The sequence below is a fragment of the Streptomyces sp. NPDC056883 genome (genome assembly GCF_042788835.1).
Lineage (GTDB): Bacteria > Actinomycetota > Actinomycetes > Streptomycetales > Streptomycetaceae > Streptomyces > Streptomyces stoeckheimensis.
This window is the reverse complement of sequence record NZ_JBHUBS010000018.1, coordinates 1-57,671: the sequence shown is the minus strand read 5'-3', so window position 1 is coordinate 57,671 and position 57,671 is coordinate 1. Positions and strand designations below refer to the sequence as shown.

Genomic DNA, 57,671 nt, shown 5'->3' with positions numbered 1-57,671 from the left:
CGCAGCCCAGTGCTGCCGAGTCGCACGATGTCGGCGGGGTGGAGGCGTGCGGCCCGCAGCCGAGCGCCATCGCGCCGGGCCGGAGCGGGGAGGAGCGTCATGGGGTCGCCTCGGGACTGAGGGGCGCGAGCGGGCCGGAGGGCGCGTGCGCCTCTGAGGGCGTGTGGGTGTCGGTATGGGGGTCGGCGTCCGGGACGGGCGCCGGAACCGGATCCGGATCCGGGGCAGGAGTGGGGGCCGCGTGGGCCCGCCCCGAGTCCGCGACCACGCGGCCGTCGCGCATCTCGATGCGGCGCGGGAGCGCGGCGGCGATCTCACGGTCATGGGTGATGATCACTACGGTCGTGCCGGCCGTGTGGAGTTCGCGCAGCAGGGCGAGTACGGCGGCGCCGGAGGCCGAGTCGAGGTTTCCGGTCGGTTCGTCGGCGAGCAGGACCGCGGGCTCGCCGACCACCGCCCGTGCCACGGCCACCCGCTGGCGTTCGCCGCCGGACAACTGGTGAGGAAGGTGGTGGACGCGGTGGCTGAGGCCCACCCGGTCGAGGGCCGCCGCCGCGATCACCCTGCGGCGGCGCGCCGGGACGCCCGTGTACAGCAGGCCGTCGGCCACCGCTTCCAGGACGGGCACGCCGATCGCCAGGTGGAACTGCTGGAAGACGAAGCCGATCCGGGTCGCCCGCAGCGCCGAAACCTCGCGGTCCGACAGCGCCGCGACGTCGTGGCCGTCGACCAGGACCCGGCCGGCGGTCGGCCGGTCCAGGCTGCCCATCAGGTTGAGCACGCTGGACTTGCCGGAGCCCGAGGGGCCGACGATCGCGATGAATTCGCCGCGTCCGATGGTCAGGCTGACGTCCCGAACCGCCGCCACCCCGCCCGGGTACGTCTTGGAGACCGCATCGAAGCGCACGACCTCGGGGAGGCCCCCGGGACTGATCTCCGTAGGAGTCTCCGGGCGGGCCTCGGGGTGTACCGGGCTCACTCGGGGACCCTCACCTTCAGGCCCTCGCGCACGGCGGGCCCGGAGACCTCCACCTTGCCGTCGGCGAACAGGCCCGTCTGCACCGCTACGAACGTGCCGTCGGTGGTCTCCAGACCGTGGCCGCCCTCCGCGAGCGCAACGAGCGCGGCGACCGGGACGGCGAGGACACCTCGGCGCTCCTTGCCCACGTACGAGACGCCGACCGGGCCGCTCTCCAGGCGGCCCAGGGCCTCCTGGTCGGCGATGACGACGGTCACCGGGACGGTCGCGCGCGCCGCATCGGAGCCGCCGCGCTGTCCGCCGCCCTCCTCCCCTCCGCCTCCGCCGCCGTCGTCGGAACCCGCGGTCGCGCTGGTGCCCACTGACGCCACCTCGCCAGGTGCTTCGCGCCCGTCGGGCAGCGTGACGGTGACCGCGGTGCCGCGGACCGCCCATGACGCCTCCTGCGCCGAGGCGTTGACCACGACCTTCCGGGCCGTTCCGGTGTGGGTGAGCGCGTTCTCGCCGACCGCGGAGCCGAGCCGGACGGCGGCGTGGCCGATCCGGACCTGGCCGGTGGAGTAGATGACGTCACCGATGCCGACCCGGCCGGTCTGGGGCAGGCCCAGGGACTTCTGCCAGCGCTTGACCGCCGTGGCGGTGCCGGTGGTGAACTCCTCGTCCACGGTGAAGCCGGTGTAGCCGAGCGCGGCGAGGTTCCGCTCGAACTGCATGACGTCCATGCCGCGCAGGGGGCGGGTGGGGGCGCCGGAGGCGGAGGCGGCACCGGCGGTCGTGCCCGTACTTGTGCCCGTACCCGTACCCGTGCCTCCGCCCTTGCCCGAGCTTCCGCTCGATGCCGTACTGCCACCCTGGCCGTCCCCTCCCCGACCGCTCCCCGGCGTCGCCGTCGGCGTCGGTGTCGGCGCCTCCTGGCCCAGGCCCAGTTCGCGGAACATCGGCAGCGCGCCGTACAGCAGCACCACGGGGCGGTCGTCCACGCGGAGCAGCTCCCCGCCGCGCTCGACGGTCTTGCCGGGCTCCGGGAGCCAGGTGACCGTGCCGGTCGCCTTGACCGGCAGGGGTATTTCGGCTCCGTAGCCCAACTGGCCTTCCACCTGGGTGCGTTCGACCAGGTTCTCCTTGGTCACTTGGACGGTGGAGCCCGAGCGGGCCGGGGCGACGGGGTCATCGGCCCCGCCGCCGAGGCCGAGGGCGCCGACGACCGCGACCGCCGCGACGAGTGCGACTGCGCCCACCACGAGGACGGTGCGGCCGCGGCCGGCGCCGGCGGCCGGGGCGGCGATCCCCTCCGCCACCGCCTCGGCCACACGTTCCGGCTCTCTCGACTCCTGCTCTGTCGACCCCTGCTCCGTCGGCTCCGGCTCTCTCGGCTCCGGCTCCGTCCGCTCCAGATCCGTCATGTCCGAAGTCCTGTCCATACTCCGCCCCGCCTCACTCCCGACCCCCGAACCCCACCCCTGCTCCAGCCCCTGGTATCAACCCTTGCCCGGGCCGGTGCCGACCGGGTCGCCGATGATCGAGGCGCAAGCGCGGGTGGCCTGCTTGGCGCCGGCCGAGTTCTGGTCCCACATCGCCTTGCCCGAGTTGTCGTCCTCGGCATAGCCGTCCGGGCCCGGGTCGGGGAAGTCGGCGGCGCCGTTCTTCTGCATGCAGTCGGCGTAGTCGCGCTGGGTCTTGACCTGCTCGGGCGTGAGCTTGGGGCGCAGCAGCCGCTCCACCGCCTTGGGCACGGTCACCTTGAGGTCGGCGCACTTCTGGGAGGCGGTCAGGAACTTCGGGTCGTTCTTCAGCGCGCCGACGTCGCCCGTCTCGACCTGGCCCTTGGCGTCGGGGTCCGGCAGGTCGACGCCGTTCTGGCGCATGCACCCGACCCACTTGCGCTGGGCGTCCACGTACGCTGCGACCTCGCCCTGCGCGCCGCCCTGCCCGCCGCTCCCGCCGGTGTTCTCCCCGCCGGCCTGCGACGCGGCGGGCGACGAGGTGCCGTCGCCGGCGGTCGGGATCTCCTTCGCGTCGTTCCCACTTCCGCAGCCGGCCAGCGCGAACGCCAGGACCGGCGCCACGAGCGTCGCCATCAGCAACCGGTTCGTCCTCATGGGTTCTCCCACTCCTCACCTCGGGTCGGACACGACCGTAGGGCGGGGTGATGAAGAACCTTTGAAGAACCTGTCAGGCGATCATGGGGTCACCTCGACGGTCCGTCCAGGTGAAGAAAGGCCAAAGGGGACGCCCTGTCCGCACGGTGCGGACAGGGCGTCCCCCTGTTTATGGACCAGCTCGGTCAGCCCACGTACAGCATGGGGTCCGTGAGCCGGAATTCCGGGTAGACCACGGCCCGGAGCTCACACTTGAAGCCGGGAACACGGGATTCCACGATAATTCCACGCTCCCCGTTCCCTGCGTACAGCATGATCCGATCCACCTCTTCCCGGTAGATCTCGATTTCGTACTTTTCTTCCGAGCCTTTGACCAGCCGGACCGATCCGGCTCCGATATCGAAGGTCAGAGTGACGACCTGGGCGTCGCCGATGGGCGTGTCGACCCGCCAGATGTCCGGGTCATGCTCCATCGGTTCGGGGGCGGACCCCAGGATCTCGATGAATTCCGCATCGTCTGGAATGTCCATGACCCTACTTCCCGTAGCCCCTGCCCCCGATGGGGATCATCGTGGTGAGCCGGATACCGGCATCGGTTACTTCGAAATTGGCGCGCACCAGGAGAGCACCCTTCGGCCCGTAGAGGAGCGATTCAGTTCGGAGGTTCGTCAGACCGTTCTTCTGGTTCACGTAGCCTTCGACGACGCCGCTTCGCTTCGCTTCGTCGAAGAGCTCGGTCAGGATCTGACGCCCTGCTTCGTTGTCGCGGATACCGATCGACTCCAACTGGTACGCATTCTGAGCCGACCGCTCCGCGTTCTTCAGGCTGGAGTTGACCCGCCCGAAGAAGTAGTCCCACTTGCCGTCGTCGATGATCACATCACAGGGAGTGTTGTGAACGAGGACGGCCGTCCTGCCCGCCATCACATAGTACGTGTGGAGGTCGTTGACGGTGAGGTTGTACGCGGGCTGGAGACCCGTCCAGTGCCGCACCTTGCCGATCTGCGCCGCACCGGCATCGGGGGTGCGCAGGGTGTCCTGCGGGGTGAGGTCGGCCGCGTTCTTCCACGTCTGGGCGCTCTGGGACCAGATGGGGTGGTGGTCGGTCGTGGTGAGCTGACCGCCGCCGCTGTTCCCGTTGAGGGTGATGTCGGTGAATGCGCGGTCGTCCGGGGTGTAGATCGTGGCGTCGACCCGGCGCGGGCCGGTGACCCCGGTCTCGGGGTCGGTGGCGAGGACCTGGTCACCGATCCTGAGCTGCTCGATCGGGCGGGTGGTCCGGTCGCCCATGAGTACGCGGGTTCCGGCCGGGAAGCTGTGCTTCACGCACGGAGGGAGTTTGGCGTACTTGGACGCCTTGGCGACGCTCTCGATGCCGTCGAAGATCTTGCCGGCGATCTTGATCTTGCCGACCGGCAGGACTCCGGCCGCGGCCATGACGCAGCCGCCGAGGGACGGGTCCTTGATGCACTTCTCGATGTCGGCGGCGCCGGACAGCTCCCACGCGACCTTGCCCAGGAGCTTGGCGAGTTCCGCGTCGGGCTTGCCGATCACGATCTCGAAGTCGTCCCGGTTCAGCGCGCACGGCGGGAGGTGGTCCCGGTTGTACGGGATGATGCAGGGCTTCTTCTTGTTCTTCTCCGCGTCCGCCTGCTGCTTGCGCAGCTCCTCGGCCTTGCGCTGCGCTTCGGCGAGCTCCGCCTCGCGCTTCACCTTGACGTCGGTCCATGCCTGGGCTGCGGCGGTCTCCGCCTCGGCCTTGCTCTTGCCGGCCGCGACTGCGGAGTCGCGCGCTCGAGCAGCAGACTCATCGGCCTGCCGGGCCGACTGCCGGGCATAGTTCGCGGAGAAGGCGGCCTGGGCGGCGGATGCCTCGGCTGCGTCGGCTGCGTTGTTGGCGTTGTTGGCCGCGTTGCGTGCGGTGACGGCCGAGGCCTTGGCCCGGTCGGCGCTCTTGGTGGCCGCGGCGGCGGACTTCTGGGCGTCGGCCGCGTAGCCGTTGGCGAGGACGACGGACTTGTCGGCCTCGGCGGCCCACTTCTTCGCGTCGGCCTCGGCCTGGTTGGCGCGGGCTGCGGCTTCGGCCGCGCGCCAGCGGGACGCCTGGGCATTGGCCGCGATGATCTCGCCCTCGGAGAGCATCCGGCTGATCTGGAAGCGGTGGTGATCGGTCAGATCATCCTTGCGCGCGGCAGCGTACTGGCCCGAGATGACGAACTCGTGGAGCTTGGCCGGTGTGCCTGCGAGGGCTGCCTTCGCGGCGGCCCTGAGCTCGGCATTGGTCTCGCTGCCGTCGTCCGCGTCCTTCTTGTTGGCCAGGGTGGAGACGATGACTTCTTCGTCACTGAGACGGGCCCCGTACTGGCCGACCTCCAGGAAGGTGGCCAGCGCCTTGCCGGAGCCGTCGGCGAGGGCGGCCTTGGCGTCCTTCTTGACGCTGGCGCCGCCGTCGTTGTCCACCTTGGAAACGGCGACCGCCAGGTCGTCGGCGCCCACCGCGTACTGGCCGGTGGTGTAGAAGCCGGCGATCTGCTCGGGGGCACCCTTCAGGGCCGCCGTGGCACCTGCACGAATGGATGCGTGCGGGCTGCTCACGCTCAGCTGGACGACACGGTCCCGGATCTCCTCCGACCCGGACTTCTTCCACCCGGTGCGCAGGTATTCCAGTACCTCGGCGTCCGTGCCGCCCAGGGCACGCGCCGCGGCTTCCTGGTTCCACGGGCCGCGGAGGTTGTAGGCGTCCAGGGCGAACTTGCGGCCCTTGGCGGCGGTGGCCGCGACGTTCACGTCCGGCTTGGCCGCTTCGGCGGCCAGACTCTGGGCCGTGGTGTCCAGGGCGCGGGCATCGCGGGCGACTTCGGCGGAAGCCGTGATCAGCCGCTGGCTCTGCTCCTTCTCCGAGCGGGCCCGCTCCAGAGCGGCGTCGGCGCGCGAGGCCAGCTCTTCCTTCTCGGCGTCGAGGGCGACCTGGTGGACCTGCTTGGCCGTGTTCACCGCCGTCGTGGCGGCCTCGGCGGCCACGCGGGCCGCGTCCGCCCAGGTGCGGGCATCGGCGGCGGCCTGCGCCGCGTTCCCCGCGTACTTCGCGGCGAGCTCGGCGGCCGCGGCCGCCTTGTCCGCGTGGTTCGCGGCGGAGCGCGCCGCGTCTCGGGCGTCGAAGGCCTGCTGGGCCGCGCGCCGGGCCAGTGCCCCGGCGTTGTTCGCGGCGCGGTTCGCAGCGTTCGCGTGACGGCGGGCCTCGGCGGCGGCGTTGCGGGTCTCGGCGGAGAACACACCGGCGGCCTCGGCATGCCGGTTGGCCTCTTCCGCCGAGGTCGCGGCCGCGTTCGCGTGGGCACCCGCATTACGGGCACCGTCCGCGGCAAGACCGGCGGCCAGCGAAGCCTCGCCCGCCTTCTGCGCGGCGTCGGCCGACGTCCTCGTCAACAGCGCGGCATCACGCGCGTCCTTGGCGGCGCGGTTGGCCGCCTCCGCCTTGCTCGCGTCGCCGGCCGCGGCGATCGCCGAGTTGTAGGCCTTGTTCGCCGCGGTCGCCGCCAAGGAAGCGGCGTTCGCGGTCTGCGCGGCAGCCAGCGCGGCCGTGCGCGCCGCACGGTTCGCAGCATTCGCCGAACCGATCGCCAGCTGCGCCGCGGACGCGGCCTCCCGCGCCGACTGCGCGGCCTGCTTGGACTTGTAGGCGGCCCGGCCGGCGTCCTTGCCGGCCGCCTCCGTCTCCTTCGCGGCCTTCAGCGCGGCGTTCTTGGCATTCTCGGCAGCGCTGACGGCCTTGTCGGCAGCCGCCTCGGCCTTCTTCGTCGCCGCTTCCGTCTGGATGCCGGCCTGCTTGGCCTGCTCGGTCAGCTGCGCGATCGTCGCATGCTCCTGGTCCCGGTTGCGGGCGACGAACTGCCCCACCTCCAAGAACTCCGCGATGTCGTCCGCCGACCCCCGCAGGGCGTTCTTGCCCGCGAGCTTCACGTTCGCGCCACCGGAATTGATCAGCTTCGAGACCTCGACCTCGTTGTCGACCTCCCGCGCCTCGTACTGACCCGAGTCGAGGAACTTCGCAACGGCGTCGGGACCGGCCTTCAGCGCGGTCTTGCCCGCCTCCTTGACCCCCGGGCCACCGAAGTTGATGACCTGCGACGCCTCGACCTCACGGTCCTCGGCCAGCGGCTTCTGCCAGCCGCCGCGCATGTAGGTCCGCAGTTCCTCCGGGGTGCCCTTCAGGGCCGTCTTGGTGGCGGCCCGTACCGCCGGTCCCCCCGTGCCGAAGATCCGGCTTCCGTCGATGTAGTCGTCGTCGTACTGGATGGCGTCTTTGCCCTCGAGGAACTTCTTGATGTCCTCGTCCGACCCCAGCAGGGCTTGCTGGGCGGCTTGCTTGATGCCCGCGCCGCCCTCGCTCCAGAGCGCGAGGACATAGGCCCGGTCGGTGGCGGGCTTGAGGCCGCCGTCGATGTCGAGGTCGTCCGCGGCGGCAGCCGGCCACGCACCCAGCAGGCCCGCGGTCAGCGCTCCGGTCACGGCCACGCCACAGAGGCGGCCGAGCGCTCTGCGCACCGTCCCGGACGGTGCCGCGGAGCCCACGGCTCCCGATATGTGTGTTCGCCGTCGCATACGGCGTTCCCCCTCGTTGGATATGTCTTCGCTTTTGCGTGGACATGTAAAGACGCGCTCCGCCTCACATGACGGGGGAGCGCTCTGAGCTGACTGCAAGAAAAGTCCCGATCTGACCGATTTTGATCAGCGAGATGACCCCAAAGAGGCAGGTCTGGCCAGGTCTTGGGGATCTGCAGAGATCTTACATGTGCTTTACTTACGCGAACTTACCGGGGGGTATCGCAACCTCCCGCCTCCATGTACTAAGGAAAATCGTGGCGATATCCCGTGCCCGCAAGGCACTCCTCACCGGTCTCGTCGGCACGGCGGCGGCCGTCGCCGGGATCGCGAGCCTCGGCGTCGCACATGCCGGCCCCCAGGCCCCCGCGGCGGTCGCGGCAGCCGACATGCCGATCGCCCTCGAGGACTTCTCCTACCCGGACGCGGCCCGCATCCTGGCCGACCAGAAGATCACCCTCAAGCGGGGCGACGGCAACATCGTCTTCGTCGACTGCGCCGCCGGGACCCCCGACATCACGGTCAAGTCCCGCATCGCCCAGAAGAACTTCTGCTTCGATGTCATCGGCAACAAGGGCTGGCTCACCCTCGAGCTCCCCGACGCGTTCGGCATCTGGACCGAAGCCCACCCGGTCCAGGCCAAGATCACCGCAGACGGCCAGGAAACGGTCGTCGACGCACCCGCCAACGACTACAAGCCGTTCGGCGAAGCCGGCGACTCCGGCACCCCCTCGGTCCTCGTCGAGCTCCGCGTCACCAGCTGAGCCCGGCCCCAAGGCCGGCCGCAAGGCAGACCGCCCCTGCGGCCATCCGCGGCACGACAGCCCATGGCGCACGCCGCCCACGTTCCCTCGAAGCTCACAGAAGACCAGGAAGACCCATGTCCCACATACCTCGGCGCACCACCTGGATGGCCGCGGCCCTGACCCTCGCAGGCGCCTCCGCGCTCGCGCCCGCCGGCAGCGCCCTGGCAGCTGTCGGAACCCCCGCCGCCGCGGGGCAGTACACCTACACCGCCAAGCTCACCATCGGCGACGAGGCCAACAGCCGCGCCTGCTCCGCCGTCCTCGTCCACGCGAACTGGGTCCTGACCGCGACGAGCTGCTTCGCGAAGACCCCCGGCGCAGCGGTCACGGCGGGGAAGCCCGCCCTGAAGACCACGGCCAAGATCGGCACGACCACGCTCGACGTGGTCAAGCTCGTGCCGCGCAGCGACCGTGACGTCGTGCTGGCCCGGCTGTCCAAGCCCGTCTCCGGCATCGCCCCCGTCAAGGTCGCCGCTGCGCAGCCGGCCGTGAACGCGGCGGTCACGGCGGCCGGGTTCGGCCGTACCAAGACCGCCTGGGTGCAGGGCAAGGTTCACACCGCTGCGTTCGGTGTCACCTCCTCGGACGCCACGACGCTGGCCCTCACCGGCAAGGGCACCGACTCCATCTGCCAGGGCGACGCCGGCGGCCCCCTGGTCAACGGCAGCGGCGAGCTGGCCGGCATCAACAACCGGTCCTGGCAGGGCGGCTGCCTGGGCACCCCCGCCACGGAAACCCGTACCGGCGCCATCGCCTCCCGCGCGGACGGCCTCCAGGACTGGATCCGCAAGACCGCCTTCCACGCCCCGGGCGACATGACCAACGACGGCATCGCCGACCTCGCGGCGATCTGGGGTGACGGCGGTCTCTACCTCTACCCCGGCGACAAGACCAAGGGCCTGGCCGGCACCAGCACCGCGCAGCTCGGCGGCACCACCTGGGGCACCTCCAAGCAGCTCGCAGCCGGCGACTTCAACGGCGACGGGATCTCCGACCTCCTGTCCGTCTGGAACGACGGCACCCTGCACCTGTACAAGGGGGACGGAAAGGGCAAGGTCACCGACGGAGTCACCGTCACCGAGGGCGCCAGCAGTTGGGGACCCATCAAGCAGTTCACGGCCGGCGACTTCACCGGTGACGGGGTCGCCGACCTCATGGCCGTCTGGACCGACGGCACCCTGCACCTGTACAAGGGCAAGGGCGACGGCCAGCTCGCGTCCGAGACCAAGGTGAACACCGGCGCCAACACCTGGGGCACCGTGAAGCAGCTGCCCGCCGGCGACTTCAACGGTGACGGCATCGCCGACCTCATGGCCGTCTGGACCGACGGCACCCTGCACTTCTACCCCGGTGACGGCACCGGCCAGATCGGCGGCGAAATCCCGGTCCCGCTCGGCGGCAGCACCTGGGGCACGATCCTCCACATGACCGCCGGCGACTTCAGCGGCGACGGCATCGCCGACCTCATGGCCATCTGGACCGACGGCAGCCTCCACCTCTACAAGGGCGACGGCAAGGGCGGCATCACGGACGGCGTCACCATGATGGGCGGCACCAGCTGGAAGACCATGCTCCATCTCAGCTGAGCGCACACCGCCGTAGAAGCATGCCGCTGCCGGGCCCGGGAGATCTCCCGGGCCCGGCGGATGTCCGGGTCCGCACGTACCGCGGGGCGAGCCGGGGCACGCCACTCACACGATGCCGGTGAACCTGTCTTCGACATAGGCGTTCCTCGCCTCGTCGTCGCGCTCGGAAGCCAAGTACCGTGACCACGCTTGCGCTTCGTGCCAGACGGCACCCATCTCCCACACGCAGAACGTGCCCCGGTGGTTGCCCGGCCAGGTATGCAGCCGGAAGGGGCCGTCGTTCTTGGCGAACACCGTCTCCCAGAGCTCGTTCTCTCCACGCCAGGTTTGCACCAGCAGGAACGAGAACGTCGGGGTGCACTTGTGGAGGATCACGAAGCCCAGCTCGTCGTCAAAGGGCAGTTCTGTGGAGACGAGGAAATCGCGGGCCTGCCGACGTTCCTCCTCGGAAAGTTCCAGATCCGCCCGGCGCAGGTCGTACCACTTCAGATGGGCGCCTGGCAGGCGCAAGTCGTCGGCAGGAGTCACCAGTTTCGAGACGTGGCGATAGGTGTCGGCGACACTGCCGCCGCCAGGAAGACGAGTCATACCGGAAACCTAGCCCGGCCGGTGCTCCGACGCCCCTGGTCTTCGGCCGGAGATCGGGACGCCCGCCTATCCGTAGCGGCTCAGTTCGTGGAAGAAGCCGTCGATGACGTTCAGTTGCCCGGTGCGGGCCGCCTCGTCGTAGACGTGTTTGCCGACGGCGAGGTCGAGTACGCCCAGGCCGAAAGGTGAGAACACCACCGGGCGGTCCTGCGGCAGTACCGCGCGGCCGGTCGTGACGTCGTGCAGGGTGCCGGTGAGGAAGTCCCGGTTCCCGGTGAGCTGTTCGGCCAGGTGGGGCGAGGTGTCGGCCTTCAGGCAGTGTTCGATGTCGTCGACGATGTTGGCTGAGGCGAGCAGGATCTCGGGGGCGAGGTCGCGCAGGGACACGTGCAGGACCAGGGGGTTGTGGTCGAACCATGCCGGGTCGGTGACGTGTGGCCGGCCGGCGACGGTGGCGAAGACGAGCAGGTCGCTGGAGCGGATCAGCTCCTCGGGACTGTCGTGCACGGTGATCCGGGCGGCCGCAGGGGTGTCTTGAAGGTAGCTGTGGAACCCGGCTGCGCTGTCGGCAGAGACGTCGTACACCCCGATGTCGTCGAAGGACCAGCCGGTCGCGGTCAGGAAGGTATGGATGTAGCGGGCGATGAGGCCCGTTCCGAAGAATCCGACGCGGGCCGGTCGCGTGCGGCGGCCTCGGCTGAGACTGTTGGCCGCTGATGCCGCCATCGCGGCCGTTCGGGTGGCGCTGATGATGGAGCTCTCCAGGCAGGCGAACGGGTAGCCGGTGTCGTGGTCGTTGAGGATCAGCACCGCTGATGCCCTGGGGATGCCGGCCTGCACGTTGTCGGGGAAGCTGGAGATCCACTTGAGGCCGTCCACCCGCGCCTGTCCGCCGATCGATGCGGGTAGCGCGATGATGCGGGCGGTCGGGCGGTCGGGGAAGCGCAGGAAGTACGACGGCGGGTTCACCGACTCCCCGACAGCGTGGAGGTGGTAGGTGGCCTCGATCAGCTCCATGATCTGCTGTTCCTGGCCCTGGAGGGTGTGCTGGACCTGGGCTCCGGGGATCACGGCGAACGGTGGCACGGAGATCGGGGACTGGGCAGAGGTGGGACGGTCCGTGGTCATCGGGTGCTCCCCTCGTATGCCGAGGCCGGGGGTTGTGGGGCGGCCATGGCGACGAGGATCTCGCGCGGCGGCTCGAAGGGTTCCCTGCTGTGTGCGGTGCGGATGTTGTCGATGAGCATCAGGTCGCCGGACTGCCACGGCTCGCGGATGGTGTGGTCCGCGTAGACCGTGTTGATCAGGTGGACCACGTCCTCGCCGATCGGTTCGCCGTCTCCGAAGCGGGTGTTGAACGGCAGGGCTTCGGGACCGTAGACGTCGACGAGGTACTCCCGTACCTCGGGCGCCAGCGTCCACTCGTTGAGGAACGCGATCTGGTTGAACCAGCAGCGCCTGCCGGTGCCCGGATGACGCACCACGGCGGGGCGGTGCTGGCGGGTGCGCAAACTGCCGTCGGTCTGCCAGGCGAACTCGATGGCGTTGGCGTGGCAGTAGCTCTCGACGGCCGCCCGGTCGTCGGTGCCGAACGCCTCGGTCCAGGAGGCGCCGATGTCGTCGTTGTAGGTGCGGGTGAGCAGCCAGCCGTGCTGTTCGAACCGCTGGACGAGCTCCGGCGGCAGTGCGTCCAGGACGGCGGCGGAATCCGCGAGGGCGGTGGCTCCGCCCGTGGTGGGCGCCGTCAGGCAGGCGAGCAGCAGCAGACCGGGCGGGCTGTGGGTGTAGCTGAGCTCGTGGTGCATGCACATGGGCTGGTTGGCCGGCCAGGCCGTGGAGGAGTACACGCCGGGGGTGTAGGTCTGGCGGGGGGCGAAGGCTTCCGTGTCGGCCATCAGGGTGGAGGTCAATTGGCCGAAGACGGAGGCCACCTGCCCCGTGTCGCACAGGCCGAGCCCGCGGACGAGTACGGCGCCGTGCTCGGCCACGAGGCCGTGCAGGGTGTGGCGGTGCTCAGCTGCCCAGGCCGGTGGATCGGCCTGGTCGGGGGTCGGAACATGCAGTATCGGGGGCTTGCCCGGGTGCAGGTCTGCTCGGGGCACGGGCACGGGCACGGAAGTGAGTACGGGACTGGGGCTCATCGGGGCGGAGCTGGTGAATGACATGGTCCTTGTCCTTTCGGTGGTGGTGGTGGTGGTGGTGGTGAGGAGAGGCCGGTGATCAAGGGGAGGCCGGCTGTGCGATGGGGAGCTGGTGGGATGCGGTGTCCAGGAACCCGGCCAGATCGGTGAGGACGGGGTGGCGCATCACGTCCGCCGGGGACACGGCGCGGTCCAGGGTGATGGCCAGTTTCACGGTCGACAGGGAGGTGCCGCCTCGGTCGAAGAAGTTGTCGCGCCGGTCGATCCGGCCTTGTGGAACGCCCAGCACGCTCGCCCACGCGGCCGCCAGCCGCTGTTCGGTGGGCGTACGGGGCGTCTCGACGTCGTCCTCGGTGGTGTGAAGCCGAGCGGCCAGGGCCGTCAAGGCTTTGCGGTCGACCTTGCTGTTGGGGGTCAGTGGGAGGCTTTCCTGCCAGTGGATGGCCGAGGGAACCATGTACCCGGGCAGTGACGTGCCCAGCCGGTCCAGCAGGATGCTGGTTTCGAGCGGGTGCGGGGCGGTGTAGAACGCCACCAGGTGGGTGCTGTGGTCGGGCCGTTCGGTGACCACCACGGCGCTGTCGCGGACCCCGGGTGCTCGTAGCAGGGTGCTCTCGATCTCGCCGGTCTCTATGCGGAAACCGCGGATTTTGACCTGGTTGTCGCGGCGGCCGAGGAACTCCAGCTTGCCGTCGGGCCGCCAGCGGCCGACGTCGCCGCTGAGGTACAGGCGCTTGCCCTCACGGTGTGGATCGGCAAGGTACGTCGGCGCAGTGCGCTCGGGGTCGTTGACGTAGCCGCGGCCTACGCAGACCCCGGAGAAGGCGATCAGGCCGGGCGCGCCCAGCGGCACCGGGTTGAGATGCTCGTCGACGACGTAGAGGTGCACGTTGTTGACGGGCCGGCCCAGCGGGACCCGGTCGGCGTCGGGTGCACGGTCCATGACCTCGTGGTTGGTGTCGTCGCTGGTCTCGGTGAGTCCGTAGGCGTTGACGAGTTTGATGTGGGGCTGGGCGGTGAACCAGCGCTGGGCGAGCTCCTTCTTCAGTGCCTCACCCGTGACCGATACGTACCGCAGGTGCGGCAGCGTCCGGGGGTGCTGCTCGAGATGGGACACGACGACGTCGAGGTAGGAGGGGACGACCTGCAGCACGGTGACCTGCCCCCGGGCGACGGTGTCGACGAACCGTGCGGCGTCGAGGATCGTGTCCTGCTCGATCAGCAGGGTCCGCCCGCCGGCCAGCAGCGGGGCGAGCAGTTGCCACAGTGAGATGTCGAAACACTGGGGCGCGGTCTGGGCGACCACCTGTCCTTCGCCGATCTCGAGGTCGTCGATTTTGGCGTAGAGGTGGTTGAGCATGCCCTGGTGTTCGCACATCGCGCCCTTGGGCTCACCCGTGGAGCCGGAGGTGAAGTAGATGTAGGCCAGCTGGTCGGGTGAGACGTCGATGCGGAGATCAGTCCCGGCGTGCTCCTGGCCGTAGGCGGTGTCGACGAGAAGCAACTGCACCGCGGGCTGGGAGGCTACGGCCGACCGGAGCGTGGTGGCGGCCGGTTCTGTGATCACGAGCCCGCATCCGGCACGGGCCAGCATGGCTTTGATGCGTTCGGCCGGCAGGTGCGGCTCGACGGGCAGGTACGCGCCGCCGGCTTTGAAGACGGCCAGGACGGCGGCCAGCCAGTCCAGGTTCCTCTCCATCGCCACCGCAACCACCCCTTCGCGGTGGAGTCCTCGGGCCCGCAGGGCACGGGCCAGCCGGTTGGCGCGGGCGTTGAGCTCCTGGTAGGTCCACTTCCGGTTGCCGTGCTGGGCCGCGACGGCGTCCGGGTGCTGCCGTACGCGCTGCTCGAACACCTCGTGCACTCGGTGCTCGGGCAGGTCCCGTCGCGGCCCGGCAAGGCCATGGAGCTGGAAACGGAGCTCTTCGGCCGACAGCAAGCCCTGACCTGCGTGCTCGGCATCCGGGTCGGCGGCGATCGAGGCGAGCGCCGTCAGGTGGTACCCGGCGATCCGGGCGGCGCAGTCCGCGTCGAGGACGTCGGTGCGGTAGCGCAGCCGCAGCGTCAGCCGTCCGTCGTCGTGGTGGGCGATGCCCGTCCACAGCGCCGTGTCGGCGGGCAGAATGCTGCTGTCCGGGGCCTGGTTGGCATCGGCATCTGCGTCAGGGAGGGCGCCGGCGATGCCGGTGGGGTCGAGTACGGTCTCGAAGGGCGCCTCGGTCAGGCCCAGTTCGTGCCTGAGGTCGTCGACGGAGAAGTCCTGGTTGGCCAGGAGGTGCGCGATGGTGTGGTGGGTCTGCCGCAGGAGGGTCCGCCACGAGCCGGGGCCGGTCGTCAGTCTGCACGGCAGGGGTCGGCCCCCGGCAGTAGCCACGTAACCGGTGCTGATCTCCTGTTCACCGCTCAGCGCGGCCAGCACCTTCGCGTGGGCGGTCAGCAGCACGCAGTTCAGCGACACCCCCAGGTCGTCTGCCAGTCGGCGCAATGCTGTCGCTCGGCCGGCGGAGACCTGCGTCTCGTACTCGGCCACGCCCGCGACCGGCGCCGGGTTCCAGCGCGGAAGGGGCGCGAAGCCGCTGCCGGCGGCCAGGACGCCGTGCCAGAACTCTCTACTGGTGGATGCGTTGAGCTCCATGAGGGGTGTCTCCTGTCTGGTTCCGATGTGGGGTGGGTGTCAGACGTCGCCTGGCAGTTGTCGGGCCGGGTTTCCCGCCCACCGGGCCCGCTGTGGGACCTGCTCGCCCTTCATGAGGAAGGAGTCGCAGGCGAGCTGGACCCGGTCTGCCAACGTCACGCCGTAGTGGACGAACGCGCCGACACCGAGGGTGCAGCCGTCGCCGATCGCGGTGCGGTCGGACTTGAAAGCGCCGTCCTCCTGCGAGTGGCATTGGATGACCGTGCCCGCGTTCAACGTGCAGTCGTCCCCGATGCCGACGAGGGTCCGCTCCGGGAAGAAGCAGCCGTCGTCGAAGACCCGCTTGCCGATCCGTGCACCCAGCAACCGCCAGACGACGTTCTTGAACGGAGTCCCGTTGAAGAACTGCGCGTAATCGACCGACGCCATCTTCCAGAAACGCTCGTGCCGCCAGAACGACGGCTCGTAGATCGAGCAGTACAGCGGCTGCTGCGCCGTGAATCCGGTGACGGCCCGTTCGATCAGCGCGAAGTAGACGACGCTGAACAGCAGCGTGAGGACACCGGCCAACGCGAACGCCGACGCTCCCAGCGAGGGGTAGAGGGCTGTGGCGCCCAGGGCGACCAGGGTCACGGCGAAGAAGTGGATCCACCGCGCCGTCAGGTACAGCCCCGCCGTGACGGCATTGTGCCGGTTCTTGGCGGCCAGGCGCCGGCGCAGCTCGCTCCCGCTCTCCAGGTCCTGGAACCGGGTGTCCCGCATCACCGTGCGCGGAATGGCGAAGGGGGGCGAGCCCAGCAGGCCCACGTTCTCCCGTACCTCTCCGTCGACCGGAACCATCACCTTCGTCGCCAGCAGGCAGTTGTCACCGGTCCTGGCCTGCGCGGGGTAGGCAATGTGGTTGCCGAGGAAACTGTGGGCTCCGATCGAGACCCGGGACAGCCTGAACGACGTGTTGGAGAACTCCGCGTTGATGACCGACAGGCCGTCGGCCACCATCGTCCTGCTGCCGACCGAGGTCAAGAACGGGTTGTCGTGCTTCACTTCGCTGCCGAAGTTCGAACCGGTCTGTGTGACACGGAACAGGTCGTAGCCGAGATAGCGCAGGTAGTGGACGATCGCGGAGCTGTCTCCGAACAGCGCCGTGAAGAACTTCATGTTGGTCAGACGGGTGACGGCCCGCTGCAGACCGTAGTGGAGGCCGTAGAGCGGATAGACCGTGTCCGGCTTGAGCGCCAGATTGAGCAGGCGCGGCACCACGCCCTGGATGGCCAGCGCGGCGAGAGCGGATCCGAAGAACAGCACGAAGGATGCGGCCAGCACACCCAGGTAGAACGTCCCGCTGGTGAACGTCGAACTCCCGCCCTGAGGCGTTGCGTTCAGCTGCGACAGTGGGGCCAGCAGCACCGTGACGCAGCCGGCGGCCAGCGGCAGGTACACCAACACCAGGGCGAGCAGCTGCCCGACGGTGTAGCGGAGCTTCCTGGCCGTGGAGCCGTCGACGGCACCGACCGTACGGAAATCCGTACCGGTGGGCTCGGCCGGCGACCCGTGCCAGCGCTCGCCCGCGGGGACGGTCTGGCCGGCGTGCAAGCTGGAGGCGTGCCCGAGCTGGGCCTGATCGCCCATCGAGGTGTTGATGTCGAGGACGGTCTGTTCGCTGACGTGGACGTTACTGCCGAGGGTGACGGGACCGGTCTGGATGAGGCCGTCGTGTGCCCGGTAGCAGGAGAAGAGCGCATCCTTGCGGACCACCGTTCCGTCACCGATCGTGAGCAGATCGGTGCAGACGGGGACGTGCGTGGAGAAGATCGCGACATCGCGCCCGATCTTCGCGCCCAGCGCCCTGAGATACGCCGCGTACAACGGCGACCCGATGAACAGGCGGACCGGACTGGTGCGGATCAAGGTTTTGACCAGCCACCAGCGCACGTAGCCGAGGCTCCAGACGGGGAACTCGCGGCTCGTGAAACGACCGATGAGGGTCCACTTCGCCACGATCGGCACCACGGACAGGCCGGCGAAGCCCACGCTGCCCACCAGTACGGATCGCAGGTAGACATCGAGCACACCGGAGCCGGCGCCGACCCACTCGAAGCCTCGGACCGTGGCCAGGGCGGCGAGGTAGGAATAGCCGAGGAACACCAGGAACTGCAGCGTTCCGCACAGCAGGTACTGCGCTGTGCCCGCCCGCGCCGCCATGCTGCGCGCCGAAGCAGGCTCCGAAGGAGACGCCGGAGAAGACGCCGGCGGTGCTGCGGGCGCGGCCTGGGTGGAGGCGGAGGCCGTGGGCGCGGCCTCGGTGAGCGCGGAGGCCAGGCCGTTGGCCGTGGGATGCCGGTAGACGTCCTTCATCGATACGGACGGCAGGTCGGCCCGCTTCCTGACCCGGGCGCAGAACCCCGCCATCACCAGCGAATCAGCACCCAGGTCATCGAAGAAGTTGCTGTCGCCCGCCACCTGCTCCACACCCGCGACATCGGCCAGCACCTCCGCAAGGAGCCGCGCGGTCTCGGCCGCCGGGCTGCCGGATGTGCCGGCCGGCCCGTTTTCGGGCCTGCTGCCGGAAGGTGCTGGGGTGCCGGGCGGGCCGGCCGTCCAGGCATCTGTCGATTCTTCTAGCATGGTCGCTCCTCCAAAGGGGCATGCGCTTCTTCCGTCCGCGGAAGGCCTCGGGCCCTCAAGAACGGCCTCGCGATGCCGCCCCTCCAGTAGGCCCGGGAGGCGCATGTCCGTCATGCCGCTGGATGTCGTGACTTGACGCCACGCATGTGCAGCGGTAGGCGACCGCTGGTGACGGCGAGGGGAAGCGGACGCGTCGTCCCGCGGGGGGCGTCCCACACCCCGCACCATCACGGCCGCCCGGGCCGCTACCCCTGACTGCGACCGGTGTCAAGCCACGACATTCGGTGGCATGACAGGCCCACGGCCAGCCCGCGTACTGGAGGGGTGGAGTCCCGAAGACGTGGCACCAGGCGACACCTTCCCCGAGCCGCCCCCACAAGGGCCGGCGGCACCCGACGGCGCCGTGAGCGCATGCGAGGAGGTAACCATGCCGGTCATTTCCGCCCCCCAGGAATTCAACCAGGACGACCTCTACGTCGACCTCGAGGAGATCACCGGGCACCGGCTGTTCCTCAAATGTGAAGGCTTCAACTTCGCGGGATCCATCAAGCTCAAGGCCGCTACCGCGATGGTCGAGGCCGCCGAACGCGACGGCCTGCTCACTCCCGGCTCCATCCTGGTCGAATCCTCCTCCGGCAACCTCGGCGTGGCGCTGGGCATGATCGCGGCCAGCAAGGGTTACCGGTTCGTATGCGTGACCGATTCACGCTGCAACCTGGCGACCCGGCTGCTCCTGGAGGCCCTCGGCAGCCAGGTCCAGATCGTCACCGAGCCCTCCCCCACCGGCGGACTGCTCGGCGCCCGCATCGACCGCGTCCGCGCCCTGTGCGCCTCCGACGACCGCTACGTATGGCTCAACCAGTACACCAACCCCAACAACCACAGCTCTCACTACCGGACCACCGCACCGGCCATCGCCCGCGCCTTCCCCGACCTCGATGTCCTCTTCATCGGGGCCGGTACCACCGGGACCCTCATGGGGTGCGCCCGCTACTTCCGCACCTGGCACCGCCCGGTACGCATCGTCGCGATCGACCCAGAGGGCTCCGCCACCTTTGGACACACGCTCGGTCGCCGGATGATCCCCGGCCTCGGCACCAGCATCCGCCCCCCGCTCCTCGACACCACCTACGTCGACGAAGTGGTGCACGTCAGCGAAGCCGAGACGATTCGCGCGTGCCACCAACTGGCCCGCCACGGCTTCGTCTTCGGCGGCTCGACCGGCACCGTCGTCAAGGGCGCCACCCAATGGCTGTCCCAGCAGGAACAGCAGGTCACCGCGGTCGCCATCGCCCCCGACCTCGGCGAGCGCTACCTCGACACCGTCTATCAGACCGGCTGGGTGCAAGACCTCTACGGCGAGGACGCACTCGAGCCCCAGACCGTCACCGCCGCCGGCCCATCAAGCTGAACCGTCGCATGCTCCCCCGGCCACACATCCCGAGTGTCGTGGTCACGCACGGCGAAGGATTGATTGCGCTCTGCGTCTGGCAAGGGTCGGGGCGGGCCTACGGCGAGGCGACCATCCGCATCTCGGCCGGTTAGTCTCGGGGCATGCGGATCTCCGTTTCCTCGGACATGGACGAACCCGTGGCTCGCGCGCTTCTCGGGCTACTGCGCGACCGCGGACACGACGTGGTGGCGTACGGGGCGCTGAGCCCCGGCGACGATCCGCAGTGGGCAGCCTGCTCCGAGGCGGCGGCGCGCGAGGTCGCCGCCGGGAACGCCGACCAGGCCGTCGTGTGCTGCTGGACCGGTACGGGCGCCTCGATCGCCGCGAACAAGGTTCCCGGCGTACGCGCGGCACTGTGCACGGACGCCTACACGGCGGACGGTGCGCGCCGCTGGAACAACGCCAATGTGCTGGCGCTCAGCCTGCGCCTGACCTCGGAACCGCTGCTCAGGGAGATCCTCGACGCCTGGTTCTCCGCCGAAGCGAGCACGGACACCGAGGACCAGGAGAACGTCGCCCGCATCGCACTGCTCGACCAGGCCAGAACCACATCCTGACTCCAGCGGAAAGCCGTCGATCCGGCGCGAGTGGGCCCCGGTCCGCGAGAACGGGCCAGACTCTCCGACCTCGTGTAGGCGTTCCAGCCCCCGCGTGACGGCCCACGATGCGGTGCCTCCTTGATGCCCGCATCGATGCTGGCCCCGCGCGGCACGTAGACGAGACCGCAGTAGGCCGTCGTCGCGTCCGCCGCGTTGGCCGCCGCCGAGATCACCGGATCGGGTGTCGAGTCCTCGGCCGGAGCGAATCTGCCCGCAGGGACGGAAGCAGGGGCTGGACCGGGTGCTGAGCGGGTGCTGAGCGGGTGGCCGGAACTCGCCCGAGGCCGGGGAACGGGTGCCTACCTACTGGTAACTTGCACGAGTTGATCATGCTCGCAGCCCTGGTCGGCCATCCCTCCCGGCCCGAGCCGCCCCGCCCCTCTGTCAAGGAACCACATTGGCACGCACCGCCCGGACGACATCCCTCGTCTTCACGTCCGCCCTCGCCCTTTCCCTCCCCGCCGCCGCCCCCGCGTCCGCCGCGGACGCGCCCACGCCACACCTGGATTCGGTCGAGCAGACCTTGCGTCAGGTCTCGCCGGGTCTGGAGGGCTCGGTCTGGGAACGTACGTCCGGCAACCGGCTCGGCTCGTCCGAGCCCGGCGGTGCCGACTGGCTGCTCCAGACCCCCGGCTGCTGGGGCGACGCCACGTGCGCCGACCGGCCCGGATCACGCCGTCTTCTGGAGAAGATGCGCCAGGACATCGCCGACGCCCGGTCGACGGTGGACATATCCACGCTGGCGCCCTTCCCCAACGGGGGCTACCAGGACGCGATCGTCGCAGGCCTCAAGGAATCCGTCGGTAAGGGCAACCGGCTGAAGGTGCGCATCCTGGTAGGCGCTGCACCCCTCTACCACTCCACGGTGATCCCGTCGTCCTACCGGGACGAGCTGCTCGCGCGGCTGGGCCCTGCCGCCGCGGCCGGCGTCACCCTCAACGTGGCCTCGATGACCACCTCGAAGACCGCCTTCTCCTGGAACCACTCCAAGCTCGTGGTGGTGGACGGAAGTTCGGTCATCACGGGCGGCATCAACAGCTGGAAGGACGACTACCTGGACACCACGCACCCGGTGAACGACGTCGACCTCGCGCTCTACGGGCCCGCGGCGGGCTCAGCCGGCCGCTACCTCGACTCCCTGTGGGACTGGACCTGCCGCAACAAGGCGAGTTGGAGCGCGGTCTGGTTCGCCGCTTCACCCGGCGCGGACTGCATGCCTTCCCTGCCCCGGCCCGCCTCTCCGCAGGGCGGGGGCGACGTACCCGCGCTCGCCGTCGGCGGACTCGGCGTAGGCATCCGCCAGAACGACCCCGCCTCCTCGTTCCGCCCGGTCCTGCCGACCGCCGGCGACACCAAGTGCGGGATCGGCCTGCACGACTACACCAACGCCGACCGGGACTACGACACCGTCAACCCGGAAGAGAGCGCCCTGCGCGCCCTGGTCTCCAGCGCGAACTCGCACATAGAGATCTCCCAGCAGGACGTGCACGCCACCTGCCCGCCGCTCCCCCGCTACGACGTGCGCCTCTACGACGCCCTCGCCGCGAAGCTCGTCTCCGGCGTGAAGGTCCGCATCGTCGTGAGCGATCCGGCGAACCGCGGCACGATCGGCAGCGGCGGCTACTCGCAGATCAAGTCGCTCTCCGAAGTGAGCGACGCCCTGCGCGGCCGGGTGACGGCGCTGACCGGTGACGGCGCCCGGACGCGGACAGCCATGTGCGAGAACCTCCAGTTGGCCACGTTCCGGGCTTCCGATCGGCCGACCTGGGCCGACGGCAAGCCGTACGCCCAGCACCACAAGCTCGTCTCGGTCGACGGCGCGGCCTTCTACATCGGCTCCAAGAACCTCTACCCGTCCTGGCTGCAGGACTTCGGCTACGTCGTCGAGAGCCCGGCCGCGGCCGCACAGCTGAAGAGCGACCTGCTGGACCCGCAGTGGCGCTACTCCCAGGCCACCGCGACGTACGACCACACCCGCGGGCTCTGCCAGGGCTAGGGCCAGGGCTAGAGCCAGGGCCACCGAACGCTCCCGTTCACGCCCCCGGGCTGACCAACCCCGATTCGTAGGCCACGATGACCAGTTGTGCCCGGTCCCGTGCCCCCAGCTTGCCCATGATGCGGCTGACGTGGGTCTTGGCGGTCAGGGGGCTGAGGCCGAGGGCCTCGCCGATCTCGGTGTTGTTGAGGCCGCACGCGACGAGGGTGAGGACCTCGCGCTCGCGCTCGGTGAGGCATTCGGGGCCGGTCTCGGGCGGCGCCGCCGCGGGGCTGCGCAGGAAGCGGGCGATGAGCCGGGAGGTCGGGCCGGGCGAGAGGAGGGCCTCCCCGCCGGCCACCGTGCGGATCGCCTCCAGGAGTTCGGCCGGGCGCGTGTCCTTGACCAGGAAGCCGGAGGCCCCGGCGCGCAGGGCCTCGACAATGTTCTCGTCCGTGTCGTAGGTGGTGAGCACGAGCACCTTCACCCCGGCCAGATCCTCGTCCGCGGCGATCAGCCGGGTGGCCTCGATGCCGTCGAGGTCGGGCATGCGGATGTCCATCACCACCAGGTCGGCGCGTTCCTTACGGGCCAGTTCGACGGCCTCCCGGCCAGTGCCGGCCTGTCCGACGACCGTCATGTCCGGGGACGACTCGAGGAGCATCGCGAACGCGGCCCGTACGAGCGCCTGGTCGTCGGCGAGCAGAACGCGGATGGTCACGGGTTGCCTCCCAGCGGCAGTACGGCACTGACCTCGAAACCTTTGCCTGGAAGTGGCCCGGCGTCCAGCGTTCCGCCCACGCTGCGCGCCCGCTCGCGCATGCCGACGAGCCCGAACCCGGGCGCGCCCCCGCCCGTGCCGGTCCCGTCGTCGGTGACGGTGACCCTCAGGGAGCCTTCCCCGGCGCGCACGCCGACCCGGATGCCGAGGTTCTGCCGGCCGCCGTGGCGTACGGCGTTGGTGAGGGCCTCCTGCACGATCCGGTAGGCGGCCGCGCCGACGGCGGCGGGCGGCACCTCGTCGGTGGTGACCGTCAGGTCCACCTCGGCCCCGGAGACCCGGGCGGCCGCCACGAGACCTTCCAGCCCGTGCAGGTCGGGCAGGGGGTCGCGGGCCTCGCCGGCACCGTGCTCGCGCAGCACCTCCAGGGTGGTGCGCAGTTCGCCGCGGGCGGCGCGGCAGGTCTCGGCTATGTCGTCGAGGGATTTGGCGACGGCCTGGCGGTCCAGGCGTTCGGGGTCTGCGTTCAGGATGTGCGCGGCGACGGAGGTCTGCACCCCGATCAGGGTGATGCTGTGCGCGAGCAGGTCGTGCAGGTCTCGGGCTATGCGCAGCCGTTCCTCGGCGACCCGGCGGCGGACCTCCTCCTCACGCGTGCGTTCGGCTCGTTCGGCGCGCTCGACGACGGCGGCGACGTACTGACGGTAGAAGCGCATGGCGATGCCGATGAAGACCACGGCGAACACCCAGCCGGAGATCCGCAGCGCCTCGGCGGCCTGCTTCTTGTTGACGAACATCATGACGCTCAGTGCCACGGCCATGGCCGTACTGGTGGTGAGCAGGGTGTACAGGGGCCGGCGGGTGACGGCGAGGCTGTACAGCACGACGACCGCGACCGGGAGTGCGGCGGTGTGGTTGTTGTCGAGGGCGTGGTACGGCAGGAGCAGGACACCCTCCGCGGCCAGCGCGGCCAGGGGGTGGCGCCGCCGCCACACGACCGGCAGTTGTCCCGCGAGCAGCAGGAGCCAGCCCAGCGCGTCCGGACGCCGGCCCGGGTCGGTGACGAGGGCGAGGGTCACGGCGAGGACCGTGACGGCGAGGGCGAGCAGGACGTCCTTGCGGGTGGCGTGCAGGGCGGTGCGCGGGTCGCGGTTGATCACCGCCATGATCCGCTCGCTGAGATGGGGTTTGCGTTCTGCTTCGGGCACGGGCTCATCCTCCGTCACATGGGCGCCCCTCCAGTACCGGAGGGGCGCCCATGGGCATCGCACAGGGTCGGAAGAAGGGGGGTCAGACGCGCTCCGGCTCCCGGATCAGGGCTTCGGGCTCCGGCGCCTTGGCCATGCGGCCGGGCCACCACACCTTCCGGCCGAGGGCGACGCTGGCGCTGGTGACGAGGTAGGTGCGCACGAGGAAGGTGTCGAGGAGGACGCCGACCGCGATGACGAAGCCGAGCTGGACCAGCGAGACGAGGCCCATGTTCATCAGCACCGCGAAGGTGGCGGCGAGGACGAGGCCCGCGGAGGCGATGACGCCGCCGGTGGTGCGCAGGGCGGTGAGCGCGGCCTCGGCGGGTTCGGCGCCGCCCAGGGATTCCTCCCGCATGCGGTGCATCAGGAAGATGCCGTAGTCGACGCCGAGCGCCACCAGGAACACGAAGGACAGCAGGCCGAGGGCGGGGTCGGTGCCCTGGAAGCCGAACAGCGGCTCGAACACCAGGCCGCCGATGCCGAGGGAGGCGCCCCAGACCGCGACCACGGCGGCGACCAGCATCAGCGGGGCGACGAGGGAGCGCAGCAGGACGATCAGGATGAGCAGGACGGCGAGCAGGACGATCGGTACGACGACCTTCTGGTCACGGGCGTTGGTCTTCTCCAGGTCGATCTGCTGGGCGCTGGGGCCGCCGACGAACGAGCCGTCCAGCTTGTCGCGCAGGCTCTTGATCGTGCGGGTCTCGGCGTCCGTCTGCGGCAGGGCGGAGGCGTTCACGGACACCTCGGTCCAGCCTTCTCCCGTCCTGCCCATGCGGGCGGAGGTGACGCCCTCGGTGGAGGTGGCCGCCTCGAGGGTGGCTTGGGCGCGGTCGGCCGGAGTCATGACGGTGATGGGCTGGCTGGAGCTGTCCGGGTAGGCGCCGGCCAGGGTCACCATGGCGGAGACGGACTCGGGCCGGTCGACGAAGGCGTCCTCCTGCTTGAGGTCGTCGGGCAGGTTCAGGGCTCCGAGGGCGAGCGCCCCCAGGGCGAGGGCGCCGGCGACGAGGACGGTCACCGGGCGGCGTCCGGCGGAGCTGCCCATCGCGGAGAACAGCGAGCGGCGCTCCGTGGCGGTGCTGCCGAAGGCCGGGATGAGCGGCCAGAACACGCGGCGGCCGACCAGGACCAGGATGGCGGGCAGCAGGCTGAGCATGGCGATCAGCGCGCACAGTACGCCGACGGTGCCGAGGGGGCCCATGCCGCGGTTGGAGTTGAGGTCTGCGGCGAGCAGACACAGCAGGCCGATGGCGACGGTGCCGGAGGAGGCGATCACGGCGGGCCCGCAGCCGCGCAGGGCGGCCTTCATGGCGTCGTACGGATGCTCGATGCGGCGCAGTTCCTCGCGGTAGCGGGAGACGATGAGCAGGGCGTAGTCGGTGCCGGCGCCCAGGACGAGGATGGTCATGATGGCGGTGCCCGCGCCCGAGATGGAGGTGCCGAAGGCCTGGTTGAGGCCGTAGGCGACGCCCATGGACAGGTAGTCGGCGATGCCGGCCACGATCAGCGGGATCAGCCACAGCACGGGACTGCGGTAGATGAGGATCAGCAGGAGGGCGACGACGGCGACGGTGGTGTAGAGGAGGGGGCCGTCGAGGGAGTCGTACACCTTCTTGGAGTCGCGGATGACCGCGCCGGGGCCGCCGACCTCGACGGTGAGGCCGTCGGCGGAGCGGGCGGTCTCGCGGACGTCGTCGACGAACGCGTTGCGCAGTTCCTCGTCGGCGCCGGGTTCGTTGCTGCTGACCGGGTACATGAGCGTCGTGCCGTCCTCGGAGGGCACGCCCTTCGGGGTGTCGGTCAGCTTGTGCTCGGCGGCGATCTCCCCGACCTGCCGCTCGGCGGTCGCCCGGTCGGTGGCCGTGAGGGCCCCGTCGCGCCGGTACACGAGGACGAGCTCGGTGCTCTCGCCGCCCGGCAGCAGCTCCTGGAGCTTGGCCACCTGGGTGGAGTCGGCGTTCGCGGGCAGATAGTCGGTGACGCCGTCGCGCGTGACGTCGGCGAGCTTCCCGGCGAACGGCGCAGCGACCGCGAGCACGGCGACCCACAGCGCGAGCACCAGCCAGGGCCATGCTCGTCGCCGACTCTGTGTAAGTCCGGCCCCCATGTGCGGGCCTCCCTCCGGTCCGGATGTCTTGGTGTGCTTCCAAGACTCCTGGCAGGCAAAGGCCGGATCGTCGCGCCTGAGACCGAGTTCACCGGTACTGCCGGGGGTGGCCCGGGCGGGCGGATTACTCCCGCGGGAGTAGGGCCGCCGACTGTCGTCGTCGCCGTCACGTCAAGACGACGCACCCGAGCTGCTCCAGCTCGCCGAGGAGCGGGAGAGCAGGATCGACCTCGTTCCAGCGCAGATCCAGCTTCTCCAGCGATGGCATGAGGGCAAGCCAGTCGGGCAGCCGGCCGAGGCGGTTGCTCCGCAGGTCGATCTGGCGCAGTCGTGGGAGGCCTGCCAGTGACTCCGGTACCCCGGTCAGGGAGTTCTCGCGCAGGTCCAGGTGGCGCAGTTCGTGCAGCTCGGCCACTGACGACGGCAACCGCCGTTGAGGCCATCTCCCCTTCGTCGACCGTCCTGGGCTCCGATTCTCCTTCGGGCCTTCTCTCGACGGCGACAGGGGCCCCTCGCGGTACGGCCACGGGCCCCCGCATGGCTCCGTCGACTGGGGCGCCGCAGGCTCGGAGATGTCAGAACCCTGCGGCGGCGGCGCTGCCGTAGACGGCGGGGTTCTCCTGGCGGGGCTCGGGGAGGGGCCGCGGTTCGGGCCCGCGGCCCTGGTGGGTGGCGGGAACGGGCAGCACGCCGCGTACGCCCTTGTACGCCCACGGCGCGGTCGTGGGCGGGAGCGAAACGCTGATCGTACGGCCCCCGGCCGTCCATGTGATGTGCTCCATGACCGCCTCTTCCTGAAGTCTGATGCCTGATGCCTGGAACCTTCAGCTTCCGGTCACCGCGGCCCCACGGACAGGGGTCCAACGCCCCCTTGCACCCGGTCATGGGTCCTTCGCACCATCGAGATCCGCTTCGGGCATGCGGGTATCGGCCCCCGAGGGGCGCGCGCGGACACCGTCGGGCGTCAGCCGGCTGTCTTACCGGGCCGGTGTTCGCGCAGGTCCGTGGCCCGTCGGCGCAGGTGGGCGGCGAGGTTGGCTGCCGGGTCCTGGGGTGGTCCGCACGGAGGGTCGCTGTGGCCGGCCACGGCCGTGGTGGTGAGGCCGGCCATGACCTGCTCGGCGTGGGCGAGGTCGTCCCGCCACGTTTCCAGCGCGTCGCGGTGGCGCGGATCGGTGTGCAGGCGCGTGAGTTCGGTCTGTACGGCGGCCAGGTCGCCGTGGATGCGACGGCGCAGGGTGTGCAGGGCCCCGGCGTCGCCGGCGGAGATGCGGGTGTGGTCGGCGTACTCGGCCATGGCCTCGTAGGCGCGGGCCAGCCGGTCGGGGACCCGGGCGCGGGTGTCCTCCGGCCAGAGCAGGTAGCCGCAGACGAGGGCGACGGCGCAGCCGGCGACGGTGTCGAGCAGGCGGGCTGCGGGGACGGCTGAGCCCGCCAGGCCCAGCGGGTCGGCGAGCAACAGCATGACCGGGGTCAGGAAGAGGGTCTGCAGGGCATAGTTGCGGCGGGCGTACGCCTGGAGCAGGCCGGTCAGGACGACCACGGCGCCGATGCGCCACCAGCCGGCGGGCAGGACCGTGATGGCGGCGAGTCCGATCAGGACCCCGGCCGTGGTGCCGAGGGCGCGGGTCATCAGCCGGGCGGGCACGGTGCCCAGGGCGGGCCGGACGACGAGGGCGACGGTCAGCACCAGCCAGCCGGAGCGCGGCAGGCCGCTGAAGGAGGCGACCGTCTGGGCGACCGTCAGGCACAGGGTCAGGCGGAGGGCGTAGCGGCGGGCCGCCGGGTCGCGGAACCTGCTCGCCACGGCTCCGGCGAACCGGCGCAAGGGTGCGGGGTGCGTCGGCAGCAGGCGGGTCCTGCCGTCCGCGGGCTCCTCGCCGGGCGTGGCGAGTGCGGCGACGGCGGCGCGCAGGGCGCGTCCGGCCCGGTCCGGCGGGGCGGGCGGCAGGGCGATCGGGCCGGGGGTCCTCGTCTCGACGGCGTCGGCGACCCGGCGTACCGCGTCGGCGTACTCGGCGGCCGACTCGCGGGCCCGCGCGGTGCGGACGGCGGGGGCCGAGGCGATCACTTCGATCAGCCGGTCGAGGTGGGCGGCCAGTTGCGCGGCGGTGCTGCCCCGGCGGGGTGGGGAGAGCCGGCGGATGACGACGGTGTCGTAGGCGGCGTCCATGGCCCCGGTCGCGTGGTGGCGGCGCTCGGTCCAGGTGTCCTCGTCGGCGTCGAGGAGGTCGGCGACGGCGCGCAGGGCCCCTGCGACGGCCTGTCGTTCGGCGCGTCCGGGGTGGCGCAGTGCGTCGGTCAGGGAGAGCAGCATCAGGGGGATGCCGCCGAGCAGGAACAGCAGCGGTACCTGCCACCAGGGCGGGGCGGTGGGCAGTCCGAGGCCCATGGTGGTGGCGAGCAGCAGGACCAGGGCGGCCATGTCGCTGATCCGGCCGATGGTCGACAACAGCCCCGAGACCAGGGCGACTACGGCGACCAGCAGGATCTGTGCCCACGCCTGGCCGCCCGTGATCCGGCCCAGGGCGAGTCCGATCGCGCCGCCCAGCTGGGGCAGGAGGAGGGTGAGGGCGCGGGTGCGCCAGGGTGCGGCGGTGTCGTCGACGGCCGCACCGTACGCGCCGAGGCCGGCCGCGGCGCCCAGGTCGGGCCGTCCGGCCAACTGGCCGATGGCGAGCGGCACGAGCATGCCCAGGGCGCCGCGCGTGACGAGGGCGCGGTCGACGGGGACGGCCCGGATCTCGGCGGTGTGCCGCAACCATGCGGTGCCGGGCATCAGTACGCCATGCCCATGGCGGCCCGGACCTCGGCGAGGGTGGTCTCGGCGACCGCGTTCGCGCGCTCGTTGCCGCGCCGCAGGACGTCCCGTACGTGCCCCCGGTCGGCCGCGAGCTCCGTACGACGTGCCCGCAGCGGGGCGAAGTGTTCGTTGACGGCCTCGGTGACGACCTTCTTCAGCTGGGCCGCGCCGCCGTCGCCGATCTCCTCCGCGACCGTCTGCGGATCGCGGTCCTGGCACAGCGCGGCGAGCAGCACGAGGCTGGAGACCTCGGGGCGGCCGGCCGGGTCGTAGGTGATGCGGCGGACCGCGTCGGTCTTGGCGCCCTTGATCAGCCGGGCGGTCTCGTCGGCGGTGGCCGACAGGGTGATGGCGTTGCCGCGGGACTTGCTCATCTTGGTGCCGTCGGTGCCGAGCAGCAGCGGGGCGGCGGAGAGCAGGGCGTCGGGCTCGGGGAAGACCGGCCCGTTCGTCCCGTAGCGCTCGTTGAAGCGGCGGGCGATGGTGCGGGTGACCTCCAGGTGCGGGAGCTGGTCCTGCCCCACGGGCACCACGCCTGCCTTGCAGAAGAGGATGTCGGCGGCCTGGTGCACCGGATAGGTGAACATCAGCCCGCTCACCGAGGCCTGCCGGGAGTGGGCGATCTCGTCCTTGACGGTGGGGTTGCGGCGCAGTTCGGCGACCGAGACGAGGGAGAGGAAGGGCAGCAGGAGCTGGTTGAGGGCGGGCAGCGCGCTGTGCGCGAAGATGGTGGACCGTTCGGGGTCGATGCCGGCCGCGAGGTAGTCGAGGACGAGTTCCTCGACGTGCTCGGCCAGGTGTTCGGCGACGTCCCGGTCGGTGAGGACTTGGTAGTCGGCCACGATCACGAAGGTGTCCACGCCCAGGTCCTGGAGCCGTACCCGGCCCTGCAGGGTCCCGAAGTAGTGCCCCAGGTGCAGCCGTCCGGTCGGCCGGTCGCCGGTCAGCACCCGGAACTGCCCCGGATCGGTGGCGATCAGGCCCTTCAGCTCGGCGCTGCGCCGCCGGGCCACCGAGAGGTCGGGGGCCGGGGGCGTCACCTGGTCGTGCGTGCTCATGTAACTCTCCTGCTTCTTCGTCGTGGCGGGCGGGTACCGGAACCGGGCGCCCGCGTCTGGGGCGGGTCGGACGGTTCCAGGCGTGCGCACCGAAAGTCATGATCTCCGGTGTTATGGGATAAATGGTGCCGACCTGCGCGAGGTTGCCGATCTGCGGCGCACGAGCGCGTCGGCGGCCGGTGTGGTGACGGGGCTTCATCCGCCGGTCGGCTCGGACGGGCTCGGTGTCCGTCCGGTGGGGAAGGCGTGCGCGCGTGCGGTGATCACGACGGCCAGCGCCAGGGTCAGGAGTGCCAACCCGGTCCACGGGAAGGAAGCGGGGCCGAAGTTGTCCAGGAGGATGCCGCCGATCGCCCCTCCGCCGGCGATGGCCGCATTGCAGACGGTGACGAAGAGGGCCTGCCCTCGGTCTCCTCCGGCGTCGGTGACCGCCGTCTGCAGCAGGGTGGCGACCCCGCCCCAGCCCAGCCCCCACAACGCTGTTGCCCCGTAGGCCGCGAGAAGGCTTCCGGCTGAGGTGATCAGCACGACGGACGCGGTCATGAACAGCACGGTGGCGGTGATGGTCAGGGTGCGCAGCCTGCGGTCGACCAGAGCTCCGGTGACGAAGACGGCGGCCATGGAGGCGATTCCGAAGACCAGCAGCACGCTCTCGCGGGACTCACCCAGGCCGCGGGCGTCGAGGAGGGCGGTGATGTAGGTGTAGAGGATGGTGTGGGCCGGCACGTGGGCGGCGGTCACCAGCAGGACGGCCGCCACTCCCGGAAGGCGCAGGGCCTTCAGAATGGGCCGCCCGTTTCCTGGGCGCTGCCCCGGGGCGTCGGGGACCGCGCCGGCGATCCACCCCAGCAGGGCGAGGGCTACCAGGCTCACCAGGGCGAACGTCGGCCGCCAGCCGATCAGGCCTCCGAGGAAGGTGCCCAGGGGGATGCCCAGGGAGAGTGCGAGCGGGATTCCCGCCAGGGTGACGGCAATCGCCCGGCCCTGGAGGTGGGGTGGTGCCAGGCGGCGTGCGGAGCCGACCAGTTCGGTCCAGACCGCGGCGGCCGCGATGCCGGCGAGGATCCTGAACACCAAGGTGAGGGGGTAGTTGGAGGAGATCGCCGTGACCGTGTTGGCGACGGCGAAGACTCCCACGGCCGACAGGAGCAGCCTCTTGCGCCGCCAGGGCGCGGTCGCCTTGGACAGGGGGATGGCCGCGAGCCCGGTGGCGATCGCGTAGACCGTGATCGCCTGGCCCATCGCGGGTTCCCCGACCGACAGGTCGCGGGCCATTTCCGGCAGGACGCCCGCGGGCAGCGCCTCGGTGAGCAGCGTGATGAACGCGGCCGTGGACAGTGCCAGCAGCGGGGCAAGGGGCAGCTTCCCTCCTCTTGCCTCCGGCACGACCGCTTCGGCGGTGTCGCCGGCGTCGGTTGCGTCGGTGGTCGTGGTGAGGGGTGGCTGCGTCGGGGATGTTGGCATGGGCGTGATCCCGGAACCTTCGGATCAGTGCGATCGCCGAGCGGGCTGGTCGCGAGGGAGGGGCAACAACTGCGGATCGGGGCGTCGTAGCGCACCGCATTCCCTCGAACCGCTGTGTGCCGGCACGGGCCGGTCCGGGCACGGCCGCACGCCGCGTACGGGATACCAGCCGCTCAGAGTCGGCAGCGAGCAAGCCGCACGCAGGAGCGTGTCCGTGTGATGTTCGGTGAGGGGTGGCGGCAGACGGCGGGAGGGAAGACTCCCTCAGGCGCCCTGCACGGTGCGCGGAGCGCACAGCCATCGCATGCCGTTGACCTGGCCCCGCTCGGAGCCGATCGCGTACCGCACCCGGCGGCCGTGCACACGCCGCGCGGGCGCCCGGCAGCCGCGAGGGCGGCAGCCGGGAGCGAGGCGGGCGTGAAGGGGCATAACCGCAGCCTAAACCTGCCGCGGGACAGCCGGCGGCAGACCAAGGACCCGAATCCGCAGCCAGAAGACCCGGGCAGCCGACATGGAGGTTCGGTGTCGGCGTTGCCGATCGGTCAGCCTGCGGTGGCGGTCATGGTCCAGGCCGAGTCGTGGCGCTCGAAACCGATGTGCGGGTAGTAGTCGACGGCCGCGGGGGCCGAGAGCAGGATCACCTTGGCCTGCGGCGCGGCCTCGCGGGTGGCGCGGATGAGGTCGCGGCCGACGCCCTTGCCCTGCCAGGCGACGTCGACGGCCAGGTCGCCGAGGTAGGTGGAGTACACGCCGTCGGTGAGGGAGCGTGCGATGCCGATCAGGCGGCCCTCGCCGTCCCGGGCGGTGACGACCAGGTTGGCGCCGGCCAGCATGCTCGTGAAGCGGCCGGTGTCCTCGACCGGGCGGCGCTCGGCGAGGGTGGAGGCCCGGTAGAGGGCGGCGGCCTCGGCGACGTCGAGGCTGGCTCCGATGACCTGTTCACATGTCCACATGGCGGTGGTGCTCCTTCTTGAGGGTGTCGAGTCGGGACTTCAGGTGGTCGCGGTTGCCGAGGAACCGGCGGGGGTCGAACCACGCGTCGGGGGCCTGCACACCGCGGGCCGAGAGCGCCTCGGCCAGGGAGGACCCGGACGTGTGCGCGTCGTCGGCGGCGGCCTGTACGAGGCGGTAGGCGCTCTCGCGGTCGGTGCCGTCGGCGGTGAGGCCGAGGAAGACCTCGGAGGAGTGGACGAGTCCGCGAGTGGCCTGCAGGTTGCGGGCCATCCGTTCGTCGTCGACCGTGAGGCCGGCGAGGAGCTCGGAGGCGGAGACCAACTGGTAGTGGGCGACGGCGAGGCTGTCGGGGAGGACGACGCGCTCGACCGAGGAGTGCGCGAGGTCGCGCTCGTGCCACAGCGCGATGTTCTCGTACGCGGCTCCGGCGTTCGCGCGCAGGATGCGGGCCAGGCCGCACAGCCGTTCGCTGGTGGTCGGGTTCCGTTTGTGCGGCATCGCGCTGGAGCCCTGGTAGGCACCGCTCCGGGGTTCCTCGACCTCCCCGACCTCGGTGCGCTGCAGGAGCCGCATCTCGAGGGCGAACTGCTCCACCACCGCGCCGGTGATCGCGAGGGCTCCGAGCAGCTCGGCGTGCCGGTCGCGGGCGACGACCTGGGTGGGGACGGGCTCGATGCCCAGGCCCAGCTCGCCGCAGACGTACGTCTCGACCTGCGGGGAGATGTGCGCGTAGGTGCCGACGGCTCCGGAGAGGGTGCCCACGGCGACGGCCCGACGGGCGGCGGTGAGCCGGCCCGTGCAGCGGTGCAGTGCGTGGGCGTGGACGGCGACTTTGTGGCCGAAGGTGGTCGGCTCGGCGTGGACGCCGTGGGTGCGGGCCACGCAGACCGTGTCCCAGTGCTCCAGGGCCCGGTCGATCAGCAGCCCGGTCAGCGTGCGGGCCGCGTCCAGCACGAGGTCCACGGAGCGGGCCAGCAGCACGCCCTGCGCGGTGTCGACCAGGTCGTAGCTGGTCATCCCGTGGTGGACCCAGCGCGCCGATCCGGCCGGCATGGTCTCGGTCCAGGCGGCGAGGAAGGCGAGGATCTCGTGGTCCCGCTCGGCCTCCAGCTCCCGAATCCTCGCGACGGCCGGTACCGGAGCCCGGCGGACATCGGCCAGGGCCGCCGCGGGCACCACCCCCAGGGATGCCTGCGCGGTGCTCGCCAGCACCTCGACGCGCACCCAGGTCTGATACTTCGTCTCCTCGCTCCACAGCGCCGCCATCTCGGGGCGCGTGTACCGCTCGATCACGACACACCTCTCCTTCGGACGTCCGCGGGCCCGTTCCATACGGACCGGGGCGAAGCGCCGAAGGCAGCATACGGTAATAGTCAGAGGGGCTATTGACCTATTACAAACGAGGTCCAGGGGGTTGTGGTGGGCCGTCGAAGTGGGGGCAGGTTCCCGACGTACGGCGGCGCGGGCAGCCATCGGGACGTGGCGGCCCGCGCCGCGGCGATCCGGGAGCGGTCGCCCGCCCCGCCCCCGCGGACCGTCTGCCAGAGGCCGGGTGTTATCGGCGGAGGTAGTCCTGGCGGAGGGCCTCCAGGATGCCGGCGGCCTCGGGGAGGTCGGCATTGCGGCAGCGGGCTGCGGCGGCGGTGAGCCGGGCCGTCGCCTTCTGGAAGTGGCCGAGGCCCTTCCCCTCGATCAGGGCGGCGATCCGGACCGCTTCGGCGCGCGGCACCTCGCCGTGCTCCCCGCCCTCCTCGTGCGCCGCGATGGCTGCCTCCGCCTCGGGCAGGGCCTCCTCGAAACGCTCGACCTCCGCCAGGACACAGGCCCGGCGGTAGTGCACGGCGCCGCGCTCGTACCAGTGGGCGAAGTCCTCGGCGTCCTGCGGTACCCCGGCGCGGACGGCGTCCGCCCGTGCGAGGTGCTCCTGCGCCGCTTCCAGCCCCTGCGCGCCACGGGCCTTGACCGTGAGGCGCGCGAACTGGCACATCATGGTGATGATCAGCGACGGGTTCGGCGCCTCGGCGTGCGCGGCGACGGCCCGCTCGTAGGCGGTGTCCGCCGCGTCCCACCGGTCGGCCATGGCCAAGGTCATGGCGGCCTCCGCCGCCACCAGGGTCTGGACCGGGCGGTCGTCTTCCCACCCGGCGACGGTGTCCGCCAGGCGCAGGAACTCCTCCGCCGCGGGCAGGTGCTCGCCGAGTTCCCGCAGCCCGCGGGCCAGGGACAGGCGGGCCTGGGCGAAGGCGCGTTCGTTGTCCGGGGCCTGCGCCTCGTCCGCCAGGAGGGATTCCAGGACGGCGACCGCGTCCTCCGGCCGGCCACCGCGCCCCAGCACGTCCGCGAGCTGGAGGCGTACGTCGACGGCTTCGGCGAGCTCCCCGTCCTGGTCGAAGAGCGCGGCCGCCTCGGAGAGATGGCGTACGGCGCCGCCCAGGTCCCCGAGGTGCGAGGCCGCGTGCCCGAGCAGGGAGTACGTGGGGGCCAGCGCGAAGTCCGTGTCGTCGTACCGGGCCGCGTCGGCGAGCGCCCGGTGCAGGAGCTCCGCCGCTTCGTCCGGCTCGCCCTTGGCGAGCAGGAACTGCGCGAGTATCGCGCGCGGACGTGTACCGCGCCAGGGCCGCGTGGAGGCGTCCACGGCGTCGAGGGCCGCGCGCAGCAGTTCCTCGGCCGCGTCCGTGTCTCCCCCACGACCGGCCAGGTCCGCGGTGAGCTGCAGCGCGTTGGCCACGTGGTGCGGTACGGAGAGCCGCTCGGCCTCGGCGCGCAGTGTCCTGGCCTGCTCGTGGAACCGCTCCGCCGCGGTCCCGTCGGTCTCCGGCAGGTCCCGCAGCGCGTCCTGGTAGGCGGCGTAGGTGGCTGCGTACCGTACGGCGAGGTACTCCAGCGCGGTCTCCGCCGTCAGGGGGGACCGGGTCTGGAGGTGCTCCGCCTCGGCCAGGATCCCGTCGAGGCCCGCGCTGTTCGCGGCGTGGTCCGAGTCCTCGGAGCTGCTCAGCCAGGCCAGCGACCGCGAGCGGGCGTTGAGGGCGTGCCAGGGCATCCCCAGACCCGCGTACAGCTCGGTCGTCCGCTTCAGCTCGACGACGGCCTCCTCGTCGCGGTCGTCCTTGGTCAGCTTGTAGGCCCGCCGGTCGGCGAGTTCTGCCGACAGCAGGTCCTGCGGGCCGAGCTCGTCGTCATGGGCGGTGCTGCCGTCGGCCAGGTGTTCCTCGATGCGGTCCCAGAGCCGGTTCTCCCCGGGGTGTCCCGCGGCGGCCAACCTGCGCGCTTCGCGGACCAAGGTCGCCAGGTCCTGGGAGAGGTCCGCTCCGGCGGTGGGTGTGACCGCGAGGGACTGCGCCGCGGCGACGGGCGCGGACGCGGCGGGGCGGGTGGCCTTCGTGCGCAGGCCGAGCGGCAACGGCTCGTCGAGGAGCGGGCGCTGCGCGAGGCGGGTACGGAACCGGTCCCCGACGGTGCCGGTGTCGTTGCGCGCGTCGAAGGCGGCGGCGAGGCGGCCGGCTGCGGAGTGGACGTGGGCGAGGAGCGTACCGGCGGTCCAGTCGCGCCCGGGTGGTCCGGCGACGGCGGTGTCGGCGTGCCCGTCCTCGACGAGGCGGGTGAGCAGCACTCCGGCTCCGGTGAGGAAGCCGAGGTGCGCCAGGGGGGCGCCGGTCGCCTCGAACAGCGGGCGGTTCTCGGCGAGGATCTCCAGCCCACGGCCCTCGTTGCGGGACAGGGCGCAGAACTCCAGGTGGAGGCCCACGGCGTCCTGCGTGCCGGTGTTCCCCCGGACCTGGCGGTAGCCGCTGAGGTGGTGGGAGCGGGCCTCGTCGGCGCGGCCGGCGCGCAGCAGCGGCAGGAGCGAGCGCGACCGGCTCAGCTGCGGTTCCTCGGTGCACCCGGTCTCGCCTTGGAGGACGGGACCCCAGATCTCCAGGGCCCCCGCGTCATCGCCCGACTCCACCTGGTGCTCGGCGAGGTGGCGGATATCGCATGCCTCGCAGTCGCTCAGCTCGGTACGCGCGCGGGTGGCCCAGAGGTCGTAGGCGTCGGCGAGGCCGGTACCCGTGTGGTTCGCGACGTGGTAGCGCATCGCCGCGACCGGCTGCATGCCGTGTTCGGCCGCCGCGTAGCGGCCGCGCATCGTGTCGATCCAGCCGTGGATCGCGGCCAGCGGTACTTCGGGTACCTGCAGCAGCGAGGTGGCGACCCACTTGAAGCGCCAGAAGACCTGATGGGCCTCCCACTGGCTGAAGGTGTCGGGGACGGTGTCCCACAACTTGAGCAGCCGGGCGAAGACCACCGGCGACTTGCGGTGCTCGCCGGTGAACTCGTACGAGGTCATCAGCTCCAGCAGCGCCGTGACGAGGGTGTCGGGCTCGTCGAGGAGCTCGGCCGCATCGACGATCTCCTCGGCGGTGACGGTGCGGTGCAGGCCGTGCGGACGGTCGTGGTTCTCGCGGAGCGCCTCGACCACGGCCTCGGGGGTGTCCAGCATCTACAGTTCCTTCCGGGGCTCGGAGCCGGGTGCAGCGGTGCCGCTGTGGTGCATGGCGTGGGTGAGCAGGCCGATGAAGGCCCGGTTCAGCAGGGCGCTCTCGCTGGCCCGGAGCGGGCGGCGGCTGAGCAGCAGCGCCTGGCCGTAGAGGGCTTCCGCGGTCGTGACGGCCAGCCCGCGCTCGGCGATGGTGATCGCCTGGCGCACCAGCGGGTTGAGGTGGTTCAGGACGAGCTGGGCCCGCGGCGTCTCGTTGCGCAGGGACCCGAGGATGTCGGCCCACACGCCGTCGCTGTCGGCGGCCAGGCTCGACCTGGTCCGTTCGTGCCTGGCCTCCCGGTTGTCGAGGAGCAGCGCGGAAGCCGTGACCGGCTGGAAGTCGCGCAGGACGACGTCGCAGTCGTGAACGCCGACGGTCTCCCGGGCGACCGCGAGGAAGGTCGCGGCTCGGAGCTCGGCGGACGGGTCCACGGCGTCGAGATGGGCGGTGACCGTGGCCGGGTCCAGGTCGGTGACGGACGTCCCCGGCCGGATCTCGGGCAGCCGGAGCACGAGGTCGCGGTCGTAGGTGTAGCCGCCGTTGACGACGCCGAGACCGGCGGCCGAGGCGATGGGCGCGACCTGGCGGAACTCCTCGACGCTGCGCGTGATCAGCAGGGCCGGGTGGGTCCGCGCGAACTCCTCCAGCGTGACGTTTCCGTCGGTGGTCTCGAACGGCAGCCACGGCAGCACGATGCGCAGCAGCTCGTCGTCGTAGCGGGCCAGGGCCTTCACGGCGAGGTGGTGCGTTTCGATGAAACGGTGCAGCAGGGAGGGGTTGCTCGCGGCGAGGCCGGTGAGCCAGTCGCGGATCCGGTCGCCCAGGGCGTCCCGTACGGCGGACAGGGTGCCGTCCTCGTACAGGGCCTCCCGGGAGGCGGTCGGCCGCAGGCTCGTGGTGTCGACGATGCAGCGGACGAAGAACGCCCATTCCGGGAGCAGTTCGGGCGCCTGGTCCGTGAGGAGCATGCCCTTGAGGTGGACCCGGTGGCCGGCCCGCTGTGCCGGGCTCATGGCCGTGGGCAGGACGTAGGCAACCCCGCGCAGCCCGGCGGCCGGCAGGTCGAGCTCGATGGTGTCGAGGGGCGTGAAGCCGAACAGGCTCCGGCAGTACGCGGTCATCGCCTCGCGGCGGGCAAGCGGAGAGCGGTGGGCCTGCTCCCAGGGGGGTGTCTCGTTGATCTTGTCGATCTCGCCGCGCGGACCTTCGACGGTGACCTCGTGCCGCAGGAGACCGCCGTAGTGCCGGGCCAGTTCGACGACCTGCTGCGGACTGGTCCACTCGGCGTTGTCGGCGCGCGGGGTGAGGTGCACGGTGGTGCCCGGCTCCGGCACGGCCGAGGCGGGGAGGGTGCGGATGGTGTAGCGGCCGTCGGAGTGGCCGCGCCATTCGACGGCGGGTGCCGAGGGGTCGGCCGCCGAGCGGCTGAGCACGGTGATCTCGTCGGCGACCACGAAGCAGGCCAGCAGCCCGATGCCGAACTGGCCGATGAAGTCCCCGCGGGCGGCGTCGAGCCCGGCGCCTTCCAAGGTCCGCTTGGAGCTGCGCCCGATGGTCGCGAGGAACCGGTGAACGTCGGCCTCGGTCAGTCCGATCCCGGTGTCCGTGACGGTGAGGGTCGCGCCGGTGCGCACCGTGATGGTGGCCGGGGACCCGGGCGCCAGGGTCTGGCGTGCGGTGATGGCGTCCGTGGCGTTCTGCAGCAGCTCGCGCAGGTAGACGCGGGGGCTGGAGTAGAGGTGGTGGGAGAGCAGGTCGACCAGGCCGCGCAGGTCGACCTGGAAGGTGTGCGACGTCTCGGAATCGGGCACCTGGCGGCACCTTTCGGTGGGTCCGCCGACGCCTTGGGCGGCGCGGGCGGAGGCGGAAGGGAGGAGCTCGTGGGGTGTGGCGCGAGGGGGTGTGACCCGAGGGGTGTGGCCCGAGCAGAGCGCTGCGCCGCATCGGTCGCCCGGCCGGGCGGAGCCCATGGGAACGATCCGTCAGCAGCCGGTACGTGGCTGCGGAGCCGAGAGCGGCCGGGCCGGGCCAAGGGCCGGGCCGCGACCGCGACGGCCGCTGCTCGTGGTGGGCCGTGGAAGGCCGGCGGCCGTCGGGTCAGCGTCCGGTCGACGCACGCTGCTTGCGGTAGGCCGCGGCGGGGTTGGAGCCGTTGATGTAGTACCAGGGGAACTCGGTGACGCGGCCCTGGGTGGCGTGGAAACACTCCCGTGCCGCCTCGCGGTCCCCCGCGAGGGAGAACGCCATGGCGAAGGTGTTGAGCACCTGGGCCCACCCGGCCCGGCGCTCGAAGTCCGGGTGCCGGAACGAGTGGTCGGCCGCCTCCCGCAGGGACGCCGCGACCTCGGGTCTGCGCATGTACGCATCGTCCGGACCGGAGTCGGGGGAGAGCCACTGCTCGATGTGCGCGATGGCCACGAGCTGGCCCAGCTGCGTGCCGGCGGGGGCGCCGAACGCGGAGTCCCGGGCGAAGGCGTGCGCCTCCTCGTGGGAGCCTCCCCACTTCTCGCAGACCTGCTGCAACTGCTGCTGGTGCGCTCCCAGGTGGTGCGGATCGCGGCGGACGGTCGCCTCGAAGCGGCGGCGTGCGGTGGTCGCCCCGACCTGGAGGCCGCGGCCGGTGAGCTGGAGGCCGTACCAGGGCGAGGTCCACCGCGGCTCGCGCTCAGCCGCCTCGTAGAGCCACTCCTCGGCGCTCTGCAGTCGCGAGTGGAACACCTCGAACTGCTCGCGCGAGACGTCCGACGCCCTGGCGCCGGTCCGGGCTTCCCAGCCCCAGCTGATGTGGCGGACGCCCGCCACGAGCCGGGCCAGCGACGCGTCGGGGTCCGCTTCGAGGACCGGAACGATCCACCGTTCCACCCCGGCGGTGTCACCGACGGCCCAGAGCAGTTCGGTCCGGTCGTCGCTCTCGGGACGTGCTTCGAGCACCTCGCGCACACCGGTCCAGTCCGAGGCCGCGGCGGCCTCGCGCACCCGTCGCACGTCCGGATCTCCGGAGTCCTCCTGGACCCGTGCGAGAGGCCTGCCGCCCCATTTCCCCAGCGCAAGCCCCCATTGACGGAGCACCGCCATCTCCCCACCCCTTGCTGTGTCCTCACGGGAAGGCATGGAGCACCTCCCGTGAGACATGTGACTATCACGCACGACCGACCATCGCACGTTTGTTTCTGCGAAGACCCCGAGACCCGGCGGGCGTCAGAGGCAGTGGTCGCAGCACGACCGGTGTGGTGCTGCGACCTCCCCCGACGATGGTCCGCGACCGTGCCGGCCCGGGTCCGGGAAGTACGTCTAACGCGCCATCCCGTAGCCCTGTGCCGTCGGGGTGGGGCGTGCCCGGGACAGTTTCACGGCCCTGCCGCGAGCCGTTTCGAACGCCATGACCGGGTTCCCCGCCTTGCGCCAGGGTTCGGCTCCGCACCACGGCCCGATCCGGCGGAACTGCTCCAGGGCGGGGCCGTACATCATCGCCTGGAGCATGTAGTGCGCCAAAAGGTGGCGCAGGACCGGCAGGCGCTCGTCGTCGGGGGCGACCTGGTCGAACGAAGCGGCGGTCCGCTTCAGCAGGCTCCTCGTCATGGGAGTGACGGGCAGGGAGGCAGCGGAGGAACGGTCGGCGAGCTCGCTCAGCGCGTGCAGGTAGATCCCGGCGAGCGGGCTGCCCGCCGGTGCCTTGCGGACCGTCTGGCGCGCGAATCGCATCATCCGCCGGTTGCTGCCGAACCACTTGGCACACCAGTACTGGAGGGCCTGCCAATGCCCCTCGTAGTGGTGGGGGGCGCGGGCGACGAGCCCCTTCCAGAGGGGCTCGAACTGTTCGTGGCCGTACTGGGCTCCGCGCGCCGCGGTGACCATGACCACCCAGGGGCCCGGGTTCGCGGGGTCGAGCAGTGCGGCCTCGCGGGCTTCCTCGATCGCGGCCGGGAGCATGGCGCGGAAACGCTTCATGTCCGCGTCCGGGACCTCGTGGGCGAAGGCGCTGCCTCGGATCTCCCAGGCTCGGTGGACCATGAGGCTGGCGTGGAGGGTTGCCGCGTCGCAGTCGGCCGGCTCGGCGGTGCGCCAGACGTCGAGCCAGGCGCTGTCCTCCCGGGCGACGTGCTGCAGGAGCGCCAACCGGTCCCAGCGCGCGTCCCAGTCGTCCCCCGCCGCCCGGACGTACCGCTGAGCGGTCTTCCAGTCCCCTTGCCATGCAGCGTCGGCGACGTCCTGCCTCTCCTGTGCCCGGTGTGGCGCAGGCGGAGGACCGGGGCGTCGGTGGTCGAGCGCCTCACGGGGCGGAAGACCGTAGGCGGACGCAACGAAGTGCTTTTCGATCCAACGGTCGGCACCGCCAGGGATGGTGGAGCGGAGGAGCACGAGGAGGAACACGCCGAGTGCAGCGGCGAGAAAGATGGTCACGGCGGGAGATCATTCCCGAACCGATCGCTCTCCGCAATAGTCCAGGCCAACGATAAGCCGAGGTCAGAGCAGGCGGGCGGGCGGAACCGGGTGTCCCGGCGTTTCAGCCGGTTTCCAAGGCCTTCTTGAGGTTGCGCAGGGTCGTGGCGATGTTCCTGCGCTGAAAATCGGCGAAGACGCTGCCGCCCGTGGCCACCCGGTCGAAGGCGTTCGCCACGAAGTCCGGCCACGACCGGCGGTCGTCGGTCCACGTCTCGGTCACCCGGGTCCCTTCCGGGACGGGCTCGAAGCGGTACTCCCAGGTGGCGATGGAACCCGGCAGCCGTGGCCGCGTGACACCGATGGCATGCACGCGGAAGCGGAACAGCCTGTCCGGCTCGAGCGCCGTCACGGTGCACCGGGTGGTCCAGCGGAAGGCGCCACGTTTGTTCCGGCCGTCGAAGACCATGCCGACGCTTGGTTCGCGGGCACCCCCGCGCACGGTGGCGCCGAGGTTCTCCGGGCTCCAGTCCCCCATCCGCGCGGGATCGGATATGCGCCGATAGACCTCTGCAGGACGGGCATTGACGACGATGCTGTCGGACACGGTGAGCGTACGAGACATGCTTCTCCCCTCGAGAGGCCCGACGTTACCGCCTGGCTCACCTTGCGGCTACCCCTCAGTAACTTCATGGCGGGTCAACCCACCTGCCCGCCGGAGCGACCATCAGGCCCCGCCCCGCCGCGGTCACCCGTTGCGCGAGGACTCCCAGATCGCGCTGGTGCCGAAGTAGGAGTCGTACAACTCCTGCACCTCCAGAAGGCTCTCGGGCGGGACCTTCCCGTACCGGATTCGCTCCAGGTGCCGGAAGTACTCGAAGCGCTCGACCCCCGGCGTGATGATCACGAGCATGTCGGCGATCTCGCCCGGAGCGGCACGGAAGGCGTGCTGCTGACCGGGCGGCACCACGACGACGTCGCCGCGCTCGGCCGTCACGACCTGGTCGCCGGCGAGCAACTGCGCGGTGCCGTCGAGGACGTAGAACATCTCTGCGGACTTGCGGTGAAGGTGCGGACGAGCCCCGTTCGCACCCTTGGCCAGCGTCGCGCGCATGGTCGAGAGCGCGCCGCCCACCTGGGCGCTGTCCACGAGCAGGTGGTTCTGGACCGGGGCGTCGCCCCCGATGAGCTCGGCGTCGGCAGCGCGTACGACGACGGAATCATCGAAGTCGGGAATGAAGAAGGACATGTTCAGGAGCCTGTTCTGTGCTTTCACGTCGGGGAGGCATTGAGGTGCCGGCCACGCACGCCCTCCCCTCGCTCGTGCGCAGTCCGTCAACTCGCGGCCGATCGGCTGCCTTTCATTGGTTGGCGTCGCGGATCTTCCGCAGGATGGGAATCATCGCGGAGATCTCTTCGGCCGTCAGCACGTCGTGAATGTTCCGTTGGGTCGACGCGAGGGCCATGCCCCCTCGTTCGCGCGCTTCCTCGAGGCCCTCCGGGGTCGGCGTGACGAGAGTGACGCGCCGGTCGGTCGGATGGGCCCCCCGCGTCACCAGTCCGCGCTTCTCGGCGGCGTCCAGCAGGCGAGTGGTTCGCGTCGTGCTGGTCGCGAGAGCGCGCGTGATGTCCACGGTGCGCAGAGAGTGCCCGGGGGTGCGCGCGAGGCGGAACAGCAGGTCCGAGATCGACGCTTCGACGTCACCGCCCGGGCTGACCTCCACGTCGATGCGCCTGGTCACGGCCAGGTACGCCTCGCGCAGGATCCCGTAGGCCTCCCAGCGGGGGTCGCCGAAGAGCTCGCCCATCGCATCGACGGTCGCGTCTTCCGCCGGTTCATCCATCTCAGCCGTCCCATCCGGTCTCGCCCATCGCATTCGCCACCCTGTCGCCCACCCATCCCTTGCGGGACCGTCCCGATCGGTAGTAAATTCGGGACTGTCCCGAACGGGACAATGTTGTCACAGTCGCGAGGAGATTCACATGACCGCGTACGCCCTGTTCGACAACATCGAGGTCAGCGACCCGGCCAAGCTGTCCGAGTACGCCCGGCGCGTGCGCGCCGTGGTGGAGCGCCATGGCGGCCGCTACCTCGTCGTCGGAGGCCGAGTCGACTCGGTGGAGGGAGAGCCGATGCTGACCTACCCCGTCCTCATCGAGTTTCCCGACCTGGCCGCCGCACGCGGCTGGTACGACGCCCCCGACTATCAGGAGCTCAAGGCCCTGCGGCAGTCGGGATCCAAGGCGAACGCCACCCTCTTCGAGACCGGCCCTTCCGATCTCCTCGAAGCCTGAGCAACTGCCAGGCAGCGTCAACGGCAGGTCCCGGCAGAGCCGGTATGCCGAAACCGAACGACAGGAGCGCACGATGTCGTACCCGGAACGCCCGCAGTACCCCCAGCCCCGCTACCACGGAGACGCGGGAGAGGTGAACGCGTCCTTCCGTACCGCCGACACCCCGCCGGAGCTCACCTCTCCCAGCGGTGACACCTACAGCTACCTCGCCACGCACGAGTCGACCGGCGGCGAGTACGGGCTGTACAAGGTGGATCTGGCGGCAGGAGCCGCCGGCGCCAAGACCCACTTCCACAAGGCGATGTCGGAGTCCTTCTTCGTCCTCGCCGGGGAGCTGGAGCTCTTCAACGGCGAGAAGTGGGTGACGGGCCGCACCGGTGACTTCCTGTACGTGCCGGTCGGCGGCCTGCACGCCTTCAAGAACGTGACGGACGAGCCCATGTCGATGCTCATGCTCTTTTCACCGGGCGCCCCGCGCGAGGAGTTCTTCGAAAGGGTCGCGGAGATGTCGCAGCGCGGCGGCGAGGAACTCAAGGAGTTCCGTGTGCGGCACGACAGCTTCTTCGAGGAGGACTTCGAGGAGGACTTCCAGGCGGGGGCGGGGGCGGCGACTAGGTAGGAGGGAGGAGTTCGGCGACGAGGGCGGCGAACTCCTCGGGGTCGAGGATGCTGATGCCCAGTTCTTCGGCCTTGGTGCGCTTGGATCCGGCCTTCTCGCCCGCCACCAGGAGCGTGGTGCGCTTGGACACCGACGACGATGCCTTTCCGCCGGCCCGCTCGATCAGCTCGTTCATCTCGTTCCGGGACAGCACCGCAAGGGGGCCGGTCATGGATCCGGTCACCACCACGGCCTGGCCGGCCAGCGGGCCGCCCGCCGGGTCCTCGCCGTCCTGCGCGTCGGTCGCGGCCCGCTGCGGCTCGGTGACCTGCGTGCCGACCTGCTGGGCCTGGAGCTTGTCGAGGAGCGGGGCGAGTTCGACGAGTTCGGCCGCAATGACGCGGGCCTTCTCGCTGCCGATGCCGTCGACCCCGGCCAGCGTGTCCGCGTCGGCGGCCCGGATCGCGGCCATCGAGCCGAAGTGCGCGGCGATCCGGCGGGACATGGTGCGCCCGGTGCCGCGGACACCGAGGGCGCAGAACACGCGGCTCAATGCGGACCCGCGGGCAGTCTCGATCGCGGCCAGGAGGTTGGCGGCGCTGGTCTCGCCCATGCGCTCCAGACCGAGGAGCTGCTCCCGGGTCAGCGTGAACAGGTCGGCGATGTCCTTGACCAGACCGGCCTCCACCAGCTGGATCGCGCGCGTGCCGCCGAGACCTTCAATGTCGAGCTGGTCGCGGCCGGCCGCGTAGATCACCGAGGCCACGGCCTGGCAGTTCCGGCCGCGCACGCACCGCCAGCGCTGCTCGGAGGTGTCGATCGCGTCGCCGCAGCGGGGGCACGTCTCGGGGAAGACGATCGGGCTCTCGGCGCCGGTGCGCTGGTCGACCAGCGGTGCCTCGACCCGGGGGATCACGTCGCCGGCCCGGTAGACGAACACCTGGTCACCGATCATGAGCCCGCGACGGGTGATGTCGGACGGATTGTGGAGCGTGGCGTAGGTGACCGTCACCCCGTCGATGACCACGGGCTCCAGGACTGCGCGCGGGGCGATGATCCCGGTCCGGCCGACGTTCCACTCCACCGCCAGCAGGCGCGTCACCTTGTGTTCGGCCGCCAGTTTCCGGGCCACCGCCCACCTCGGGGCGCGCGAGCCGTTGCCGGCCTGACGCTGGTCCTCGGCCGAGTCGGCCTTGACGACCACACCGTCGATGCCGAAGGGCAGGTCCGCGCGCAGGCCGGCGATCACGTCGATGCGTTCCTGTACCTGCTCCACGGTCTCGCACCGCATCGGGGCTACATCCGTGGCGGCGGCCGTGTTCGCGCCGAGCGCGGCCAGGTTCTCCAGCAGGGCGACGTGGCCGAGGTCGTTCAGGCCGATCGCGCTGTAGGCGAAGAAGGTCAGCTCGATCCGGTAGGGGCGGTCCTTGGCCCGCAGGGTGCCGGCCGCTCCGCTGCGCGGGTGCGCGAAGGGCGTGGCCTCGTGGGTGAGCCGGATCCGGTTGGCCTCCTCGAACTGTGCGGTCGTCAGCAGTACCTCGCCGCGCAGCTCGACGTCGATCGGCTCGGTCAGGATCGGGGGCAGACCGAGGACGGCGTCGGCGGCGTGGGTGATGTCCTCGCCGGCCAGGCCGTCGCCGCGAGTGAGGACCTGAACGAGCCGACCGCCCCGGTACCGGGCGGCGACCGCGAGTCCGTCGAGCTTCGGCTCCACGCACCACCCGGCCACAGGATGCCCGAGACGCCGTTCCAGCCCTGCGGCCCACTCGGCGAGCTCGTCGGCGTCGAAGACGTTGTCGAGGGAGAGCATCGGCACCGAGTGCGGCACGTCGCCCTGGACGGCCCCGCCCGCCACCTTCCCGGTCGGCGACTGGGCCAGCACCTCGTCCGGGTGGGCCTCCTCGTAGGCCGCGATGGCGCGGAGCAGCCCGTCGTATTCGTCGTCACCGAGCGGGGTGGTCCCGTCGCCGTAGTACGCGGCCGACGCCGCCACGGCGGCGGTCACGGCCTCCGCGTAGGCGGCAGGGGAAAGCAGGGCGGTGTTTTCGGTCATGCAGGTCATCTTCCTGCCCCGCACTGACAACGCCGCCGGAGCTCGCCCTGCCACAGCGCGCATCCGAGCCGCTCGGCGGCACGGGGAGGAACGGCAAGGGCGGTGAGCTAACCTGCCCGGATGCGCAGACAGTTCACCGGCTGGCCCGAGCAGGCCATGGACGTGCTGTGGGAGCTCCGGGGCGAACCGGCCCACGCGACGCGCGAGCGCTGCCGTGCCGACCGCGAACGCCTGGTGCGACAGCCGATGATCGACCTGCTCAACGAGGTCGCGGACGCGGATCCCCGATACGAGGACTTCTCCGTCTGGCACTACCGCACGGACTCCTGGTGGTGGCAGAACCAGAGCGCCGTGATCCGCCTCGACCGCAAGATCGAGATCGGTCTCCGATTCTCCCTGGACGGCCTGCGGATCCAGGGCGCCTGGTGGTACCCCGATCCCGGCCAGGTGGACAGGTTCCGCAGGGCGGTGGCCTCCGAGGGGAGCGGCCGCGGACTGTCCGCCATCGTCGAGGACGTGCGGGAGAAGGGCTACGACATCTCCGGGGACGTGATGAAGCGTCCCCCGCGGGGCTATCCGACGGACCACTCCCGTACGGACCTGCTGCGCCACCGCTCTCTGATCGCCGCCCGCCCCCTCGGCTGCGAGGAGTGGCTGCACACCCCCGAGGCGGTCGACCGGGTCCTCTCGGCCGCCGCCGACCTGGACGCCCTGCTGATGTGGCTGGTCCGCCACGTGCAGCACGCCGCCTGACGGAGTCCGGTGGTCAGCCGTCCGATCCGTCGGCAACCGGCGAGACGTAGTCCCAGCGAAAGTCCTCCTGGTGCGTCGCACCGCCTGCACGGGTGGTCTGCGTGGCGGTGACGGCGACGAGCGTGGCGGCCTTGAGACGGCTGGACATGACCGGATTCCCCCGAGTGGTGCGGCGTTTGGCTGACGTGATCAAGGTTGCCGCAGGTGAGGGGGGTGTTCCAGGGTTCCCGGGTGTCCGGGACGTGCCATGTCCTCCACAGGACAGAGCACCCTCGGGCGCCTCCGACCAGAAGCAAGGGAGGGCTCCTGTCAAGTAACGAACAGCCGGGGCTACGGGCCCGTCCCCGGACGGGGCACGGTGGAAATCCGCCGTTCTGCACCAGAGCAGGACGGATCGCCACCTGGATCGGAGACCTCGATGTCCCGTCGTGCAGGCGTCCTCGTGACCCGCCGTCCCGGGCTCGTCCTCTTTGCCGCCCTCGTGTTCCTCGCGCTGTCCGTCGTGTTCGGTGCGGAGGCGACCGGGCGGCTCAAGACGCAGGGGTACGACGATCCGCGTTCCCAGTCCAGCCGCGCCGCCCGTGCGGCCGCCGAGCGTCTGGGGGCCTCCCCCAACCTGGTCCTCGTCGCCGAGGCCCGCGACGGTTCCGTCGACGGCCCGGCGGCCCGGAGCGAGGGTGAGGAGCTGACCCGCCGACTGGCCGCCCAGCCGCACGTGAGCGCCGTGGCCTCGTACTGGACCGGCGGCGCGGCGGAGCTGCGCAGCCGGGACGGCCGCGCGGCCATGCTGGTCGCGCACGTGGACGGGGACGGCGAACAGCTCGGTGCCCGGGTCGAGCGGCTGAGCGAGGAGCTGACCGGCCCCGGCGCTCCCGCTGCGGCGCTGACCGTGCACGTGGGCGGGTCGGCGCTCACCGACGCCGAACTCCAGGACATCGCGGAGTCCGACCTGAAGCGGGCCGAGGCCGTCGTGCTGCCGGGCACCCTGATCCTGCTGGTCCTGGCGTTCGGCAGCGTCGTGGCCGCCGCGCTGCCGCTGCTGATCGGAGTCCTCGCCATCGCCGGGACCCTGCTGGTCCTGAGCGTCCTGGGCTCGGTCACCGACGTGTCCGTGTTCGCGCTGAACCTCACCACGGCGCTCGGCCTGGGGCTGGGCATCGACTACGGGCTGCTGATCGTCTCGCGGTTCCGCGAGGAGCTCGCCGCCGGGTACCACCCGCGGACGGCCGCCATCCGGACCGTGCGCACCGCCGGCCACACGATCGCCTTCAGTGCCGCGACGGTCTCCGCCGCGCTCGCGACGCTGCTGGTGTTCCCGCCGTACTTCCTGCGCTCCTTCGCCTACGCGGGCATCGCCGTGGTGGCCATCGCCGCCGTCAGTGCCGTGACCGTGCTGCCCGCGGTGCTCACGCTGCTCGGCCGGCGTGTGAACGCCTGGCCCGTGCCCTGGCGCCGCGGGGCCCGTACGGGCTCCGGATCGCGCTTCTGGGAGGGGCTGGCGCGGATCGTCGTACGCCGCCCGCTGCTCGCGGCGCTGCCGGTGATCGGGCTGCTGCTGGTCCTCGCCGCACCGTTCGCGCACGCCGGTTTCGCCAGCCCCGACGACCGGGCGCTGCCGACGAGCGCGGCCAGCCGGCAGACCGGTGACCTGGTGCGCGAAGCGTTCGACGTGAGGGGCGCCGACGCGCTCACCGTCTCCGTGACAAGCACGGGCACCGGGACGGGGGCGGGGACGGCGGACCGGGCCGCGCTCGATGAGTACGTGCGCAGGCTGTCCGCGCTCCCCCAGGTCGCCCAGGTCGCCCCGGCCGCCGGAACCGAGGGGGACGGCCCGGCCCAGCTCTCCGTGGTGCCGCGGGTCGACCCCCGCTCGCGGGCGGCCCAGCAGCTCGTGCACGACGTACGCGAGACCCCCGCCCCGGCGGGCACCGAGGTCCTGGTCGGCGGGCCGAGCGCGGTACTGGTCGATGCCAAGGACACGGTGGGCGACCGGATTCCGCTGGCGCTCGCGCTGATCACCGGCACCACGTTCGTGCTGCTCTTCGGCTTCACGCGCAGCCTGCTCCTGCCGCTCAAGGCCATCGCGCTGAACGCCCTGAGCCTGACGGCCGTCCTGGGAGCGATGGTGTGGATCTTCCAGACGGGCCATCTGAGCGGCCTGCTCGGTTTCACGCCCGCACCGCTCACCACGACCATGCCGGTGCTGCTGTTCTGCATCCTCTTCGGGCTCTCGGTGGACTACGAGGTGTTCGTCCTGGCCCGGATCAAGGAGGCGCGCGACTCCGGGGAGGACAACACCGAGTCGATCGTCACGGGCATCGCCCGGACGGGCGGCATCGTCACCACGGCCGGCGCCCTGCTCGCGTTCACCCTCTTGGGCTTCGGTACCTCGCAGGTCTCCCTCCTGCAGTTCTTCGGCATCGGCGCCGGTCTGGGCGTCCTCCTCGACGCCACGCTCGTCCGGGGCGTCCTCGTACCGGCGCTCATGCGCCTGGCGGGCGGCCTGAACTGGTGGGCGCCGAAGGCGCTGAGGGCCAAAGTGCCGCAGCCGGCGCCCCGGCCGCCACCGGCCCCCGCGAGGCGGTGCGCCCCGGGCCGTTGCTCCCCGATCCGCACCGTCGTCCGTACCCACGCCCACGCGCGCCGCTGACCACCGGGCGCTCCCCCTCTCCCATCCCATCCAGCCCCCGCACCATCCCGCCCCTCCAGCCCGACCCTCCAGCTCCGCCCCGCCCCGGACGCCCTCCGTCCAGGGCACTACGACAAGGAAGATCCATGACTGACATCGCCATCGTCGGACTCGGCTGCCGCTTCCCGGGTGCCCCCGACATCCGCACCTACTGGAAGCTCCTGATGAGCGCGGAGCGTCAGTTCTCCGCCGTCCCGGGGGAACGCTGGAACCACGGGACCTTCCACGAGCCGGGCAACCGGTCGGCCCCCAACGCCGCGTACACCGACCAGGTCGCCTTCCTGGAGGACCTGGACCGTTTCGACGCGGCGCACTACGGCGTACCGCCCGCCCGCGCCCGGGCCATGGACCCGCAGCACCGGCTGATGCTCGACGTCACCCGCGAGGCGCTCGCCGACGCGGGGCTGGGCCGCGGCGACTTCGACCGCGAGAACACCGGGGTGTTCTTCGGGATATCGGTGTCCGACTACAAGGACCTCATGGCGGCTCCCCTCCGGGCCATCACCCTGGCCGAGGACGCGCACCCGGCGGACGGGGGCGCCGACGCCGCCAAGGAGCGGGCACGGCAGCTCGGCAGCATCGATGCCTTCACCCTGCCGGGGAGCCTGCTCAACATGGCGGCCGGGACCGTCAGCCGCCACTTCGACCTCGGCGGTCCCAGCTTCGCCGTCGACGCCGCCTGCTCGGGTTCGCTGGTCGCCCTCGACCAGGCGATCGCCCAGGTGCGTTCCGGCAGCTGCCGCATCGCCCTCGTCGGCGGCGTGTACCTCAACCTCACCCCCGACAGCCTGGTCGGCTTCTCCAGGCTCCGCGCCCTGTCGGCCGCCGGGGTGTGCCGCCCGTTCGACGCGGAGGCCGACGGCTTCGTACTCGGCGAGGGTGCCGGTGTCGTCGTCGTACGGCCGCTGGCCGACGCTCTGGCCGAGGGCGACCGCGTCTACGCGGTGATCAAGGGCATCGGCTCGGCCAACGACGGCGCCTCCCCCGGACCGCTGGTCCCCACCGCCGAAGGCCAGCTGCGCGCCATGCGCCGGGCCTACGAGGACGCGGGCGTCGCGCCCTCCTCCGTGGGCTTCCTGGAGGCCCACGGCACCGGCACCGCGGCCGGCGACCGGGCCGAGTCCGAGGCCCTGCGCCGACTGCGCACCGAGTACCCCGACGACGACCCCGCCCTGTGCTACCTCGGCGCGGGCAAGGCCCTCATCGGGCATTCCCTGTCCGCGGCGGGCATCGCGGGACTGATCAAGACGGCCCTGGTGGTCCACCACCGCACGATCGTGCCGCAGCCGCAGACCGCACCCCACCCGGACCTGGGCATCGCCGCCGCAGGCCTGCGCTTCGCCGACAGCCCGCGGCCCTTTCCGGAGACCGGCACCCCGCGCCGTGCGGCCGTCAGCTCGTTCGGCTTCGGCGGCACGAACGTCCACGTGGTGCTGGAGGAGCGGCAGCCCGACACGGCCCCCGGCCGCCTCCCGGTCCGCACCGGCGACGCCGGGCAGCCCCAGCTCGTCTTCCTTTCGGCCGGCAACGCCGACCTGCTGGACCGGCACATCGGCGACGTACTCGACGCGCTCGACGCACCCGGCACGGAGGACCGTGCCCCGCTGGCGGCCGTGGCCCACACCCTCGGCTCCCGGGAACCGCTGACGGCCCGGCTCGCGGTCGTGGCCACCGACACGGACGCGTTCGTCGAGCGGCTGCGCCGCGCCCGTGAGCAGCTCCTCGCGGGAGCCCGGGGCGACCTCGGCGACGGCGCCTTCGCCGCGGACGCCCCGCTGCCTGCCGCGCAGCGCCGTACCGCCTTCCTCTTCCCGGGTCAGGGCAGCCAGCGCCCCGGCATGATGCGGGACCTCTACGCGAGGTTCCCCGCCTACCGCTCGGCCGTCTGCGTACTCAGCGCCGTGGCCCGGTCCGGCCTCGGCTTCGACCTGGCCGACCTGGTCTACGGCGATGAGGCCCGGTCCCACGGCGACACCGCGGAGCTCAGGAAGCGGCTCGCCTCCACCGAGGTGTGCCAGCCCCTGCTCGGTACCGTCCAGATCGCCGCCACCCGCCTGCTCGCCGACTGCGGCGTCCGGCCCGACCTCGCCCTCGGGCACAGCGCCGGGGAGTTCGCCGCGGCCGCGGCCGCGGGAGCGCTCAGCAACGTGGACACGGTCCGGCTGCTGGTCCACCGGGGTGCGACCCTCCGGAAGGCCGAGTCCCGCTTCACGGGCGGGATGCTCGCCGTACAGGCCGACGAGGAGACCTGCCGCCGGCTCACGAACGGGATCGAGGGCGTCTGGCTCGCCTGCTTCAACCAGCCGCGGCAGATCGTGGTCAGCGGCACCCCGGAAGGTCTCGCCGCCCTGCGGGAAGCCTGCGCGCGAGCCGGGGTCGTCACGGCGACGCTCGAGGTGTCCAACGCCTTCCACTCGCCGCACCTGACCGCCGTCGAGGACACCATCCGCTCGGGCCTCACCGCCCGCGCGATCGCCGGCCCCGTCCTGCCGTTCGTCTCGTCCGTGAACGCCGAGGTCTGCACCGACCCCGAACGGCTGCGCGAGCTGTGGACCCGTCACGCGTCCGCGCCGGTCCTCTTCGGCGACGCGGTCCGTACCGCCTACGACCAGGGGGCCCGCGTCTTCCTCCAGGTGACGGGCGGCAACTCGCTCCTCACCTCGGTCCGCCGCAACCTCGGCGGCCACGACGACGTCCACGTCGTCCCCGTCGAGGGGACGGCCGACGGCGGGCGCGCCTTCGCCCTGGCCCTCGCCCGGCTCGCGGTCCTGGGTGTTCCCGTCGACCCGCGCGCCCTGATCGCCGAGGAGGACCGCCGGCTGCTGGACCTGCCGGTGGCCGGGCTCGCGACCCAGTCCTACTGGGTGCCGGCCAGGCGTGCCGCGAAGCAGGACCCCGCCGCCGCCTCGCTCCCGGCGCAGCCCGCGCGGTCCGCCGAGTCCGTAGAGCCCGTACAGCCCGTACAGCCCGTACAGCCCGTAGAAGCTGCACAGGCCGTGGAACCCGCACAGCCGGAGGAGACCTCGACGAACGCCCCGACGGACGACCCGGCGAACACCCCGGTGGACGAGCTGCTCCAGCTGGTCCGGCAGCAGGCGGAGCTGCTCGCCCGCCTCGCGGGGACGCTCCCCGAGCCGGTGCCCGCCGCCCGGGCCGTACCCGCTGCCGCGGCTCCCGGGGAGTCCGAGGCACCCGTCGCCGCCCCCGCGGACCCGCCCGCCCCGCGCGCGGCGGCAGACGAGGTCACCGGCGCGGTCACCGACGAGGTCGCCGAAGCCGTGCTCGCGCAGGTGGCCCGGATCAGCGCCTTCCCGGTGGAGCAGCTGAGCTGCGACCAGCTGCTGATCGACGACCTCGGATTCGACTCGCTGATGCTCACCGACCTGTTCACCTCCCTCTCCCGGCAGTGGCCGCAGTGGACCTTCGACGAGCGGGCCGCCGACCGGCCGACCGTCGCCCGGCTCGCCGCGCTGATCACGGGCGCCTGCCCGGACGCCACGCCGGCGACGGCCGTCCCCGGGCAGCGCGCCGGACACGGTGACGGGACCTCGCCTGCGACGCCCGCCGAGCCGACGCCGGTCGTGGTGGCTCCCGCCCCGTCGGCAGCAGCGGGCACCCCCCGCCTGGGCGTGGTCCCGACTCCCCCGGAGCAGCCGGCGGACGATCCGGCCGCGCCGGAGGAGCACACGCGGATCGACCGCTTCCCGGAGGTCGCCGCCCACGGTGAGCGGATCGGCCTGCTCGCCGGGCTGGGACTCGCCAATCCGTACTTCCTCGTCCACGAAGGCGGCATGACGGACACGACGGTCGTCGGCGGCCGGGAACTCGTCTCCTTCTCCAGCTACAACTACCTGGGCATGGCGACCGACCCGAAGGTGAAGGCGGCCGCCAAGGAGGCGGTCGAGCGCTACGGCACGTCGGTGTCCGCCAGCCGGCTGCTGTCCGGCAGCCGTCCGCTCCACGTGGAGCTCGAGGCGGAACTCGCCGACCTGCTCGGATGCGAATCCGCGCTCACCCTGGCCAACGGACACGCCACCAACGTCACGGTGATCGGGCACCTCGTCGGCCCCGGGGACCTCGTCCTCCATGACTCCCTCGCCCACGACAGCATCCTGCAGGGCTGCAAGCTCTCCGGCGCGACCCGGAGGCCGTTCCCCCACGACGACGCGGCCGCACTCGACTCCGTGCTCGGCCAGGTCCGCGACCAGTACCGGCGGGTGCTCATCGTCATCGAGGGCGTCTACAGCATGGACGGCGACATCGCGGACCTGCCCGCGCTCGTCGAGGTCAAGCGCCGCCACGGCGCGCTGCTGATGATCGACGAGGCCCACAGCATCGGCACGATCGGCACCACGGGCAGGGGCATCGGCGAGTACCACGGCATCGAGCGCTCGGACGTCGATCTGTGGTCGGGCACGTTGTCCAAGGCGCTGGCCAGTTGCGGCGGCTACGTCGCCGGGAGCCGCGCGGTCGTCGAGTACCTGCGCTACACCGTTCCGGGGTTCGTCTACAGCGCCGGCATGACCCCGGCCGACACCGCCGCCTCGTTGGCCGCGCTGCGCCTGCTGCGCAGCGAGCCGGAGCGCGTCACGCGTCTCGCCTACAACGCCTCGCTGTTCGTCCGGCTGGCCCGCGAGGCGGGGATCGACATCGGGGACAGCCACGACACGCCGGTCGTCCCCTGCATCGTCGGGGACTCGCTGAAGACGATGAAGCTCGCGGAGGCCCTCTTCCGGCAGGGCATCAGCGTCAACCCCATCCTCTACCCGGCCGTACCGGAGGAAATGGCCCGGCTGCGCTTCTTCGTCACCTGTGACCACACGCCCGACCAGATCCGGCAGGCCGTGACCGCGCTGGAGCGCGAACTGCGGCAGCTGGACGCGGAGACGGCCACGGAAACGGCAGCCCCGTGCACCCCCGCCGCCGCGTGACCCCTGCCGCCGTGCACACCGTCTTCCCGCCGATCGCGCCGGGACAGGTCCACCGATGGGGCGGAGCCGGGGTCCTCGTGGCCCGGCGCCCCGGCCACCACCGGGCCGTGCCCCTGGCGCACCTCTCTCCGGCCGAGCGGCAGGTGGTCCGGGCGCTGCCGGCCTGGCGGCAGGCCGAGTGGGTGGCGGGACGGCTGCTCGCCAAGCGTCTGGTCGGCGAGTTCCTCGCCGCCCCGGCGGCCGAGGTGGAGGTCCTCCCGCGCGACGACGGCAGCCCCCAGGTCCTCGTCGGCGGCGGCCCGGTGCCCGCTCTGCACGTCTCCATCAGCCACACCGCCCACCACGTCGCCGCGGCCCTGGCACCACGGCCGGTCGGAGTGGACCTGTGCGAGACCGCCTCGGCGGAGGCGGTGCGGCGGGTCGCGGACCACGTGCTCTCCCCCGGGGAACTCTCCCTCGTGGGTACGGACCGGCCCGACGCGCTGGCCGGCGCCTGGGCGCTGAAGGAGGCGGCGGTCAAGGCCGACCGGACCGGGATCTTCGGGACCGCCGCACGGGGCATCCCGATCCTGGGCCTGCGGCCACCCGTCCTCGGCGGACGCCGCCGCGCAATGGCCTGGCAGGCGGGAAACGCGGTACTCGCCCTCGTCCTCGCGGCACCGGCGTGACGGCACGGCAGGTGGGTCTGACCGACCATCTGGCAGCCGCAACTCGCAGGAATCTTGAACCCCGCTCCGCCGGGCCTGGGCCCTGCTCCTAAAGTTGAACGCCCGGTCAGCGGGTTCGAGCTGGGCTTCTCGGCCCGCGAGGTCGCCGACCTGCACAGCTGCACCGTCGCCTCGGCCAACAGTGCCCTGCAACGGGCCCGCGCCACGCTGGCCGACCGGCGCCAGACGACGGACGGGGCGGACGCGGCGACCGCCCGGCCGTCCGACGGCACCGTCCACCGGGTGCTGGCCGATCGGTACGCCACGGCCTTTTCCCGCTACGACGTGGAGGAGCTGAACATGCTCCTCCACGTCGACGCCACCTTGTGCCTGCCCCCGTACGCGAAGTGGATGCGCGGGGTCCCCGATATCCACGCGTGGCTCACCGGACCCGCGATCGGTTGCCGCGGCTCGCGTCTGGTCCCGACCACGGCGAACGGCTCCCCCGCATTCGGCCAGTACCGCCCGCACCCGGACGGCGCCGGCTACGTGCCCTGGGCCCTCCAGGTCGTCGAGTTCCGCGACGACCGGATCAGCGGCATTGCGGCCTACCGCGACACCGACCGCCTCTTCCCGCTCTTCGGCCTGCCGGACCGCCTGGACGAGGTGTAGTCCGAGGCGGTGGTCGAGCAGCAGCCGGCGTGTCCAGCGGGCTCGGGCGGTGCCGGTGTCACAGCTGGGGGACGTACGGGGCGAGGCCGACGATGAGGATCGATCGCTCGCCCGGCCCCGGCGCGGAGCCCGTGCGCACCGGGCCGACGTGGTGGCTGACCCGGTGGTCGTGGACGGCGTAGCCCTCCAGTGGGTCGGTGAGGGTGAATCTTGCGTGGACGTCCGCCCACGGGTCCTCGGGCTGGAGGCCCGCACTGCCCGGCGTGGCGATGACGTTCTCCCCACCCGTGACGTTGGTGCGGCTGATCAGATGGGCGAACGTGAACGTGCTGGCCGAACCTCCGTCCTGGTGCAGGCAGTTCGGGGAGGAGACGGCATCCTGGCCCGGAAGGTCGACGCCGAGCCTGATCAGGTGGACCCCGGCCCACAGCGGCCGTCTCGTCAGATCCCTCAGGGACAGGACCTGCTCGATGTCCCACCGCAAGAGCCGCAGCAGCAGGGCGTTGCCGCGCAGCGCCTCGGGGATGTCGGGGAGCACCCGGAGCTTGCGCGGATGCTCGGGGTCGTCCTCGCCCTGGGAGAAATTGGTGACCGTGCCGTGGACGGGGTCGGGGATACCGGGGATCCAGGACAGTTCGTCCTTCCACGGCAGGTACACGGCGTGGGAGTAGCGGCGGAACCGGTTCGTGCCCGGAGCGTACGGGTCGGCCGGCAGAGCCGCGAAGCCCTCCTGGAGCCGGGCCAAGTCCCTCGCCGTGGAGCCGTCCGGAACGATGCCGAGCTGCTCGGCACCGTAGCGGGCAAACCCGTGCTCACGCAGACCGTCCACTCCTACTGCGCCAGGACCCCCCGCATCAGAGTGCGACCGCCGCCGCAGTTCAGCATTTCCCACGTGTTCCTCCACCAGGTCGGCACGGCGGCCGATGCGCCGACGGCCGTGCCGACCTTACGCACCCCTTCTCCCCAGGCACGCGCTGCGCTCGGCCAGCGCCCCGCCCCCTCTACCAAAAGTGCCGATCTCGTGAAGAATGGGGGCAATGATGACCGTTCTGGTGACGGGTGTGGCGGACGGTACCGAGCTGGAAGCCCTCCGTGCGTGCATCCACACGGGGCCGCACTTCCGCATCGTTGCCCACGCTCACGATGCCGACGTCGCCCTGGCACAGGCCCGCGTGCTGCTTCCGGACATTGCCGTGGTCACCCTCCACCGTCCCGACGCCCAGGGAGAACACGACCGTCGGGCCCTCGTTCGTGCCCTGCGGTCCTTCGACCCGCCCACGGGGATCATCCTGCGTCGCGACCCGCACGAGGCGGGCGAGGCGATCAGCCCGGGACTCGAACCGGTCCACGGGGCCATCCATGAGGTCCGGCGTGGCGACCTCGACGCCCTGCACCACGCTCTGGTCACCATCGGGCGCCGCCGAGCCAGCTGCAACATCGACCCCGCGGCGCACTGACCGTCCGGTGTCTACGGGACGGGTATGCAAAAGCGCCCGGCCGGAGGGATACCGGTCGGGCGTTGCGTGTCTTCGTGTTCCGCTGGTCGGTTTAGTACCAGTGGTTGTTCTGCCAGAACGTCCAGGCGCCGGCGGGGCTGCCGTAGCGGGAGTTCATGTAGTCCAGGCCCCACTTGATCTGGGTGGCCGGGTTGGTCTTCCAGTCCGAGCCCGCCGAGGCCATCTTCG

General features: G+C 71.4%; 45 protein-coding genes and 1 pseudogene (1 of these 46 running past the window's edge). 13 read left to right on the top strand and 33 right to left on the bottom strand.

Annotation, left to right across the window (positions count from 1 at the left end):
* The 6 genes from ACFRU2_RS33040 to ACFRU2_RS33015 all read right to left on the bottom strand — a co-directional run.
* Positions 1 to 101, bottom strand: the start of a protein-coding gene (locus ACFRU2_RS33040) for an ABC transporter permease (RefSeq protein ID WP_382979303.1). The gene continues 1,123 nt to the left of window position 1, outside the view; 101 of the gene's 1,224 nt are visible here — the first part of the coding sequence; the start codon lies at positions 99 to 101; its stop codon lies off the left edge, out of view.
* The gene (locus ACFRU2_RS33035) at positions 98 to 934 is read right to left on the bottom strand and encodes an ABC transporter ATP-binding protein (protein WP_382979535.1); all 837 of its coding nucleotides are present in this window, start codon (positions 932 to 934) and stop codon (positions 98 to 100) included. Before ACFRU2_RS33035 ends, ACFRU2_RS33040 begins: the two co-directional genes overlap by 4 nt.
* Before the next feature lie 41 nt (positions 935 to 975).
* Positions 976 to 2,382, bottom strand: a complete 1,407-nt coding sequence (locus tag ACFRU2_RS33030) for a peptidoglycan-binding protein (protein ID WP_382979300.1) — start codon at positions 2,380 to 2,382, stop codon at positions 976 to 978.
* 75 nt (positions 2,383 to 2,457) lie between these two features.
* On the bottom strand, positions 2,458 to 3,078 hold the full coding sequence (locus ACFRU2_RS33025; RefSeq protein WP_382979297.1) for a hypothetical protein: 621 nt from the start codon (positions 3,076 to 3,078) through the stop codon (positions 2,458 to 2,460).
* 185 nt (positions 3,079 to 3,263) lie between these two features.
* Complete coding sequence (locus ACFRU2_RS33020) at positions 3,264 to 3,608, bottom strand: hypothetical protein (RefSeq protein WP_382979294.1); 345 nt, start codon at positions 3,606 to 3,608, stop codon at positions 3,264 to 3,266.
* Positions 3,609 to 3,612: 4 nt separating this feature from the next.
* Complete coding sequence (locus ACFRU2_RS33015) at positions 3,613 to 7,623, bottom strand: polymorphic toxin-type HINT domain-containing protein (RefSeq protein WP_382979292.1); 4,011 nt, start codon at positions 7,621 to 7,623, stop codon at positions 3,613 to 3,615.
* A 314-nt stretch (positions 7,624 to 7,937) separates the two neighbouring features.
* Between ACFRU2_RS33015 and ACFRU2_RS33010 the strand changes: the two genes are divergently transcribed.
* Both ACFRU2_RS33010 and ACFRU2_RS33005 read left to right on the top strand, forming a co-directional pair.
* The gene (locus tag ACFRU2_RS33010; RefSeq protein ID WP_382979289.1) at positions 7,938 to 8,444 is read left to right on the top strand and encodes a hypothetical protein; all 507 of its coding nucleotides are present in this window, start codon (positions 7,938 to 7,940) and stop codon (positions 8,442 to 8,444) included.
* A 116-nt stretch (positions 8,445 to 8,560) separates the two neighbouring features.
* On the top strand, positions 8,561 to 10,072 hold the full coding sequence (locus tag ACFRU2_RS33005; protein ID WP_382979287.1) for an FG-GAP-like repeat-containing protein: 1,512 nt from the start codon (positions 8,561 to 8,563) through the stop codon (positions 10,070 to 10,072).
* Positions 10,073 to 10,177: 105 nt separating this feature from the next.
* Here the strand turns inward: ACFRU2_RS33005 and ACFRU2_RS33000 are convergent, their stop codons facing one another.
* The 5 genes from ACFRU2_RS33000 to ACFRU2_RS32980 all read right to left on the bottom strand — a co-directional run bounded on the left by ACFRU2_RS33000 (position 10,178) and on the right by ACFRU2_RS32980 (position 18,061).
* Complete coding sequence (locus ACFRU2_RS33000; protein WP_382979285.1) at positions 10,178 to 10,660, bottom strand: hypothetical protein; 483 nt, start codon at positions 10,658 to 10,660, stop codon at positions 10,178 to 10,180.
* A gap of 66 nt (positions 10,661 to 10,726) precedes the next feature.
* The gene (gene sbnB / locus ACFRU2_RS32995; protein ID WP_382979282.1) at positions 10,727 to 11,788 is read right to left on the bottom strand and encodes a 2,3-diaminopropionate biosynthesis protein SbnB; all 1,062 of its coding nucleotides are present in this window, start codon (positions 11,786 to 11,788) and stop codon (positions 10,727 to 10,729) included.
* Positions 11,785 to 12,801 (bottom strand): TauD/TfdA family dioxygenase, encoded by a 1,017-nt coding sequence (locus ACFRU2_RS32990; RefSeq protein WP_382979532.1) that lies wholly within the window; start codon positions 12,799 to 12,801, stop codon positions 11,785 to 11,787. Before ACFRU2_RS32990 ends, sbnB begins: the two co-directional genes overlap by 4 nt.
* Positions 12,802 to 12,880: 79 nt before the next feature.
* The gene (locus ACFRU2_RS32985) at positions 12,881 to 15,436 is read right to left on the bottom strand and encodes an amino acid adenylation domain-containing protein (protein ID WP_382979279.1); all 2,556 of its coding nucleotides are present in this window, start codon (positions 15,434 to 15,436) and stop codon (positions 12,881 to 12,883) included.
* A gap of 39 nt (positions 15,437 to 15,475) precedes the next feature.
* The gene (locus ACFRU2_RS32980; protein WP_382979278.1) at positions 15,476 to 18,061 is read right to left on the bottom strand and encodes a Pls/PosA family non-ribosomal peptide synthetase; all 2,586 of its coding nucleotides are present in this window, start codon (positions 18,059 to 18,061) and stop codon (positions 15,476 to 15,478) included.
* 427 nt (positions 18,062 to 18,488) lie between these two features.
* Between ACFRU2_RS32980 and sbnA the strand changes: the two genes are divergently transcribed.
* The 3 genes from sbnA (at position 18,489) to ACFRU2_RS32965 (ending at position 22,109) form a co-directional block, all read left to right on the top strand.
* On the top strand, positions 18,489 to 19,472 hold the full coding sequence (gene sbnA / locus ACFRU2_RS32975) for a 2,3-diaminopropionate biosynthesis protein SbnA (protein WP_382979275.1): 984 nt from the start codon (positions 18,489 to 18,491) through the stop codon (positions 19,470 to 19,472).
* 143 nt (positions 19,473 to 19,615) lie between these two features.
* Positions 19,616 to 20,071, top strand: coding sequence for an RpiB/LacA/LacB family sugar-phosphate isomerase (locus ACFRU2_RS32970; protein ID WP_382979272.1), 456 nt, complete (start codon positions 19,616 to 19,618; stop codon positions 20,069 to 20,071).
* Positions 20,072 to 20,510: 439 nt separating this feature from the next.
* The gene (locus tag ACFRU2_RS32965) at positions 20,511 to 22,109 is read left to right on the top strand and encodes a phospholipase (protein WP_382979269.1); all 1,599 of its coding nucleotides are present in this window, start codon (positions 20,511 to 20,513) and stop codon (positions 22,107 to 22,109) included.
* Positions 22,110 to 22,146: 37 nt separating this feature from the next.
* Here the strand turns inward: ACFRU2_RS32965 and ACFRU2_RS32960 are convergent, their stop codons facing one another.
* The 18 genes from ACFRU2_RS32960 to ACFRU2_RS32875 form a co-directional block, all read right to left on the bottom strand.
* Positions 22,147 to 22,809, bottom strand: coding sequence for a response regulator (locus ACFRU2_RS32960; protein WP_382979266.1), 663 nt, complete (start codon positions 22,807 to 22,809; stop codon positions 22,147 to 22,149).
* On the bottom strand, positions 22,806 to 23,975 hold the full coding sequence (locus tag ACFRU2_RS32955; RefSeq protein WP_382979530.1) for a sensor histidine kinase: 1,170 nt from the start codon (positions 23,973 to 23,975) through the stop codon (positions 22,806 to 22,808). The genes ACFRU2_RS32960 and ACFRU2_RS32955 overlap by 4 nt, the downstream gene beginning before the upstream one ends.
* A 124-nt stretch (positions 23,976 to 24,099) precedes the next feature.
* Positions 24,100 to 26,169 (bottom strand): MMPL family transporter, encoded by a 2,070-nt coding sequence (locus tag ACFRU2_RS32950; protein ID WP_382979264.1) that lies wholly within the window; start codon positions 26,167 to 26,169, stop codon positions 24,100 to 24,102.
* Positions 26,170 to 26,335: 166 nt separating this feature from the next.
* Entirely contained in the window at positions 26,336 to 26,584 is a 249-nt protein-coding gene (locus ACFRU2_RS32945; RefSeq protein ID WP_382979261.1) for a leucine-rich repeat domain-containing protein, read from the bottom strand.
* Between the two features lie 160 nt (positions 26,585 to 26,744).
* Positions 26,745 to 26,951 carry a hypothetical protein gene (locus tag ACFRU2_RS32940; protein WP_382979258.1) on the bottom strand — a complete coding sequence of 69 codons (207 nt, stop codon included), beginning with the start codon at positions 26,949 to 26,951 and terminating at the stop codon, positions 26,745 to 26,747.
* Between the two features lie 182 nt (positions 26,952 to 27,133).
* A complete protein-coding gene (locus ACFRU2_RS32935; RefSeq protein ID WP_382979255.1) occupies positions 27,134 to 28,948 on the bottom strand; it encodes an FUSC family protein in 1,815 nt (604 codons plus the stop codon).
* Positions 28,948 to 30,030, bottom strand: coding sequence for a tryptophan--tRNA ligase (trpS, locus tag ACFRU2_RS32930; RefSeq protein WP_382979252.1), 1,083 nt, complete (start codon positions 30,028 to 30,030; stop codon positions 28,948 to 28,950). Before trpS ends, ACFRU2_RS32935 begins: the two co-directional genes overlap by 1 nt.
* A 195-nt stretch (positions 30,031 to 30,225) precedes the next feature.
* Entirely contained in the window at positions 30,226 to 31,494 is a 1,269-nt protein-coding gene (locus ACFRU2_RS32925; protein ID WP_382979249.1) for an MFS transporter, read from the bottom strand.
* A gap of 264 nt (positions 31,495 to 31,758) precedes the next feature.
* Complete coding sequence (trpM, locus tag ACFRU2_RS32920; protein ID WP_382979246.1) at positions 31,759 to 31,923, bottom strand: tryptophan biosynthesis modulator TrpM; 165 nt, start codon at positions 31,921 to 31,923, stop codon at positions 31,759 to 31,761.
* A 113-nt stretch (positions 31,924 to 32,036) separates the two neighbouring features.
* Complete coding sequence (locus ACFRU2_RS32915) at positions 32,037 to 32,447, bottom strand: GNAT family N-acetyltransferase (protein WP_382979243.1); 411 nt, start codon at positions 32,445 to 32,447, stop codon at positions 32,037 to 32,039.
* Positions 32,434 to 33,741 (bottom strand): adenylosuccinate lyase, encoded by a 1,308-nt coding sequence (gene purB, locus ACFRU2_RS32910; RefSeq protein WP_382979241.1) that lies wholly within the window; start codon positions 33,739 to 33,741, stop codon positions 32,434 to 32,436. Before purB ends, ACFRU2_RS32915 begins: the two co-directional genes overlap by 14 nt.
* 262 nt (positions 33,742 to 34,003) lie before the next feature.
* A complete protein-coding gene (locus tag ACFRU2_RS32905; RefSeq protein ID WP_382979238.1) occupies positions 34,004 to 36,928 on the bottom strand; it encodes a hypothetical protein in 2,925 nt (974 codons plus the stop codon).
* On the bottom strand, positions 36,929 to 38,779 hold the full coding sequence (locus ACFRU2_RS32900; protein ID WP_382979234.1) for an HSP90 family protein: 1,851 nt from the start codon (positions 38,777 to 38,779) through the stop codon (positions 36,929 to 36,931). It abuts the gene before it with no gap.
* A gap of 286 nt (positions 38,780 to 39,065) precedes the next feature.
* Positions 39,066 to 39,953, bottom strand: coding sequence for a hypothetical protein (locus tag ACFRU2_RS32895; protein ID WP_382979231.1), 888 nt, complete (start codon positions 39,951 to 39,953; stop codon positions 39,066 to 39,068).
* A gap of 306 nt (positions 39,954 to 40,259) precedes the next feature.
* Positions 40,260 to 41,369, bottom strand: a complete 1,110-nt coding sequence (locus ACFRU2_RS32890; RefSeq protein WP_382979229.1) for a hypothetical protein — start codon at positions 41,367 to 41,369, stop codon at positions 40,260 to 40,262.
* A gap of 103 nt (positions 41,370 to 41,472) precedes the next feature.
* Positions 41,473 to 41,973: an SRPBCC family protein gene (locus ACFRU2_RS32885; RefSeq protein WP_382979226.1), complete on the bottom strand. Its 501-nt coding sequence runs from the start codon at positions 41,971 to 41,973 to the stop codon at positions 41,473 to 41,475.
* A gap of 123 nt (positions 41,974 to 42,096) precedes the next feature.
* Entirely contained in the window at positions 42,097 to 42,597 is a 501-nt protein-coding gene (locus ACFRU2_RS32880; RefSeq protein ID WP_382979222.1) for a cupin domain-containing protein, read from the bottom strand.
* 112 nt (positions 42,598 to 42,709) lie between these two features.
* Positions 42,710 to 43,192 carry a MarR family winged helix-turn-helix transcriptional regulator gene (locus ACFRU2_RS32875; protein ID WP_382979220.1) on the bottom strand — a complete coding sequence of 161 codons (483 nt, stop codon included), beginning with the start codon at positions 43,190 to 43,192 and terminating at the stop codon, positions 42,710 to 42,712.
* Positions 43,193 to 43,331: 139 nt separating this feature from the next.
* On the opposite strand from ACFRU2_RS32875, the gene ACFRU2_RS32870 reads away from it, so the two are divergent.
* Together ACFRU2_RS32870 and ACFRU2_RS32865 are read left to right on the top strand one after the other, a co-directional pair.
* Positions 43,332 to 43,643 (top strand): DUF1330 domain-containing protein, encoded by a 312-nt coding sequence (locus ACFRU2_RS32870; RefSeq protein WP_382979217.1) that lies wholly within the window; start codon positions 43,332 to 43,334, stop codon positions 43,641 to 43,643.
* A 73-nt stretch (positions 43,644 to 43,716) separates the two neighbouring features.
* Positions 43,717 to 44,262: a cupin domain-containing protein gene (locus ACFRU2_RS32865; protein WP_382979214.1), complete on the top strand. Its 546-nt coding sequence runs from the start codon at positions 43,717 to 43,719 to the stop codon at positions 44,260 to 44,262.
* On the opposite strand, the gene ligA is transcribed toward ACFRU2_RS32865, so the two are convergent.
* Complete coding sequence (gene ligA, locus ACFRU2_RS32860; protein WP_382979211.1) at positions 44,255 to 46,303, bottom strand: NAD-dependent DNA ligase LigA; 2,049 nt, start codon at positions 46,301 to 46,303, stop codon at positions 44,255 to 44,257. The genes ACFRU2_RS32865 and ligA overlap by 8 nt on opposite strands.
* A gap of 111 nt (positions 46,304 to 46,414) precedes the next feature.
* Here ligA and ACFRU2_RS32855 point away from each other — a divergent pair, with 111 nt between their 5' ends.
* Positions 46,415 to 47,047 carry a DUF2461 family protein gene (locus tag ACFRU2_RS32855; protein WP_382979208.1) on the top strand — a complete coding sequence of 211 codons (633 nt, stop codon included), beginning with the start codon at positions 46,415 to 46,417 and terminating at the stop codon, positions 47,045 to 47,047.
* Positions 47,048 to 47,060: 13 nt separating this feature from the next.
* Here ACFRU2_RS32855 and ACFRU2_RS32850 read toward each other — a convergent pair whose 3' ends face one another.
* Positions 47,061 to 47,195: a hypothetical protein gene (locus ACFRU2_RS32850; protein WP_382979205.1), complete on the bottom strand. Its 135-nt coding sequence runs from the start codon at positions 47,193 to 47,195 to the stop codon at positions 47,061 to 47,063.
* Positions 47,196 to 47,465: 270 nt separating this feature from the next.
* Here ACFRU2_RS32850 and ACFRU2_RS32845 point away from each other — a divergent pair, with 270 nt between their 5' ends.
* The 4 genes from ACFRU2_RS32845 (at position 47,466) to ACFRU2_RS32830 (ending at position 55,986) form a co-directional block, all read left to right on the top strand.
* Positions 47,466 to 49,697, top strand: coding sequence for an MMPL family transporter (locus tag ACFRU2_RS32845; protein ID WP_382979202.1), 2,232 nt, complete (start codon positions 47,466 to 47,468; stop codon positions 49,695 to 49,697).
* Positions 49,698 to 49,822: 125 nt separating this feature from the next.
* Positions 49,823 to 54,667 (top strand): type I polyketide synthase, encoded by a 4,845-nt coding sequence (locus ACFRU2_RS32840; protein ID WP_382979200.1) that lies wholly within the window; start codon positions 49,823 to 49,825, stop codon positions 54,665 to 54,667.
* Positions 54,664 to 55,335, top strand: a complete 672-nt coding sequence (locus tag ACFRU2_RS32835; protein WP_382979197.1) for a 4'-phosphopantetheinyl transferase family protein — start codon at positions 54,664 to 54,666, stop codon at positions 55,333 to 55,335. Before ACFRU2_RS32840 ends, ACFRU2_RS32835 begins: the two co-directional genes overlap by 4 nt.
* 54 nt (positions 55,336 to 55,389) lie before the next feature.
* Complete coding sequence (locus ACFRU2_RS32830) at positions 55,390 to 55,986, top strand: hypothetical protein (protein ID WP_382979194.1); 597 nt, start codon at positions 55,390 to 55,392, stop codon at positions 55,984 to 55,986.
* Between the two features lie 58 nt (positions 55,987 to 56,044).
* Here the strand turns inward: ACFRU2_RS32830 and ACFRU2_RS32825 are convergent, their stop codons facing one another.
* Entirely contained in the window at positions 56,045 to 56,815 is a 771-nt protein-coding gene (locus ACFRU2_RS32825; protein ID WP_382979191.1) for a 2OG-Fe dioxygenase family protein, read from the bottom strand.
* A gap of 208 nt (positions 56,816 to 57,023) precedes the next feature.
* On the opposite strand from ACFRU2_RS32825, the gene ACFRU2_RS32820 reads away from it, so the two are divergent.
* The gene (locus ACFRU2_RS32820) at positions 57,024 to 57,443 is read left to right on the top strand and encodes a hypothetical protein (RefSeq protein ID WP_382979189.1); all 420 of its coding nucleotides are present in this window, start codon (positions 57,024 to 57,026) and stop codon (positions 57,441 to 57,443) included.
* A gap of 91 nt (positions 57,444 to 57,534) precedes the next feature.
* Here the strand turns inward: ACFRU2_RS32820 and ACFRU2_RS32815 are convergent.
* Positions 57,535 to 57,671 (bottom strand): annotated as a pseudogene (locus ACFRU2_RS32815) (lytic transglycosylase domain-containing protein); the annotation flags it as partial.

Excerpts from the sequence above, each read along its gene's own strand:
- ACFRU2_RS32915 (WP_382979243.1), bottom strand. The coding sequence starts at position 32,447 with ATGTGGACATGTGAACAGGTCATCGGAGCCAGCCTCGACGTCGCCGAG.
- ACFRU2_RS32940 (WP_382979258.1), bottom strand. The coding sequence starts at position 26,951 with ATGGAGCACATCACATGGACGGCCGGGGGCCGTACGATCAGCGTTTCG.
- ACFRU2_RS32985 (WP_382979279.1), bottom strand. The coding sequence starts at position 15,436 with ATGGAGCTCAACGCATCCACCAGTAGAGAGTTCTGGCACGGCGTCCTG.
- ACFRU2_RS32935 (WP_382979255.1), bottom strand. The coding sequence starts at position 28,948 with ATGCCCGGCACCGCATGGTTGCGGCACACCGCCGAGATCCGGGCCGTC.
- ACFRU2_RS32850 (WP_382979205.1), bottom strand. The coding sequence starts at position 47,195 with ATGTCCAGCCGTCTCAAGGCCGCCACGCTCGTCGCCGTCACCGCCACG.
- ACFRU2_RS32875 (WP_382979220.1), bottom strand. The coding sequence starts at position 43,192 with ATGGATGAACCGGCGGAAGACGCGACCGTCGATGCGATGGGCGAGCTC.
- ACFRU2_RS32925 (WP_382979249.1), bottom strand. The coding sequence starts at position 31,494 with ATGCCAACATCCCCGACGCAGCCACCCCTCACCACGACCACCGACGCA.
- ACFRU2_RS32840 (WP_382979200.1), top strand. The coding sequence starts at position 49,823 with ATGACTGACATCGCCATCGTCGGACTCGGCTGCCGCTTCCCGGGTGCC.
- ACFRU2_RS32950 (WP_382979264.1), bottom strand. The coding sequence starts at position 26,169 with ATGGGGGCCGGACTTACACAGAGTCGGCGACGAGCATGGCCCTGGCTG.
- ACFRU2_RS32870 (WP_382979217.1), top strand. The coding sequence starts at position 43,332 with ATGACCGCGTACGCCCTGTTCGACAACATCGAGGTCAGCGACCCGGCC.
- trpM (WP_382979246.1), bottom strand. The coding sequence starts at position 31,923 with ATGCCCCTTCACGCCCGCCTCGCTCCCGGCTGCCGCCCTCGCGGCTGC.
- ACFRU2_RS32885 (WP_382979226.1), bottom strand. The coding sequence starts at position 41,973 with ATGTCTCGTACGCTCACCGTGTCCGACAGCATCGTCGTCAATGCCCGT.
- ACFRU2_RS32820 (WP_382979189.1), top strand. The coding sequence starts at position 57,024 with ATGATGACCGTTCTGGTGACGGGTGTGGCGGACGGTACCGAGCTGGAA.
- ligA (WP_382979211.1), bottom strand. The coding sequence starts at position 46,303 with ATGACCTGCATGACCGAAAACACCGCCCTGCTTTCCCCTGCCGCCTAC.
- sbnB (WP_382979282.1), bottom strand. The coding sequence starts at position 11,788 with ATGACCACGGACCGTCCCACCTCTGCCCAGTCCCCGATCTCCGTGCCA.
- ACFRU2_RS32905 (WP_382979238.1), bottom strand. The coding sequence starts at position 36,928 with ATGCTGGACACCCCCGAGGCCGTGGTCGAGGCGCTCCGCGAGAACCAC.
- ACFRU2_RS33000 (WP_382979285.1), bottom strand. The coding sequence starts at position 10,660 with ATGACTCGTCTTCCTGGCGGCGGCAGTGTCGCCGACACCTATCGCCAC.
- ACFRU2_RS32865 (WP_382979214.1), top strand. The coding sequence starts at position 43,717 with ATGTCGTACCCGGAACGCCCGCAGTACCCCCAGCCCCGCTACCACGGA.
- ACFRU2_RS33030 (WP_382979300.1), bottom strand. The coding sequence starts at position 2,382 with ATGACGGATCTGGAGCGGACGGAGCCGGAGCCGAGAGAGCCGGAGCCG.
- trpS (WP_382979252.1), bottom strand. The coding sequence starts at position 30,030 with ATGAGCACGCACGACCAGGTGACGCCCCCGGCCCCCGACCTCTCGGTG.
- ACFRU2_RS32970 (WP_382979272.1), top strand. The coding sequence starts at position 19,616 with ATGCGGATCTCCGTTTCCTCGGACATGGACGAACCCGTGGCTCGCGCG.
- ACFRU2_RS32955 (WP_382979530.1), bottom strand. The coding sequence starts at position 23,975 with ATGGCGGTGATCAACCGCGACCCGCGCACCGCCCTGCACGCCACCCGC.
- ACFRU2_RS32845 (WP_382979202.1), top strand. The coding sequence starts at position 47,466 with ATGTCCCGTCGTGCAGGCGTCCTCGTGACCCGCCGTCCCGGGCTCGTC.
- ACFRU2_RS33005 (WP_382979287.1), top strand. The coding sequence starts at position 8,561 with ATGTCCCACATACCTCGGCGCACCACCTGGATGGCCGCGGCCCTGACC.
- ACFRU2_RS32980 (WP_382979278.1), bottom strand. The coding sequence starts at position 18,061 with ATGCTAGAAGAATCGACAGATGCCTGGACGGCCGGCCCGCCCGGCACC.
- ACFRU2_RS33025 (WP_382979297.1), bottom strand. The coding sequence starts at position 3,078 with ATGAGGACGAACCGGTTGCTGATGGCGACGCTCGTGGCGCCGGTCCTG.
- sbnA (WP_382979275.1), top strand. The coding sequence starts at position 18,489 with ATGCCGGTCATTTCCGCCCCCCAGGAATTCAACCAGGACGACCTCTAC.
- ACFRU2_RS33020 (WP_382979294.1), bottom strand. The coding sequence starts at position 3,608 with ATGGACATTCCAGACGATGCGGAATTCATCGAGATCCTGGGGTCCGCC.
- ACFRU2_RS32855 (WP_382979208.1), top strand. The coding sequence starts at position 46,415 with ATGCGCAGACAGTTCACCGGCTGGCCCGAGCAGGCCATGGACGTGCTG.
- ACFRU2_RS32880 (WP_382979222.1), bottom strand. The coding sequence starts at position 42,597 with ATGTCCTTCTTCATTCCCGACTTCGATGATTCCGTCGTCGTACGCGCT.
- ACFRU2_RS32990 (WP_382979532.1), bottom strand. The coding sequence starts at position 12,801 with ATGAGCCCCAGTCCCGTACTCACTTCCGTGCCCGTGCCCGTGCCCCGA.